This window comes from Micromonospora sp. GCM10011541 (assembly GCF_042650725.1).
GTDB lineage: Bacteria > Actinomycetota > Actinomycetes > Mycobacteriales > Micromonosporaceae > Micromonospora > Micromonospora sicca.
Map to the genome: position 1 here is coordinate 1 of NZ_JBHSBP010000032.1, position 57,671 is coordinate 57,671.

Consider the following 57,671-nt stretch of genomic DNA (forward strand, 5'->3'; position numbering starts at 1 on the left):
CGGTGCCCTCCACGCCCACGGCCGTGACCCGCCCGAACGAGCGCATCCAGGCCAGCAGATCCGTGTAGCCGGCGGTGGTCGCGGGGAACTCGGCGTCGGCCAGGAGCCCGCCGGTGCTGTCGATGACGGCGGCGTGGTGCGTGTCGCGGTGGGTGTCGACACCACCGATAACTGATCGCTTTCTGGCTGCCATGCTGGTGAGGTCCGCCTTTCTCGTCTGCGTCGAGAATCTGTGGACACGTCACCGGTCAGACGATCGGACAACACAGTGGTGGGCGCCTCTCGCACAGGCTCCTATCAGGTCACGGCGCCTGACCGGTGACATGCAGCTGCTGGGGCCACCGGGCTGGCCGACGAATCGGGATGAGGACAGCAATCGTCGGTCTGCCGGTGAGTCAGACCAGCCCGGCGACCCACCCCACCATCCTCACTGTCTGCCGCCGACCCACGCTCCGTGGAGCGGGCCAGGGCCAGGGTGACCAGGTGGAGCGCCCTACCGGACGTACGACCTGGTCACCCTGGCCCTGGTCTGCTCGGGCGGGTTGGGCGGCACCAAGCTGGCCCGACTCGCATGAGCGATGATGAGCAGGCTGTAGAGATTCCCCCCGCGCCGGACCGACGAGTGCCGTCGCGAGAGGTCATCGAGCAGAAGTCGCCTGACCTGACCTGCGCTTGTCGTTGAGCAGTTGGTGAGCGAGCAGAACGGTGTCCTGGCTGGGCGCGGCGTCGAGGTCGCGCAGCCCCGTCGTGAGGCCGTTCAGCAGGGCGGTCACGCCTTCCGACTGACCGAGGTGATGGCGCACCCGCATCGCTGCCCGGTAGAGCTCTTCGTTGTACCGGTCCAAGCCGAGTGCCTTGTCGAGCACAGCCGACGCGGCCGGCGGGTCGGTGGCGAGTAGGTCCTCGGCCAGGAGTAGGTGGGCCTCCGTCGCCCACTGTCGGGCCTTCTCCCGGTACGGCTCGACCCAGTCGTAGTCGCATCCGTCCGCCAGTGGGGCAGTGTAAAGGTCGCAGGCTCGCTGCAGCATGGTGGTGCGCTCGGGCGGCGTGGTGGTGCGGGCGCGCGTGAGCTTGTCTCGCAGCTCCCACAGGTCGACGTCAACGGTTTGCGGGTCCAGGCGGTAGCGGTCGTTCGCGCCGCGCTTCAAGACGTAGCCACCGGGCCGGTGGCCGCCGGAGCGGCCCAGGACGTGGCGCAGGTTCGAGGCGTTGGTGTGGATCCGCTGGTCGGCTTGGCGGATGCGCGCGTCGGGGACGAGGTATTCGCCGAGGGTGCGGGTGTCGGCACCGTCGGGGTGGCAGGCCAGGTAGACGGCAAGTTCAGCGGCTTTGGCGCGCAGGGGTCTGCCGGGCGCGGTGAGGTGCTCGACGCGGGGGGAGCCAAGGACGCGAAGCTGCGCCGACCCTTGCCGACCGGTGGAAGCAGGGGTTTCAGGTGGACGGCTGTAGTCTCCGCCCGTCTGGTCGCCTGCGGTGATGGGCGGCGGGGCGGCGGGGACGCCGGTGTGGGCCTCCTGCAGCGTGGTGAGGGCCGCCAGTGCGGTGTCGACATCGAGCACCGCCATGCGCGGCTCGATATCTTGCGACGGTCCGGTGACCAGCGAGGTTCTTCCGCGGTCGTCGACGTCGACGGTACGGCCGCTCGACCAGTGGCCGAGCAGTAGCCCGGTGATGTCCCGGTCGGCGCCGATGCCGAGGGTGATGTGGGCCCTTACGGCCAGCTGCTCGTCGGGTGCGGCGCTGATGAGCAGGAGCGGCGCCGAGGGTTGCTGGGTGTTGGTCTCGTGCAAGCGGGCCCACCGCAGCAGGTGCTCGTCGGCGAAGGTGAGCGACTGGTCGACGTCATCGGTCAGCTTCAGTCGCGGCCAGGGGGTGAGTGCCTGAGCGCTGTTCGCGCCGAACAGCTCGGCGAGGGTGGGTCGGTCGATGACGACTGTCGTCTGCCGCTCCGGGTGGTCGGGGCCCCCGTCGGCGAGGGCGCTGATCAGGGCGGCGCGGGCCGCGGCGTGGGCGCCAGGTCCGGTCAAGCCGACCCCGCCGGGTGCGACCGCCGGCAGCGGCGGCACGGCGTGTGCCCGTTCGACGAGGTCTTGACTGGCGGTGAGCCGCTTGTTGACCTGCTGGTGGACGTGCACCACGGCAGATGGCAGCTCAGGAGGTTCATCGCCCGGGACGTAGCGGCGACGTCGATGCAGCCAGACCAGTGCGGCGGCGGCGCTGATGGCGGTGGCGACGGTCCAGGGAAGGAATGCGCCGGACGGCAGGTCCAGTCCGTCTGCTTGCTCTGCGCGATCATCGCTGTGGTCTTCGCTGGCGCTATCGGCTGGTTGGTCGGCCCTGCCGGTCGAGGCGTCCGGGGTGGGACCGGGACTCGTGCGGTCCGGTGGCTGGGTGGGTGGTGGTGTGGTTGGTTGCTCCCGCGGCCTCGGCGGTGCGGGCCGCGCCGAAGCGGGCGGCCGGGCATCGTCGGGGAGTCGGAGTTCCCAGCCGGGATAGATGAGGTCGCAGTCGCGCAGGACGCCGCCGGCGAAATGGCGGTGCCGGTTGAGCTGGCAAATCTCCGGCCACCGGCCGGAGTCACCCAGCCAGCGCTTCGCGATTGTCGACAGGGAGTCGTTGCGCTCAACGACGTAGACATACCGTTCGGACCCGACCTGAATGAGCGCCGGTCCTTGGGCTGCGGCCTGCTGCGGGATGGCAGCCGCCTCCGCGAAAGGCTTCGGCGGGCTGGCGTCGAGCCGGCCACCGGCGGCGAGGGTGATGGCTGCGGAGCCGGCGAGCCCAAACACGAGCCGGTGTAGGGGGGCCGGAAGCCGCGGCAGTGACAGGCGACGAGGGGCGAGCAGGACCAGCAGTTCGATCAGCAGCAGCACCGCTAACGCCGCCCACAACAGCCACAGAGTCAGTACGGCCCCGTCCACGAGTCCTGCGGCGGTGATGGCGCGGTCGGATCGGCCGAACCAGTCAACGGTGTGGTGCCAGCTGGGCAGGCGCTTGGCAGGGCCTCCGCCAGCCAGCCACAGCGCCGCGGGCGGCCCCGCCAGGAAAACCACGAGGCCAACCACGGACCTCGCAAGCCGACCGAAGGAAGCGGCATCCTGCCGGTTGTCGGCTGGTTGGTGAACCGTCGGCAGGTGGCTGTACTCGGCGAGCTTGCGGGCCGCTTGCGGCGACCGTTGCGGCATCCGTACTCCTCCTGGCCGATGTTGATCCTCCTGCGATACATGACAATGACGCGGAACCACCATTGCAGGCCAGAGCTTTTCTCACCATCCGCACACAAAGGATCACCAGACGCCTCCGGTCTCCTGCAAACCCCATCGATGAGCCAGACTGCCCCTCATGTCGGTTCCGGGCGCGCATCTGTGCGTTGACCTTGCCTCGTCGGCGGTCGCCGCTATCGCCTGGCGCGACGGCATCTACGTCCCCATTCTGTTCGACGGCAAGCCCACCATCGCGCCCGCAGGGGTGCTCGGCGCCAACGGATTCGGGACCGTCGTGCCCGACGGCGGACATGCCGGCGCCCCCAGTGACCACACCGCTGAACTCCTGTGCCACGTCGCCGCCGTCGCCGGCACCCAGGTCGGGCCTATCAGCTCGACCACCTTCGTCATAGCACCCCAGTGGGGTCCGCGCCGAAGGAGCCAACTCACGCAGGCGGCGCAACGAGCAGGGCTTCCCGCGCCGGCCATGGTCACCGCCCCCGCAGCGCTGGTCGCACACGTCACCGCACACCAACCGTCCCTGCACGACGGGGCGTGTGTGCTGGTCTGCGAAACCGAGGTTCGTCCTCCCCGCCTCACCGTTCTGCAGGGCAGTGGCGGCGCGTGGCACGACCTTGCCACCCGCACCATCCCTGCGGCCCACATCGACGACGTGCTCGCCCACCAGCTACAAAGCTCACCAGCTGAACAGCATCCCCGGTCCGCAGCGCAGGGCGAGCCCGAGGACGACGCCAACCGGCAGGTCAGGGAATCGGTCCGCCAGGCCCGCGTATTGCTGGCCACCCAGGAGCGGGCCCCGGTGCTCCTCCCCCACCCACGTCCACCCGCCGTGATCACCCGCGGCGACGTCCACGCCGCAGCACAACCTCTCACCGAGCAACTACCCGGGGCGGTAGCGGAACTGCTTGACACGGCCGACGTCGATGCCGCACACCTCGCCATGGTCGTTGCCGCCGACACCGGCGGGGCACCCGAGCTGCCCGCACAGTTGGTTGCGGCCACCGGAGTCCAGCCCGTGATCGTCAACCATCCGCATGCCGCCGCCAGCGGAGCCCTGACGCTCACCGCGACACCGCGGGCGGCAGTCAGCGCGCGACTGCCCCGCACCCGGCTGCGCATCCGAGACCTCGCGGCCGCGCTGATCATCGGTGCCTGCACGCTCGCCCTTTTCCTGCAGGCCATCCTCACCGCCGACGTCACCACGATCGGCATCCGGATCATCGGGGCCCGCACATCCCTGCCGCAGTTGGGCACCGCAGCAGCACTTGCCGTGATGACCGCCCTGGCCGTGGCGCAGCTCGCTCCCACCACGTGGCTCGCCGGGCCGCCCACCTCACCTGCCGACGAGCCGACGACGGCGGCGCTCATCCGCCGCTCCTATCTCGCCGCAGCCGCGCTCGGCACCACCACCGCCGCCTTCCTCGGCCTGGCAGCGGGCACATCCCTCGGCGTCGACTACACCCCTCACCTGACATGGGCCCTCACCACAGCTGCCCCTGTGGGGGCAAACGCCATCCTCGTCGCTCTCGTCGCACCACGTATCCCTGCCGCCAACCTCCCGGCCTGGCTCGGCCGCGCCCGCCCGCTGATCCTGCCGATCATCCTGGCGGCAGTGGGCATGCTCCTCATGCGCGCCGCGGTCACCCTCACCCCACCCGCCGACCTGATTCCCGCGCCCGGCCTCGTCGGCAGCGCCGGAGCCGCCATGCTCGGCGCCGCCACCGCCCTGACGGCCACCGATCACCGCAGCCTCCGAGTGATCACCCTGCCAGCACTGGGCCTCGGTTACGCCATCGTTTTCACCGGTGCCACCAGCGCGGCGCTGATCATCGGATATTGCCTGGCCGTCGTGGGGTGGGCGATACGCCTCACCACCTACACCACGCGACTGGCTTTCCCCGCCGCCACGGCGAAGCTGCGCCGCCTGCTCGACGGTCCTACCGCCCAGCCCCAGGAACAGCTGCCCGGTCGAGACGAAAGTGACCGAGACGCGGCACGGTGAGACTTCGGTCAGCGATGGATCGGTGATGAGGTCGTCGCCGTCGGGGATGGCGCAAGGTGGTGTCGGCCGCGGTTGCGTCCGCTCCACCGTCGTCCGGTGGGAACGGGCGGAAACGGATCCGCAGCCCATGGCACCGCGCCTCGCCGCGGCCCTCAAGCCGTCGATCGAGGAACTGGCCGACCTCCTGGCCGACCTCGGCCAGCCGCCGACACCGCCGGACGAGCGTCTCGGCTACGTCCTACGGCGGCAAGCAATGTGACCAGGCTGGCACCGAGGTTGCCACGCCCACGGTTCGGCACCCACCACCCCGGCAGCCGTTGTGCTGCCGGAGGTGGTCACGCACCGTCGAGCCAGCCGGCACCTGCCCGGTGCCGGCCGGTCCCGACGTGACCCCCGCCGCCCACCCCGGGCGGCGCGAGGATCAGTTGGCCCGCGGAGGCCGCCCCACCAACCGGTGGGGAGTCGCTCGCCCAACAGGCGAGGACCCACAACCCACCGCAAACCCGGTGAACGTTAGTGGACACCGCACTAGTGGTACCCCAAGCCCACGCACCGGCCACCGCCGAGCCGGACGAGGAGGTGTTCGGGCTGCCCTGCCGGGTCATCGACGACCCGGAGAGCGGCAGCCCGCTGGTCGTCCCGAGGGCCGGCCGCCGGGTCGCAGCGGCCACGACCTGAGCAACCGGGACGTGCCACGGCCTCCGGCGCGCCGCCGAGATCCGTAGGGACCCCGCGGGCAGGGCACCGATCCTCGGCCTTGGACAGTCTTGCCGACGCCTCATAAAGGTTATACCATTAACCGGCGCTCGGCTGCCTAGGGACGTCGCCCCAACTCTGTCGGGCCGCGCAACTGACGAGCCGCCTGGCTGGATCGGTGTGACTGATCCGAGCGGGTTCGGTGCCCGCTGGCGCAGGCACCACCACCGAGAACCGGAGGACCAATGGGCAAGAGCGGCCGCGTGTTCGTGCGTGGTTTGACGTCGCAGACCTACGGGCTTAACGAGTTCCGGCGCCGGCAAATGGCGGTCGACCGGGTACGCGACGACAGCGTCGTCGTGGACGACGCGAAGGTCGCGCACTCCGGCGACAGCGCGAAGAGTCGGACCTGGTGGCGCATCGGCCCAGGTGACGAGGACTTCCTCACCCAGACGATTCAGGTGCACTTCGTCGAGCTGCCCCCCGAGTCGTCGAACCACGGGCATGGCCACCAGAACGAGGCCGCCTTCTACATCCTCGAGGGTCGCGGGTACGAGATCCACGACGACCAGCGCTACGACTGGAGCAAGGACGATCTGGTCTTCGTGCACACAGACTCGGTGCACCGCCACTTCAACCCGTACTCCGAGCGGGCGGTGGCGCTCGTCGTCAAGGCGAAGTGCACCTGGATGTTCATGGGCCTCATCCAGCAGGGGCGCTCCGGGCCGGTCGAGAACGAGGAACGTTTCGGCCCGCGCGAGGACTGGTCGCGAATCTGGACCCCCGGTGTCCTGGAGCGCAAGAAGGTGATCTCCCCGGCGGACACGACGTGGGAGGACACCCCGCTGGGGCGGGTCCGGGTCATGTCCTCGCCGCAGCGCACCGACGCACGCATCTTCAGCGTGGACGCCTTCGAGCTCGACATTCCCGCCGGCGGCCACAGCGGCAAGTACTGGAAGATGGCCGACGAGGTGTACTACGTGCTCGACGGCGAGGGCTACGCGTTGCAGTGGGAGGTCGAGGCGGAGATCGCCGAGAAGTACTACGCCCGGATCGCGTTGGAACCCAAGCGGTACGAGATCAAGCAGGGCGACACCCTGTACGTCCCGCAGAACCACGTGTGCCAGCTCTTCGCGGCGGACGGCAGCTCGCTGCGGCTGTTCAACGCGCAGAACCGCGTCTTCAAGCACCTCGGGTACGACACGGTCCACTACTTCGAGCCGGCCTCGGAACGGACCCCGGACGCCGAGCAGCTGACCAGCGCCTCGGTCTGACCACACCTCGTGTGGTCGGCAGCGGCCGTGCGGCGCCTCTCGCGCGACACCATCGCGTCCGCGGGGGGCGCCGCCGTCTTCTCCTGCTCGCTCGGCATCGCGTCGGTCGCGCTACCGCTGCTGGCGCTGCGCTCCGGCTACTCGCCGGGCGAGGTCGGTGTGCTCACCGCCTTCTCGGCGATCGCCCAGATGGCGACCCGGCTGGTCCTCGGCGCGGCCATGCGGCTGGTCGGTGACTGGGTCCTCGTCGTCGCCGCCGGGGCCGCCCTCTGCCTCTCGAACGGCCTGGTCGTCGCGTCCGCCGCCCTGGTTCCGTTCATCCTGGCCGAAGTGCTGCAGGGCTTCGCCCGCGCCTGTTTCTGGACCGGTAGTCAGACGCATGTCGTGCGGAACGACGCACCCGCCGTCGGAGCGCTCGCGACGATCAGCTTCGTCTCCAGTATCGGACTGCTCGCGGGGCCCGTCCTCGCCGGGTTGCTGGTGGAGCATTCGCCGCGAGCGGCGCTCGGGGTCGGCTCGGCGATCGCTGCCGCTGCCCTGCTGCCGGCGCTGGCGATCGACCGACTACCGCCCTTCCGTCCGCCAGCGGAGAGTCCCCCCGGGCGGATCTGGCGTCGCCCGGGGGTGGACGTCGGCTGCTGGGCCGGCGTGAGCGCGGGCGCGTGGCGCGGCCTGCTCTCCAGTTACGTGCCGGTGGCACTGGACGCCGTCCGGCAGCCCGCCTCCACCATCGGCGTTCTCGTGTCGATCGCCAACGGCGCCTCGGTCGTCGGCTCCGCGATCGCTGCCCGGGTGGGCAATCGCTGGGTGATGCGCTCCTTCGTGCTCGGCACCCTCGCCACGGGGGCCACCACCGGTCTGGTGGCGCTGGCAGCCGACGCCCGGTGGGCGGCCGGCGCGCTGCTGGCGGTGTCCGGGCTCGGCGCGGGCGTGCTGCAGACCATCGGCCCCGCCATCGCCACCGAATCGGTGCATCCCGAGGAGCGCGGCGACGCGATCGCGACGGCCGGAACCTTCCGGGCGGCGGCGTTGTTCGCAGCCCCGCTCGCGGTGGCTAGCGCGGTCGCGATCGTTCCGCTCACCGCCGCGATGGGGTTGGCGGGTGCGCTCATCACCGTCAGCGCGGCGGTCCCACGCGTCCGGTCCCCCGCCTCGTCCCACTGTGGAGGCCCTTCATGAGGATGTCCCTGTCGTCCACGTCCACCCGCACCTTTCTGATCTGGCCGCTGATGGTCGGCGTCGAACAGGCGCTGAGCCGTCGGCGGGTACGGGGCACTGGCCTGCCCCTCATGGCCGCGGGCTACGCCGCCTACCGGCTCGCCGGCGCGTACCGGCTGTCGAGGGCGGGCGGGCCACCCGGGATGTCGCAGGGCATGCCTGAGCGGCTCGTCGAGGAGGGCCCGTACCGCTGGACGCGCAACCCGATGTACGGCGGGCACCTGCTCTTCCTGACCGGACTGGCACTCTCGTCCCGGTCGCCGCTCGCCGCCGGGCTGGTCGGCTGGCACCTGAGGTGGTTCGCCGACCGGGTCCGGCGGGACGAGCAGCGGCTGCGCGAGCGGTTCGGTGGAGCGTACGAGGACTACTGCGCGCGGACGCCACGGTGGATCGCCCGGCGACCCGCGGCAGTGCGGCCGCTTCCCGGTGGGCCGCGCCCGGGCTGGCGTGACGGCGAGGAGCGTTAGGCCGCCACCCAAACGCTCTTGTGCAAGCCACGCCGAACTGACAGAGTACAGCCAATGGTTAGTCCATTGGAGGTACGCTCGTGACCACCCGGACGACGACAGGCGTCAGTCACTACCACGTCCAAAAGGCCCGGCGCGCCAAGTTCCTGGAACATTGGCGGCAGAACCACCGGGACGTGGTCGCCCACGACGACGTGATCATGCATCCCACCGAGCGGGGCAGCCGGGTCGGTGTCTATGTCGGCGTCGACGGGGACCGGCCCACTCGCACGATGGACGCCCTGGTCCACGAGTTCGACCCGGGGACGACCACCACGGTCCACCGTCACTCCTGGGACGCGATGGTCCTGGTGGTCGGAGGCTGGGGCTGGACCGAGATCGACGGCGAACGCATGGAGTGGGGCCCGGGCGACTCCCTGCACATCCCCGCCTGGTCCTGGCACCGGTCCGGCAACGACGGCGCGGCGACGGCCCGCTACCTGACCTTCTCGAGTGAGCCGATGCTCGACACGATGGGTATGTCCATCCTGGAGGACGCCGGCCACACTCCCTTCACCGAACTGCCGGGACGCCCTGCGTACACCCCCCAAATGCCAGGGGACGACCCGTACGCGCGCAGGGTCCGCCGGCTCGGCCGCGAACAGCAGTCCCGGCGGACCGGCCGACTGCACACCAGCTGGGACGACCTGGAGATGGTCAACACTCCCCGCGGGACCCGGACGACCTTCCTGCTCGACCGCGCGATCGGTTATCAGGCATCCGGCATCACGATGGCGATGTTCGAGATCGGCCCCGGCCGTGGGCAGTCGATGCACCGGCACCCGGGTGAGGCGTGGTTGTACGTCCTGGACGGGTCGGGGCACACCTACCTGGGCACGGAGCCCGAGGGCGGCACGAACCACCGTTGGAAGAAGGGGGACCTGATCATCGTCGACCACTTCCTCTGGCACCAGCACTTCAATGACGACCCGGAAAAGACGGCGAAGGTCATCCGGATCCACATGTTCGACAGCCTGCTGGAGACGATGCGGGCGCTCTGCGACCCACTCGTGCTCTTCGAGGAGCCGCCCAGCCACATCCGGGACCGGCAGGCCGGCGATCCGACCACCATCCAGTGGCCGGCGCTGGAACGCCCCACCTGGCCCTGAATCCGGAGGCGGGAATGGCCGACGTACGCCTGCCGGCGGGGATCACCGGTATCCACGCTTTACCGGCCGACCACCACGACGGGCCCTGGGACTCGATCATCGTGCCGCCCGGTACGAAGGAACAACTGCTCGGCACGGCCGTACTGGTACTGCGGCACGGCCGGGCGCTCCAGTCGCTCTCCGGCCCGCCGCACGGCCTGATCATGCTCGCCGGCCCGCCGGGCACCGGCAAGTCCACCCTGTGTCAGGGGCTGGCCCAGGCCGCGGCGATGGCGGTCGCCCGGCGGGGCGCGACCACCCTCGCCGAGGTGGACCCCCACGCCTTCCCCAGCGAGATGCTCGGCGAGAGCCAGCGGGCGGTGCGTCGACTGTTCACCGAGACGCTGCCCGAACTCGCCGCGCGTCGCCCCCACACCATTGTGCTGGTCGACGAGGTGGAGGCGCTCGCCGTACGCCGGAGCACCGCATCCTTCGAGACCAATCCGGTGGACGTGCACAGGGCCACCGACGCGGTGCTCGCCGGCCTCGACGCGCTGCGGGCGGCGTGCCCGCACGTCCTGCTGCTGGCCACGACGAACTTCATCGCCGCCGTCGATGAGGCCTTCCTGTCGCGCGCCGACCTTGTGCTCGAACTCGACCTGCCGGACGAGGACGTGCTCGCCCGGATCATCAGCTCGTCGCTGGCTGAGCTCGCCGCGCTCTGGCCCCCGTTGCGGCACCTGGCCGAGGACGCAGCCCTGCACGGCAAACTCGCCGGCCGGTGCGTGGGCTTCGATGGCCGGCGCGCCCGCAAGGTGGTCCTCGCGTCGGTGGCCCAGCGACCCGAGCTCGCCGCGGACCCCGCACGGCTGACGGCGAAGGACCTGTTCGCCGCCGTCGAGGCGGCGGCGGGCACGGTGGCGGGCCGATGACCGCGATCGTGGAACCGGGCCTTGGCGAGGGGGGCCGGGAGGAGCGCCCGACCGGGCTGCCCGAGGGGCGGGGGCCCGCGGCGTGGGGCAGCGACCTGGTCGTCGACGTGCTGCGCGCACTCGAGGTGCCGTACCTGCCGATGAATCCGGGCTCGTCGTTCCGGGGACTGCACGACTCCGTGGTGAACCACGGCGGCAACGTCACCCCGCAACTCCTGCTCTGCCTGCACGAGGAGATCGCCGTTTCGCTCGCGCACGGCTGGTCCAAGGCGACCGGGCAGCTCGGGGTCGCCGCCGTGCACGACCTGGTCGGCCTCATGCACGGATCCATGGCGGTCTACAACGCGTGGTGCGACCGGACTCCCCTGCTGCTGCTCGGCGGAAGCGGGCCGGCCGATCCCGCGCGGCGTCGGCCGGTGGACTGGATCCACTCGGCGACGACCCAGGCCCAGCTGGTCCGGGACTTCGTGGTCTGGGACGCCGAACCCATGACCACGGCCGCGTTCGCGGGCGACGCCCTCCGCGCCCGGCAGCGGGCGCTGTCGGCGCCGCGGGGACCGGCGTACGTCTCCCTGGACGCCGGCGTCCAGGAGGAACGGCTCGACCGGCCGATGCCGGTCCCGGACCCCGGGCGGCACGCCCCCGCCCCCGCCTTCGCGCCGGACCCGGAAGCCCTGGACCGGGCGGCGGCCGTACTCGAGCAGGCCCGGCGCCCGGTCGTGGTGGCCGGACGGATCGCCCTCGAGCCGGCGGCCACCGCTCCCCTCGCCGCGCTGGTCGAGCTGCTCGGCGCGGCCTACCACGACGACCGGAACTGGTCGACGCTGCCCACCGGCCACCCGCAGAACTGCACCGGGGACCGCAATGTCCTGGACGAGGCGGACGTCGTCCTCGCCGTCGACGTCGTCGACCTGGCGGCCCTGCTGCGTCCCGCGGGACGGGGGGCGCGAGGCGCGGGGCTAGAGCTTCCCGATGACGGCCCGGTCATCGTCGACCTGTCGCACGGCGACCTGGGACTGCGGTCCTGGAGCAACGCCTTCGCGACCCCGGTGCCCCGGGACGTGCAACTGCTGAGCGACCCGCTGCTCGGGCTGCGGCTGCTGCACGCGGCCCTCGCCGAGCGGGTGGACCCGGCCGCGGCGGCGGCCCGGCGGGCGGAGGTCACCGCCCGCGCGGCCCGACTGCGCCAGCGGCAGCGTGAGCAGGTCGCGGCGCGCTGGGCCGACCGGCCGATCTCGCCGGCCCGGCTGGTCGGCGAGACGTGGCAGGCGGTACGCGACGTGGACCACCTGCTCTGCCTTCGCAACACCAGGACCTGGCCCGAGGGGTTGTGGCAGCTACCCGGAGCCGGGTCGTACCTCGGGCACTCCGGTGGCGGCGGGGTCGGCTACGGGCCGGGGGCCTTCGTCGGCGGCGCCCTCGCCGCCCGGGACCGCGGCCAACTCGGCGTCGGAATCATTGGGGACGGAGACCTGCTCATGGCCTCCGGCGCCCTGTGGACCGCCGCCCACTACCGGGTGCCGGCGCTGCTCGTCGTCAACGACAACAGCTCGTTCTACAACGACGAGCCGCATCAAGCCGAGGTGGCGCGCCAGCGCGGCCGTCCGGTGGAGAACAGTTGGATCGGCATGCGCATCGCCGATCCGGCGGTGGACATCGCCGGGCTCGCCCGGTCCTACGGGTGCTGGGCCACCGCCCCGGTAGAGGATCCGGACGACCTGGGGCCGGCCCTGCGCCGCGCGCTCCTCGCCGCGCAGGAGGGGGCGACGGCAGTCGTCCACGCCCGGGTGGCCCCCCGATGAGCGGGCGGAGCGCCCCCGTACCGCACCGGCTGATGCACATCGGCGGAGCGTGGGTCGACGCGGCGGCCTGCGGTCGCATCGAGGCGGTCGACCCGACCAGCGAGGAAACCATCGCGACGGTTCCCGACGGCGGCGCCGAGGACGTCGACGCCGCCGTCGCCGCCGCCCGGACCGCCGCCGACGACTGGCGGGACCTGGGCTGGGCCCGACGCGCGGCGCTGCTGCGGGAACTCGCGTCCCGCATCGAGCGCGAGGCAGAGCAGTTGGCGCGCCTCGACGTACGTGACGGCGGCCTTCCGCTCGCCGGAATGCGCAGCGACGTCGCGGGTGCGGTCGCCGAGATCCTCTATTACGCCGGTATCACGCCGCAGACGAACGGGAGCACCGCCCCGCCCACCCGCGACACCCTCTCGTACACGGTGCGTGAGCCGTACGGGGTCGTCGCGCGGATCGTGCCGTTCAACCATCCGTTCAAGTTCGCCGCTGGCAAGGTGGCGGCGCCGCTGGCCGCCGGCAACACCGTCGTCCTCAAGCCCGGTGAGCAGACCTCGCTTTCCGCCCTCGAGTTCGCGCGCATCGCCGCGGACGTGCTCCCGCCCGGCGTGCTCAACGTCGTCACCGGCCGGGGTACGACGGCCGGTGCCGCACTCGTCGCCCACCCCGAGGTGCACCGGGTGGCCTTCACCGGTTCCGTCCCCTCCGGACGCGCCGTGCTTCGCGGCGCCGCCGAGGCCGTGAAGCACGTCAGCCTCGAACTCGGCGGGAAGAACCCGATCATCGTCTTCCCCGACGTGGACGTGGCAAGGGCCGCGCACGCGGCGATCGCCGGCAAGAACATCGCCCGCTGCACCGGCCAGTCCTGCGGGTCGACCTCTCGGCTGTTCGTCCACGCCGACATCGCGGACCGGTTCGTGGAGGCCCTCGTCGCGCGCCTGTCCGCGCTGCGCATCGGCGACCCGATGGACCCGCTCACCGAGGTCGGGCCGCTGGCGTTCCGGGCGCACTACGAGCGGGTCCGCGGCTGTCTCGAGACGGCGCGGCGGGAGGGGGCGACGGTCGCGTACGGCGGGGGCCGTCCCGACGGACTGGCGCGTGGCTTCTTCGTCGAACCCACGGTGCTGACCAACCTCGACGACGGGATGACCGCGGTCCGCGAGGAGATCTTCGGCCCGGTCATGTCTGTGCTCACCTGGCGGGACGTGGACGAGGTGGTCCGCCGCGCCAACGCCACGCCGCTCGGGCTGACGGCAAACGTGTGGACGCGGGACGTGACGGCCGCGCACCGCACCGCCGCCGTCCTCGAGGCGGGATACGTCTATGTCAACGGCACGGGTCGGCGTCCCACGGGCACCCCGTTCGGCGCCTGGAAGAGCAGCGGGCTGGGTAAGGAGAACTCGCTGGAGGAGCTGCTGTCCTACACCCGCGAGAAGACCGTGACGGTGACGCTGTGGTGAGCCACGGCCAGGTGGTGCCTGGGCGGCAGGACGAGGAGCTGCTGGATCCGACCCGCACCGCCGTGGTCGTCTTCGACCTGCTCGAGCACTACCGGGCGGCGGCCCAGGAGGCGGGTGTCATCGGTCCCGTGCGCCGTCTCGTGGACCGGTGCCGGTCACGCGGCGCGATGGTCGCGTGGGCCCGAGCCGACCACCGGGCCGACGGGGCCGACTTCGCCCGAACGCTCGCCGACGTCGACAACCAGCACCGTCCGTTCGGGGCGGACAACCCGAGGCCGGTGCGCCCGCCGCACGGCTCCGGCTCGCCGATGTACCGCACCCTGGCCGAACTCGGACAGCGTCCGGAGGACTACGACATCCCGAAACACCGGTGGTCCGCGTTCCACGGAACTCATCTCGAGCCGTCCCTGCGCGCCCGCGGTGTTGACACGGTCCTCCTCGTCGGGGGCTCGACCCACGTCGGGATCGCGTCGACCGTGTACGCCGCCCGCGACATGGACTACCAGGTCGTGGTGGTCAGGGACGGACTCACCGGCCGCCAGCCGCAACGCGACTTCTTCGTCGAACACGTGTTCCCGCGGGTGTGCCGGGTGCGAACCGTCGACCAGGTCCTCACGGCGATGGACCGTGCGCGATCCGCCACGAACTGAGGAGGCGCATTTGACCAACTTCGCCCCGTACGACGAGCCGGTCTGGGGTTCCGACGTCATGGTCGACGTCCTACGCCGCCTCGGACTGAGATATGTCGCCCTCAACCCCGGCTCGTCGTTCCGCGGGCTGCACGACTCGCTGGTCAACTACGGCGGCGACGAGATCACGATGATCGAGTGCCCGCACGAGAAGATCGCCGTGGGCGTGGCGCACGGCTACGCGAAGGCGACCGGCGAGCCGATGGCGGTGATCCTGCACGACCTCGTGGGTCTCCTGCACGGCACCATGGGCGTCTACTACGCCTACATCGACCGGACGCCGGTCTTCGTCCTCGGCGGCTCCGGCCCCGCCGACCACTCCCGGCGGCGGCCGAACATCGACTGGATCCACTCGGCCAACGTGCAGGGCGAGGCGGTACGCGCCTACACCAAGTGGGACCACGAGCCCCGCTCGCTGGCGTCCGTACCCACCGTCCTCGCGCGCGCCCACCGGATCGCCAGGGAGGAACCGCGCGGCCCGGTCTACGTGGCGCTCGACGCCGGCCTGCAGGAGGACCGGATCGCCGATCCCGTGCCCCTGGACGACCTGCCCCGACTGGCCGCGGTGCCCTCGCCGCTCGCTCCGGACCCCGACGCCCTACGCTCGCTCGCCGAGCGGCTCTGCGCGGCACGCCGGCCGGTCATGGTGCTCGGCTACCCGGGGCGCCATCCCGGCTCCTTCGACGTTCTCGTCGACCTCGCCGAGGAGGTCGGGATCGGCGCGGTCGAGACGCACTGGCGGTTGAACTTCCCGAATCGCCACGAACTCAACGTGACCGGTTCGGAGGCGATCGAGGGAGCGGACTGTGTCCTCTTCGTCGACGTGAAGGACATGGGCAAGACCACCCAGCGCCTCGAGTCGACGACCCGCCGGATCACCTCCCGCCTCGCCGCCGGCTGCACGGTGCTCGACCTCGGCTTCAACGACGTGGGCATCTCCTCGTGGAGCGAGGACTACGCCGAACTCGTGCCGACCGATCTGCAGGTGACCGCGGATACCGCGGTGGCGCTGCCCCTGCTGCTGGCGGAATGCCGGCGCATCCTGGCCGCCGAGTCGCCGGAGCGCCGGGCCGAGCGGGTGGGCTGGCGCGAACGGCTGTCCGCGATGCACCGCTCCAGCTGGGACCGGTGGCAACGCCGGGCCGACGAGGTGGCGGATCGCTCCCCCGTGTCCACGTCCCGGCTCGCCGCCGACGTGTGGACGGTCGTCCGGGACCACGACTGGGTGCTCACCGCGGGTACGGCGGCCGAGTGGGCGCTGCGTACCTGGGACTTCGATCGCCCGTACCGCCACCCCGGCCGCCAGCTGGGCACCGCGACCCAGATCGGCATCTCGCTGGGCGTCGCTCTCGCCCACAAGGGCACGGGTCGGCTCGTGGTGGACCTGCAACCGGACGGTGATCTGATGTTCGACGTGGGAGCGCTCTGGGTGGCGAGCCGTTACGAGCTCCCGCTGCTCGTGGTCATGTTCAACAACCGTGCCTACTACAACGACTGGGAACACCAGGAGCGGCTGGCGCGGCAGCGCGGCACCCCGATGGAGCGGGCGAGCATCGGGATGGCGATCGACACCCCGGCCCCGGACTTCGCCGCAGTCGCGCGCGGGTTCGGCTGGTGGGCCGACGGTCCGGTGACCGACCCGGCCCGGGTCCGGGACGCCGTACGCAAGGCGGCCGACCACGTGCTGGGCACCGGCCGGCCGGCCCTGGTCGACGTGGTGTGCCAGCCCAACTGACGCGGTCGGGCGCCGGACCAGGTCGGTTCCGGCGCCCGACAGCCGGCGGAAGTTTCGGAACGCCCGCCGTCTCGGCCGCGGGTCAGCTGCTACCGGGCGTGGGCTGCCGAGCCGGCAGCTCGGTCGTCGGCTCGGGCGCGCCGTCGACCTCCGCGTCCTCCGGCACCATCCCGGTGTAGGACCGCACCACGTTGTCCCGAAGCGAGAACGAGCCCGCGACGATGAGGGGGCCGAACGCGCCGACGGTGAGGGCCACCACCGGACCGACCAGGCCGGCGAAGGCTCCGACGACGACATCCCCGATCGCCGGTCCGCCCCGGGAGGACATCTGGTAGAAGGCGGTGACCCGGCCCCGGAGTTCGTCCGGGGTGTCGATCTGGACCGCGGCGTGGCGGATGGTGGTCGCCATCGCGTCGAACGCACCGAGCAGCCCGGCGGCGAGGACGGCCAGGCCGAACACCGGCGAGTGCGCCAGCAGCAGCGCCGCCCCGCCGTACAGCGCGGTGGACACCAGGAGCACCCGGCCCTGGCGGCGGCTGCGCTCGACGGTGCGGAACACGAAGTACGTGGCCAGCAGCGCGCCGGCGGACGGCGCCGCCGACAGTACGCCGTACCCGGTCGCCCCGACGTGCAGGACGTCCACGGCGATCGCCGGCAGCAGCACCCGGTAGGCGCTGAACACGGTCGCCGAGAGGTCCAGCGCCATGAGGTTGTAGATGAGCGGCCGGTGCGTGATGTACCGCGCCCCTTCGACGATGGAGCCCAGCACGGTGCGGCGCTCCGCGGACGGCTGCAGGACCGGGATCCGCAGCATCGCGAGGACTGCCACGAGCAGGCCGTACGAGGCCGCGTCGACGACGTACATCAGGCCGGGTCCGCTCACCGCGATCAGCAGGCCGGCCAGCAGCGGCCCGACCAGGATCGCGAGTTCCCGCGAGGGGTTGAGCAGGGCGATCGCCTGGGCGATCTGGTTCTTGGGCACCAGGGCCGGGATCAGCGCCTGCCGGGCCGGCTGGTCGAACGTCGCCGCCGCGGTGGTCAGCACCACGGAGAGGACCACGTGCCAGGCCTGCGCCCGGTCGGTGAGCGTCAGCCAGGCGAGGACCACGGCGACGAGCATCGCCACGGCCTGTGCCGCCTGCAGCAGGCGGCGGCGGTCCACCCGGTCGGCCAGCGCCCCACCGAGCGGGCTCAGCACCAGCAGCGCGACCGCCTGCGCGGCACCGACCAGGCCGGTGTAAGCGATCGAGTCGGTTAGCTGGTAGACCTGGTAGAGGTTGGCCGCTACCGTGCCGCGGGTGCCGATCTGCGAGAGGACGACACCGGTCCAGTAGAGGTTGAAGTCGCGGTTGCGCAGCACCTGGGGCAGGCTCATCGGGGATACCTCAGCCAACCGGCACCAGCGTCAGCTTGCTGGGATCCATCCGGAGGTAGACCTCGGTCCCCGGTTCGATCGACACCGCCGGGTTGCCGCGCGCACGGATCTCGTGCTTGCCGACGGCGACCACATGGTCGACGGCCTCGCCGAGGAACGCACGGGTCAGCACCGTGCCCGTCCACTCGTTCGGCACCTCACCCGCTCGGGACGTGGCGCCGACCTCCACCGCCTCCGGCCGGATCGAGACGACCACCTCCGTACCGACCGGGATCGACGCGGCCGAGTCGAGCAGGAGGCGTCCGTCGGCCGTGTCGACGACGTAGCGGTCGTTCTCCCGCGCCGACACGGTGCCGGCGATGAAGTTCGAGGTGCCGATGAACTCGGCGACAAACCGGCAGTTGGGGTTCTCGTAGATCTCGCGGGGGCGCCCGAGCTGCATCACGTTGCCGCCCCTCATCACCGCGATCGAGGTACTGAGGACCAACGCCTCCACCTGGTCGTGCGTGACGTACACCGAGGTGATCCCGAGCTCACGCTGCAGCCGCTTGAGCTCGTACCGCAGTGACTCCCGCAGCTTGGCGTCGAGGTTGGACAGCGGCTCGTCCAGCAACAGCAGCGGGGGCTCGATGACTAAGGCGCGGGCGAGGGCGAGCCGCTGCTGCTGCCCACCGGAGAGCTTGGTCGCCTGCCGGTCGGCGAGGTCGGCCAGTTCCATTGTCTGCAGCACCCGCATCACCCGCTCGGCGATCCCTTTCTTGCCGAGCCGGCTGGCGCGCTTCTTCACCTGCAGAGGGAAGGCGACGTTGTCGAAGACCGACATGTGCGGCCAGATGGCGTAGGACTGGAAGACCATGCCCAACCCCCGCTGGTTGGCGGGGACGTTCACCGTCTTCGCGCCCGACCCGCCGGCGAAGAGGACACGTCCGCCGACCTCGATCGTTCCGGCGTCGGGTCGCTCGAGGCCGGCGATGGAGCGCAGGGTGGTCGTCTTCCCGCAGCCCGACGGCCCGAGCAGGGTGAACAGCGAGCCGTTCGGGACGTCGAAGCTGATGTCGTTGACGGCGAAGACACGGGCCGGTTCGGAACGACCCGCGGCTCGCGACCGTCGCCGCCGTTCTCCGTCGAAGGTTTTCACCAGGTTCTTGACACAGAGCACTTTGCCCTCCTGACGCGCGGCGGCTCAGTCCTGCTTGAGCCCGACTTTGGCACCGAGGTTGTAAGCGACGGTGACGAGAACGACGAGGGTGAGCACCATGACGACGCCAAGCGCCGACAGGACGGTGAACTGACCGTTCTCGTACTGTTCGAAAATGAGGATGGAGAGCACCTCGTTGCCGGGGCTGTAGAGCAGGATCGAACTCGACAGCTCGCGGAACGAGACCACGAGGATGTAGATCCAGCCCGCCACCAGACCCGGCGACAGCAGCGGTAGCAGCACCCGGCGGAAGGTCTGCCACCAGCTTGCGCCGCTGACCTGGGCCGACTCCTCTAGTTCGGCGGAGATCTGCTGCATCGACGTGACCGCGTAGCGCATGCCGTAGGGCATGTAGCGGGTGCAGTAGGCGATGAGCAGGATGAACAGCGTCCCGTAGATCGGGATCGGGCTGCGCAGGTAGACGAAGGAGAGCGCGAGTCCGAGGACGAGGCCGGGGATCACCAGCGGCATAAAGGCGAGCTGGTCGACGAGCTGCCGGCCGGGAATTCGCGACCGGGCGACGATCCAGGCGGCGATGGCCATACCGGCCATCACCAGGGTGGCCGAGCCCAGGCCGAGGTAGACGGAGTTCTTCAGCGCCGTCATCGCCTGGGACAAGTGCAGGAGCTGGCGGTAGTTGTCCAGCGACATCGACTTGAACGCCGCGGCCGATGGCGGCTGGTAGAACTTGAGGAACGAGGTGTACAGGAGCACGAGCAGCGGCCCGACGACGGTGAAGAAGAAGTAGGCGAGGATCGCGACTCCCATCACCGGCCGCCACCGGCCGAGCTCCATCGGGCGGGGCCGGAATCCCTTACCGGTCACGGTCTGGAAGCTCTTCCCGGACCGGCCCGCGAGGTTGGAGATCGCCACCCCGATCATCGCCAGCACGAGCAGCCCGAACGCCAGCGCGCCGGCCGCCCCGAGGTCCGGCGGATAGGTCCGCAGGACGAAGTAGATGCGGCTGGTGAAGACGTAGATGCCGTTCTGCAGACCGAGCAGCGCCGGCACCTCGAAGCTCTCCAGGCTGCGCACCGTCATGATGAGCACCGCGGCGATGATCGCCGGACGGGTCAGCGGCACGGTGATCCTGCGGAAGACCTGCAACCGGGTGGCCCCGCTCATGAGCGCCGACTCCTCCAGCGAGGGGTCCATGGCGCGGAACGCGGCCACCATCAGGAGGAACACGATCGGCGACAGGTGCAGTCCCTCGACCCAGATCATCCCCCACACGGTGAAGACGTCGAGGACGACGCCGTGCCCGAAGATTGGCTCGATCACCTTGTTGAGCAGGCCGATGTCCGGGCTGGCCAGGAAGATCCAGGCGATGGTGTACAGAATGCCGGGAATGATCAACGGAATGATGGACGCGGCGAAGAACAACGCCTTGAACGGCACGTCCGTGCGGACGTTGAGGTAGGCCAGCGAGGTGCCGACGAAGAGGGCGAGGACGGCCGCCCCGATCGCGAACCACAGCGAGTTCGCGACCAAGCCGCCGATTCGCCCGTCGCCGTACGCGCGGGCGAAGCCGCCCAGGCTGAAGCCGTTGGCGTCGAAGAAGGTGCCCCAGAGCAGGTAGTAGAGGGGCACGAGAGCCAGATAGCCGATGACTCCGACGACTGCGACGATGATGAGCAGCTTCGGAGTTGGCCACCACCGGCGCGCTCGTCGGATCTCCGGCTTCGTGGCCGGCAAGGCCGGTGATGCCGTGGTGGTCATGCCCTCACCCTTCCTGGAGCCTGTCTACCGGATCAGGCGGGCGGCGGCGCCGACTGCGCCGCCGCCCGCGATCAGCTACTTGTCCTTGACCTGCTCGCCGTTGGACACGACCTTCTCGTAGCGTTTGCTCCACTCGTCGCCGTGCTCGACCAGCGTCTTCACGTCCACCGGGACGATCTCCACGCCCTTGAGCGGGTCGTTGCCCTCGACGATGGCCGGCGTCAGTCCCTCGTCCACCAGGAGCTTCTGCCCCTCTTCGAGCAGCCAGTCAGCGAAGAGCATCGCGGCCGCCGGGTGCTGGGCGGTCTTCATCAGTCCGACGCCGTTGGGGCGGGCGATCACGGGCTGCACGAAGGGCAGGTAGTCGACCGGTGCGCCCTTCTTCTTCGCGCGCTCCACGATGTAGGAGTAGTTCGAGGCGACCACCGAGAACTGCCCGGCCGACAGGAGCTCGCCCTGGACGGTGTGCCCCTTGGCGATCTTCGCCCCCTGAGCCATCGCGGCGAAGAGTCGGTCGATCTCCTCATCGCTCTTGCCCTGCTTCTTCCAGTAGCCGTAGAGCGTGAGGTACCAGTCGTAGTCGGCCAGCTCCATGGAGAGCTTGCCGTCCCACTTCGGGTCGGCGAGATCCTCCCACGTCTTGGGCTGCTGCCCGGCGGGGACGAGCTTGGTGTTCCAGCTCGGCGCGAAGAGGTTGAACCGGGTCGCGGTCCACCCCTCGAACCGTCCCGCCTCCGGCACGAGATCGCGCCGCTCGCCCTTGTACTCGGCGAGGAAGTGCTCCTTGTTCAACGCGAAGAGTTCGTTCGCGTTGGTCTCGACCACGTCGTTGCCCCGGAAGTTGGCGCCCTGCTCCTGCAGGATCCGCTGCAGCACCGTCTCCGATCCGGCCCGGTAGACGTTGACGTCGATGCCGAACTTGTCACTGAACTCCCCGGTCACGGCGTCGGCGACATCGCTGGTCATCGAGGTGTAGAGGTCGAGCTTGCCTTCCTTCTCCGCGAGCTCGACGAGCTTGTCCCGCCGCTGCTTGCCGGAGAGTCCGGCGATCTCGGCGTAGACCTTCTCCGCGGCCGTCGGCCCGTCGCTACCGCCGGCCTTCGGACCGCCCGCCGTGGGCGAGCCGCCGCAGCCACCGACGAGGGTGAGCGCGATGCCGGCCGCGAGCACGCACGCCAGTCTCCCCCGGCGCCAGAGTCCTACGGTTTTCATTTGATCTCCTGCCCAGCCTCGAGGATTTCGGCGTACAGGCTGTCCCACTTCTTGGCGTTGTCGAGCAGTTCCTGCTCGGGCACGGCGACGACCTTCAGGCCGGCCAGCGGGTCCTTGCCGGTGGGAATCGACCCGATGCGGAAGGCGTCCGCGAGGATCTTCTGCCCCTCGGTGAGCTCCCAGTCCGCGAAGAGCATCGCGGCCGCCGGGTTGGTGGCCGTCTTCATCAGCGCCACGCCGTTCGGGCGAACGAGGATCGGCTGGACCGGGACACCCGAGGCGGGGTGCCAGGTCACCGGCGCGCCCTTGTCGGCAGCCTTGTCCACGGTGTGGCTGTAAGACGAGACCGTCACGCCGAACTGGCCGGCGGAGAGTAGTTCACCCTGGGTCGTGTGACCCTTGGCGACCTTGGAGTTGGCGGCGATCTTCGTGAAGAGGTCCTTGACCTCAGCCTCGGACTTGCCCTGGTCCTGGTAGTACTTGTACAGGCCGGCGAACCAGTCGACGTCGCCGACCTCCATCGAGACCTGACCCTTCCACTTCGGGTCGGCCAGCTCTTCGAAGGACTTCGGCTCCTGGCCGGGCTTGACCCGGTTCGTGTTCCAGCCGACGACGAAGACGTTGAACCGGGAGGCGGTCCAGCCCTCGGCCTGGCCCTCCTTGCGGACCTTGTCGCGCAGCTCGCCCTTGTAGGGGTAGAGCTTTCCCTCCTTGTTCAGGATGTTGAGTTCGCCGGCGTTGGTGTCGACGAAGTCGTTGCCGAGGTAGTTCGCCTGCTGCTCCTGCAGGATCCGCTGGAGGACCGATTCCGAGTTCCCCCGGTAGACGCTCACGTCGATGTCGTACGCGTCCTCGAACCCCTCGACCAACTTGTCCATGTCGGTGTTGGAGGTGTAGATCGAGAGCTTGCCTTCCTTCTCGGCAAGCTCGACGAGGGTCTTGCGCCGCTCTTCCCCGGTGAGGCCGTTGATGCGGTCGTAGACCTCCTGCGCCTTCGCCGCGGTCTGCTTTGCCGCGTCGTTGCCGCGGGCGGACCCGTTGTCGGAGGCCGTGGGCGATCCGCCGCAGGCCGCAAGGAGGAGGGCGGCGGCCGTGATGGCCACCGATCTGACGATTACGTGGTGTCGCATCGCTGCTCTCCTGCGAGCTCTGTGGGCGAGCGCCTGCCTGCCCAGCGACATGTGGATGTGTGGTTCCCCCGCGTGAAATCGATGTGTGCGTGCCGCGTTCTTCCTGGGCTCAGCCCCCGTGCCGCTTCTCGTTCGCGAGCACGCCGGGCAGGTAGTCGTCGCGCACTGTTGCCTCCTGTGTTCCGCGTCACGCCAGTCAATAGCACCAGGGGACTAAAGGTCTAATCTTTGATCCAAATGTTTACCGGAATGTTACGCGTCGGGCAAGGGGTGGAGCGGACCTCCTGCTAGCACCCGGGCGGCGCCCCCTACCGCGATCCGCGCAGAACCTCGCGGGCCGTCTCGGCGATGGGAATGTCAGGTTGTATACAATGCGCCATGGCAGCCGTGTTGGCTAGGCCCTTCGCGTGCCAGGTCAGCCGCATCTGGTCCAGCTCGCGCAGCCTGCGCGAATCGGTCGGCCATCGATGAGAGCTCGGCGCAGGACGGGTACGGAGACCCGAACCGGCGGGCGAGTTCCGGGGCCTCGGTTATCGCGCAGATCTACGCCCAGTGCACGAGATTGTTCGCCGTCTTGCCGACCTGGCCCGCGCCGAGCGGCCCGAGGTGGTGGATCACGCTGACGGCAACCGTTGTCTCCATGGTCCCCCCTCGTCGACATGTCGGTCTGGCGGGCGAGGCGGGACCGATCCGCCTTGTGAGGGGCGCATTGCCCGGGAGCCCCGCCTCGGCTAGAACGTAATACCATTGGGCCAATCTCGGGGAGGGACCTCTTGCGTCGACTCGGCGGATTGCTGGTCCACCACTTGGTGGCGGCACGACAGCGCACGTTCCGCTCCTTGGCCGTACCCAACTACCGGCGGTTCTTCGTCGGGCACGCGGTGAGCGTCGCGGGCACCTGGATGCAACGGGTCGCGCAGGACTGGCTGGTGCTCGACCTGTCGCACTCCCCCGTCGCGCTGGGTGTCGCGAGCGCGCTGCAGTTCCTGCCGATGCTCCTCCTCGGCCTGTGGGGCGGCGTACTCGTCGACCGGATCGACCGGCGTCGGGCGATCATGGTCACCCAGGCGGTCAGCGCCCTGCTCGCCGCGGCGCTCGCGGCGCTCGTGCTGTCGCACGCGGTGACGCTCTGGATGGTCTACCTGCTCGCGCTGGGACTGGGTCTGGTCACCGTCATTGACGTGCCCGCGCGGCACGCGTTCATCACCGAGCTGGTCGAGCCCGAGAACTACGTCAACGCCCAGGCGCTCCACTCCACCGTCCACAACGCCGGGCGCCTTGTCGGCCCCGCCGTCGCCGGCCTCCTCATCGCCGGCGTCAACGTCGGGGCGGCCTTCGCGATCAACGCGCTGTCCTTCGCGGCCGTCCTGGTCGGCCTGGTACGGGTGGATCCCCGGCAACTCCATCGCCGGCCGCGCGCACTGCGGGAGAGCGGCCAGGCACGGCAGGGCCTGCGCTACGTCTGGCAGCACCCGGAGTTACGAGCCTGCATGCTGCTCGTCGCCGTGGTGGCCCTGCTGGGCCAGAATTTCCGCGTGGTGCTGCCGCTGCTCGCACGCGACACCTTCGGCGGCGGTCCCGAGGTCTACGGCTGGCTGACATCGGCGCTCGGGGCCGGCGCCGTACTCGGGGCGCTCGCCAGCGCCGCCCGCGCGAGCGTCACCGCCTGGTCGCTGCTCGTCTGGACGGGCGTCTTCGCGGCCGTCAACCTGATCGCCGCCCTCGCGCCGGGACTCGGCATCGCGTTGGTGGTGATGGTCGGCCTCGGCGTCGCGAACATCTGCGTCAACACCCTCGCCCGCACGTTGCTTCAGCTCGGCGCCGAAGCGACGATGCAGGGCCGGGTGATGGCCCTGCACGGCATCGTCTTCCTCGGCAGCACCCCGCTGGGCGGACCGATCACCGGATGGGTCTGCGAGCAGTGGGGGGCGAGGGCGGGTCTCCTGGTCGCCGGGATCTCCGCAGGACTCGCCGCGCTGGCGGTGCTGCCACAACTGCGCCGCGTCCGAGCGCCGGAGCCGGCCGAGGCGGAGCCCGCGACCACATCGTGACGTACCGCCTTCCTACTCCAACGCCAGCCCGGCCAGCCGCAGTCGGGCGATGTGATGACGCCACATGTTCAGGTCGTTGAACGATGAGCCGAGGTCCGGCAGCTCCGCGAGATCCTCCGCGGTGAGGTCGGCCGCCCGGTCGCCGAGCCGTGCCCGCTCGACGCTGACCCGGGCGAGTACGTCAACGGCCAACGCGCGCACGACGGCCTGCTCGACGGCGTGCGCTCCCGACCCGACGGTGGTGATCCCGTGACCCCGCATGAGGCACACGGTGGACGACCCCATCGTCTCGACGAGTTCGCGGCCGAGTTCGGGGCGGCGTACGAGACCAGCCCGCGGATAGACCGGTATTCCGTCGACGGCGAGACGAGCGGCGGGGATGTGATAGGCGCCGAAGACGGGGCGCAGCGGCACCTTCTCCACCCCGGCCAGCAGCACCGCAGGCGGGTGGCAGTGCACGACCGCGTCGATCTCGGGCCGTGCCCGAAGCAGCTCGCCATGGATCGGCAGCTCGTTGGGGACCACCCAGCCCGCCGGAAGGTCACCGCTCCCATCGAGGTCCACCAGGTGCACGTCCCGGTCGAGGGTGAACAGCAGACCCTCTTCCTGCGGTCCCCGGCACCGGACGAGCATCCGGTCGTGGCCCACCCGCACGCTGACATGGCCGAGGATGTCCTCCACCAGGCCGGAGTTCGCGAGGATGCGGCATGCCAGGGCGACGGTCCGGCGCGGGTCAGCGAGTTCGGCGGGAATGGTCACAGGGCTCCATTCGGCCGGATGCTGACGTCGACCCGCGGCATCACCGCCGGACGGGGAGCGCCACGGACCCACCACAGTGGCTGAGCGCGGCCCGGACCGCAAGAGGCACTCCTCCGGGTCGGCAACCCTTTCCTCGCCGCCGGAGTACCCGTCGGCGGCTTAGGGTAGTATGGTCATACCATTCGCAGGACGCGAGATGCAGCCGAGAGGAACGCGAAAGTGCCCAAGGTCATCTTTGTCGCCCTCGACGGTTCGCGGCGCACGATCGACGCAGCGGTCGGGGACTCGGTCATGGCGACCGCCGTAAGGAACGGTGTCCCCGGCATCATCGGGGAGTGCGGGGGCAACCTGTCCTGCGCCACGTGCCACGTCTACGTGGACGAGGATTTCGCGGCACTCGTCGGCCCGGCGAACGACCTCGAGGACGACATGCTGGACCTCGGCGTGTCGGACCGCCGGAGCACGAGCCGCCTGTCCTGCCAGATAAAACTCACCGAGGCCCTGGACGGGATCACCGTCGAGGTGCCGGAAGACCAGCCGTGAACGGCGGGGTACTGATCGTCGGCGCGAGCCAGGCCGGTGTCCATCTGGCCGCCTCCCTGCGGGACTACGGTCACGACGCAGCGATCACCGTCGTGGGTGCCGAGTCGCACCCCCCGTACGAGCGCCCTCCGCTGTCCAAGGCGTTCCTCGCCGGGACCGCGGACATCGCCACCCTCCCACTGCGCACCGGGTCGTTCTATGCCGAGCAGCGGATCACGGTGCTGGCCGCGGAGCGGGTCACCCGGCTCCACCTCTCCCCCTCCGGCCCACCCGGTTCCGGGACCGCGCTGACCGATCGCGGTCGCACACTGACGTTCGATCGGCTCGCCCTGACCGTGGGCGCCCGCCCCCGACGCCTCCACGTGCCCGGCGTCGGCCTCGACGGCGTCTGCTACCTGCGCGGTGTCGACGATGCCGCCCAGATCCGGACCCACCTGGCGGCGGCGCGCGACGTCGTGGTCGTCGGCGGCGGCTTCATCGGCCTCGAAGTGGCCGCGGTCGCCAGATCGGAAGGCGCGAACGTCACCGTGGTAGAGGCAGCTGACCGGTTGATCGCCCGCTCCGTGGCGCCGGAGATCTCGGAGTTCTACCGACGGGCGCACATCCGGCGCGGGACGCGGATCCGCCTCGGCGCCGGCGTCGCCGCGATTGAGGGCGAGCACGGTCGGGTTACCGGCGTCCAGCTCGTCGACGGCGAGCTGCTCCCCGCCGGTCTGGTCGTCGTCGGCGTCGGCGTCGTCCCGCGCACCGAACTCGCCGAACAGCTCGGCCTCCGGTGCGACGGCGGGATCGTGGTCGACGAGTACGCCCGTACCAGTGAGTCCGCCGTCGTCGCGGCGGGCGACTGCACCGCGGCGCCCGACCCGCTGACGGGCGAGGGGCGGATGCGTCTGGAGTCCGTGCCCAATGCCGTTGCCCAGGCACGGGCGGCAGCGGCAACGCTGGTCGGCAGGCAGCAGCCCTACACCGACGTGCCATGGTTCTGGTCGGACCAGTACGACCTCAAACTGCAGATCGCCGGTGTGCCGATCGGCTACGACCAGCTCGTGGTGCGCGGCGATCCCGACGGCGAGAGCTTCTCGGTCCTGTACTACCGAGGGGGAAGACTGCTGGCCATCAACGCCGTCAACAACACCCGCGACTACCTGACGGTACGCAAGGCTCTCGCCAGCGGCATGTCGATTCCAGCGGAAGGTGCGGCGGCCTCCGACGTGCCCCTCAAGGAGCTGCTCCTGAGGCCTGCGGCCTGACGCCCCGCCGTCGGCAGGCGGCGCCGGCCCTCAGACCACCGCCGACGCGGTCGACTCCGGGGCGAACAACTCGTCGTCGGCCACGATCACGTCACCGGGCCGCACCAGCTGACCGGCGCAGACGAGCGGCACGTTGACGCTCCCGAGTGTTTCCTTGATCGTTCCGGTCGCCGACACGCACCGCGATCAGGCCGGGAAGGTGATTCGGGTCAGCTCCGCCACGTCCCGGCATCCGGCATCGATGACCTCCACTAGCGCTGTGGTCTTATGGTCTAACAGTTATGCTACGGTCGCTTCAGCATAGGGGTACGGGTACGTTCCGGCAGCCCGGCGAACACGAGGGAGCTGAGCAGGACGATGGCGCCGCTGCATCTCACGACCGTGACCCGGACCCAGGGGAACAACCAGGCCCTGAAGGACGCCGGTGTCACACCCCAGGGCTTCAGCCTCGACTTCCGGGAGGTCCCCGTCCTCGTCCAGGCGTTCCGTCGGATGGTGCGCGAGCTGGAGTTCGACGTCTGCGAGATGGCGTTCACGACCTACCTCTGCGCCAGGGCCCACGGCAAGCGCTTCACCGCTCTGCCCATCTTCCTGGTGCGCGGTTTCCACCATGGCGCCATCGTGCACCACCCCACCGCCGGCGTCCGGACCCCGGCCGACCTGCAGGGCCGCCGGGTGGGCGTCAACCGGGGCTACACCGTCACGACGGGAGTGTGGGCCCGGGGCATCCTCTCCGACGAGTACGGCGTCGACCTGGACAAGGTGACGTGGGTGCCCTCCGGCGACGAGCACGTCGCGGAGTACCGACGGCCGGCCAATGTGGTCGCGATGCGGCCGGGGGAAGACCTACAGACGTCGGTGACAACGGGCGAGCTGGCGGCCGCGGTCGGCGTCGAGGCGAGCGGCCCACTGGTCCCGCTGATCCCCGACGCCGAGGAGGCGGCCTTCGCGGCGCTACGCCAGCGCGGGCTGTACCCCATCAACCACCTCGTGGTCGTCAAGGACGAGTTGCTCGAGGCGCATCCCGCGCTGGCGAACGCGCTGTTCGAGGCGTTCGCCGAGGCCAAGCGGCGCTACGTCGAGAAGCTGCGCGCGGACGCGATCGAAGCTCCGACCCCGACCGACCGGATGTACCAGCGGGTCATGGAGCTCACCGGCGAGGATCCCCTCCCGTACGGCATCGCCCCGAACCGGCCGATGATAGAACAACTCATCTCACACGCCGTACGCCAGCGGATTCTCGACCGCCCGCCCGCCGTGACGGACCTGTTCCCGCAGAGCACGCACCAGCTGACCGCTTGAGGAGTTAGACCATGCGGATCGTCATCGGAGCGGATCACAACGGCGTCGCCATGAAGGCTCAGCTGATCCGGTGGCTGACGGCCGAGGGTCACGAGGTAGACGACCGCGGGGCGCACGACACCGAGGTCGTGGACTACCCGCCGCTCTGCGCCGACATCGGCCGGCAGGTCGTGGAAGCTCGCGCCGAGCGAGGCATCGTGATCGGCGGCACCGGCGGCGGAGAGGCGATCGCGTGCAACAAGATCCGGGGCATTCGCGCCGGCCTGTGCCACTCCGTGTTCCTCGCCGAGATCTCGAGCGCGCACAACAAGACCAACGTCCTCGTGCTCGGTGCCAAGGTGGTCGGTCCGGAGGAGGCGGCGGAGATCACCTCGACCTGGCTCGCCACCCCCTTCAAGGGAGACCGGCACCAGCACCGCCTGGACCAGATCGCGGCGCTGGAGCGTGGCGAGTCACTCGGTTGACCTACACCCCGTCGACAAACCGCATCACGCTGGCCGGCGCCGTCTGCTCGGTCTGCTCGCCGACCGGGACGTCCCAGTACTCCGCGCGCGGCAGGCACTCCTCCAGCTGGCAGGCCGGGGCTGGTGGCGAGCACGTGGTTGGTGGCGTCGAGGAGCTGCCGTTGGAGCGGATGTCCGCTTCGCCGTCCCACAACTCGTCAAGGATCTGGTAGCGGATCACGCACTGCCCGGCGCGGGTGAGCAGCAGAGCGGGGATGTCGAACTCCCGCGCGGACAGGTCGATCTCCGTCTCGCCGCGGAACACCCCTCGCCAGGGAACAGCCCCATGATCGGCTGGGTCGCCGAGACGTTTTCGGCCCGCACCGCAATCGGGATGGACGCAGCGGCTTCGGCCGCTCCGCGCTCGGACCTGGGCCTACCTGCGCCGCACCCACATCCTATGGAAGGCGCACGGCACAGCCAGATCATTCCCGTCCGTGCGTGAAGGCCAGTGACTTGATCGTGATCGGGACGTTTCCGGAGATCGGCCGGACCCGGCCGAGATCGACGTGGTCGAACTCCCGCAGCTGGATGCCGTCGAGCACCACGAGCGCAGCCTCCACGCCGAGCTCCTCGGTGAGGATCCGCCCCAGCGTCATCGCGACGTCGCCGTCGAGCATGAGGTAGACCGTGCGCCCGGCGGCAGCCCGGTCGCCCAGCCCGGCGACGAGCCCGCGGGCGAGCGCCGCGACCCGCGGGTAGCGTGGCGCTCCGGCCCCCCACGTCACGGCGAGCACCGCCTCCTGGTCGGGCCCGATGTCGCGCCCCGCGAACGCCCCCCGTACGCCGTCGGCGACCGCGACCTCGTCAACCTCGTCTCCCACGGCGTCGTCGAGATGCGCCACCGGCAGGTCGCGCCGCGGCAGGCTGGCCTCCGGGTCGCTCAGATGGCCGGTGATGCCACTGAGCTGCACGGTGTGCTCGGAGGCGCCCACGACGGTCGCGCGGATGGCCTCCTCGCCGGCCAGCAGCGGCCCGGGCAGGCTGCCCTCGGAGAAGCGGCGTCGGAGGCCGTCGGCCAGGGCGGGCCCGAGGTCGCCGTACGACTGGGTTTCGCGGCCGTGGAGGTAGGCGGAGACCCCCCCGGACACGACGACGCCGTCGACAGCGTCGGGCAGCGGTAGGAGGTCGGTGAGGTAGAGATCGGGCTTGCCAGCGATTGCATCCGCGACCGCCTTGGCCATGACCTCGCCGACGTGGACCAGCTCGGCCGGCGACACCGCGCCGCCGAGTTCCCAGGTGAAGCCCGCGGCGGCCGCGTGCCGCGCGCCGCCCGGCTCGAGCCGCACCAGCACGCCGTCGTCGACGACCGCGAGCCGCCCGCCGACCAGGAACGCTGCGGTGCCCACCACGCGCCCCCGCTCGACGAGGGTCAGCTTGGTGGTGCCGCCGCCGATGTCGACGTTGAGCAGCACGCTCGCCTCGTCGTGCGAGCGGCGCACCGTGCCGGAGCCGTAGGCGGCCAGCAGCGCCTCCATGTGATGGCCGGCCGTCGCGCAGACCAACTGCCCAGCCCGCTGCGCGACGACCTTGCCGATCAGCTCGGCGTTGGCGCGCCGCAGCGCCTCGCCGGTGAGGATGACCGCCCCGGTGTCGATGTCGTCCGCGGTCCAGCCGGAGCTGGCGTACGCCTCGTCGAGCATCGTGCCGAGCACGACGGCGTCGATCAGGTTGCCGTCGGCGTACGGCGTCAACCGGGTCCCGCCGTCGTGGACCAGCTCGCGCCGGACCACGATGTAGCGGCTGGTCAGGTCGGCCGCGTGGCGACGGAGGTGGAGCCGGGAGAACGCGATCTGGGTGGTCGCCGACCCGATGTCGACGCCGACACTGTGCAGGACGACGTTGTCCTGCACCCACATCACGTTGGAGTCGGGCTCACCGTCGTGATGGTCGTGGTCGTCGTCCCGGTCGTGGTGCCCGTGCCCTACCCATACGCTCACTGTCGGCTCACGGCTTGGGCGGCAGGTCGGCCAGTTCGGCCTCGTAGGCGGCGTCCATCTGCGGCACGAGACCGTTCCCGGCGAGCGCCTTGGCGAAGGTCTCCCGCACCAGCGGGTGCTCGTCGGCGTAGTCGATCTGATCACCACCGACGCGCTGGCTGATCCAGGCCTTCGGGACACCCTGGGCGTTGCGGACCGAGACCACCTCGTGCTTGAAGGCGAGGTAGCGAGCCGGCTCGGTGCCGGTGTTGAAGTGCTGGTGGAACCACATGTTCGGCGGCACGATCATGCTGCCCGCCTTCCAGTCGTAGCGCTTGGGCTCCTCGCCCTCGGGCCACATGAGGCTGAAGCCCTCGCCGGACAGGATGATGACGTGGGCGCCCGGACCGTGCCGGTGGCCCTTCTTGTACGTCGCCGTCGGGAACTGCGAGATGTGGCTGTTCATCGAGCCGCGCGCCATGGAGAAGCGGATGTGGCCGCCGCCGGCGCCGCGCTCCTTGGCCGCGATGAGCGGCAGGTTGACCGCGTCCGCGACGAAGTTGGTCTTCAGCAGCAAGCCGTCGACCTCGTCCTTGTCCGCGAAGTAGTCGGGCTCACCGGCGAACCGATTCGGAAAGTCGTGCGCGGTGTTGAAGACGAAGTCGACGTCGTCGTAGAGGTTGAGGACCGGCGGCATGTTGGTCGAGGAGACGAACCGGGCCGCCTCCGTGCCCGAGCCGTTGAAGTGCTGGTGCCAGGTGTTGAGCGGGATCGCGAAGAGGGAACCCGGGCCCCACTCGAAGGTGACCTTCTGGCCGGCGTCGTTCCACACCGAGGTGGAGCCGTGGCCGGACAGCACGAGGATCATCTCCTCGAACAGCTGGCGCTGCGGGTTGAGCTCCCCGCCGCCCGGGATCTCGCACACGTAGCAGTCGTTGGAGGTCCGCGAGGCCTCGTGGTTGATGAACACGCCCCGACCGCCGCGGCGCGCCCACGGCTTCAGCTCGACGGTGTTCAGGTCGTAGACGTAGTGCGCGGCGATGATGTCGAGGCCCTCGTCGCGCACCCAGCGCACGTAAGGTGAGTCCTTCTCGGTCTTGAACTTCTTGGCGAGTTCGTCGGAGACGAGTGCGTCCTTGGCCACGGATTTTCCTCCAGTTCAACTGGTTAAAGGTATGACCGCTCCGGGTGAGGTCAACCGCAGGCGAGTGTCAGGTCCGAGCGCTGAGGAGCGATCCGACGATCTCAGCGCGTCGCCTGGCCGCGCTCCGCCGAAGGTCCGCCGCGTACGATGCGGCCCCGCGCTTGGACCAGGCCGTCGCGGACCACTCCTTGCTCGCCCGGCGGGCGGCCCGCACGGCACGGTCGACGTCCTCGGCGGTCGCATCGGGCAGCTCGCCGATGATCTCCTCGGTCGCGGGACTCTCGGACGGCAGCACCGCACCGTCCAGCACCATCACGAGTTCGCCGTCGATCAGCATGCCCCGCTGGGGCCTGGTCACGTTCTCGGCCTGGACCACAGCAAGATCACCCTTTCTGGGGAAGGGAGCTCGCTCCCCCGGTTTCGTACGACGTCCGCGAATCGCGCTTCAGCGACTGGCGCGACCCCGGGTGGCGCCCCCCACAGGAACGTACCACAAAAATTGACTATTGGTCTAACCAATCATCGAATCAAGTCTCAAGACTCCGCCCGGACGTCGGCTGTGGCCCCCCTCGCCGGGTCGCAGCACTCGCGTCGCGACCGGAGAGCGCTCTCGACCCCGAGTCACTCACCGCCGCTAACCTTCTTGAGACCGTTCGAATTTGTCGAGCCGCCGCAAATTTCCGCCCGAAAGACACGCGTTCACCCAGTTCCTCCGCCGCCTCCACACAGAGTCCGCCTTCGATGTAAGGTGTAATGGTCTAACCAAAGGGGGAACGGTGGAACGGGTCGGCACGCTGGTCATCGGAGCGAGCCAGGCCGGCCTGCAGTTGGCGACAAGCCTGCGCGACCTCGGGGCCACCGGAGGCATCACACTGATCGGGCGCGAGTCGCGGGCGCCGTACCAGCGTCCGCCGCTGTCGAAGGCCTACCTCCAGGGCAAGCTGCCGGAGGACGGACTGGTGCTGCGGGGGCCTGACTTCTACCGCGACCACGACATCGACCTGGTCTGTCGCGCTCACCGTCGGCGGCGCGCCGCGGCGGATGCAGGTGCCGGGGTCGGACCTCGCGGGCATCCACTACCTGCGCGACGTTGACGACGCCGCCGCCCTGCGCACGGAACTCAGGGCCGCCGGCAACGTCGTGGTCGTCGGGGGCGGCTTCGTCGGCCTGGAGGCCGCTGCGGCCGCGACGGCGGCCGGCAAGCACGTCACCGTCGTCGAGGCCGCGGAACGGCTGCTGCCGCGCGCCGTGGCACCGGAGATGTCCGAGTTCTACGCCGCCGCACACCGCCGTCGCGGCACGAAGGTGCTCCTCGACACGGCGGTCGCGGGCTTCGGTGGCGACGGCCGCGTGGACAGCGTCGAGCTCTGCGACGGACACGTGCTGCCCGCCGACGTCGTCGTGGTCGGCATCGGCCTCGTGCCGCACACCGAACTCGCCGAGTCGCTCGGCCTGGAGTGCGTCGGCGGCATCGTCGTCGACGAGCTCGCCCACACGAGCGTCCCCAGCATCGTCGCCGCCGGCGACTGCACGGTCACCGCCCACCCCGAGCACGGCGCGCTGCGCCTGGAGTCAGTGCAGAACGCGATCGCGCAGGCGAAGGTCGCCGCCGCGACGCTGCTCGACGTCGAGCCGCCGAGCACCGGGGTCCCGTGGTTCTGGTTCGATCAGGCCGACCTCAGGCTGCAGATGGCGGGCATCAACACCGGCTACGACCAGGTCGTCCTACGCGGCGAGCCGGCGAGCGAGTAGTTCTCGGCGCTCTAATACCGCGACGGCCGGCTACTCGATCGACGCGGTCAACGCGCCCCGCGACTCATGGCGGTCCGCAAGCTGCTCGACACCGGCCGCAGCATCCCGGCGGACGCCGCGGCCGACACCAGCGTCGCCCTCCGGGAGTTCGTCCGCGCCTCCTGAGCGGGGCGCGGGCGGGGTCAGCCGAAGTCGGCGAGGCCCTGCCGCTCCAGCAGCGCGACGTGGTGCCGCCACCGCGCGGCGACGTTGAACGACGGCCCGAGGTCGGGCAGGTCGTCCGGGGCGACGTCGCGCGGGGTCGCACCGAGCCGCGCCAGCTCGACGCTGACGGAGAGCAGCTCGTCGAGGGCCAGCGCCTGCGCGACCACCGATGGTACGTCGGCCCGGACCGTGACGATGCCGTGACCGCGCAGGACGCACACCGAGGCGTCCACAGGGTGCCGGCCAGCACCCAGCCAGCCCCGGCCGAGCGGACCAGCCCCGCATGCGGGGGGGAGGGGTTCCGGCAACCGGGAGACGGTTAAGCCGGGATGTCGTAGGCGCCGAAGACCGGCTTGACGGGCACCTCGGCCAGCCCGGCGAGCAGCGCCGACCGAGGATGCGAGTGCAGGCGCAGCTCGTCCATCAGATGACGAAGCTCTCGAGCGTCTCCGGCGCGAACAGCTCCTCCGGGGTGAGCAGCCGCGGCGAGAGCCCTTGCGCGTGGTGGTAGCGCAGGAACGCCTCGAGCACGTGCCGGTTGGCGTCCAGACCGTAGGACCAGAAGTCGTCGCCGAGCAGCGCCCGGTCGGCCTCGGCGTGCTGGACCAGCCACGGCGACAGGAACCGCAGCGCCGAGGAGTCCGAGAGGCCGGCGTAGGCCAGGTCGCGGGCGGCGACGAACGCCTTGTGGAGCGCCTGTGCGACCCACCGATTCGCCTCGTAGACCTCCCGGCGCAACACGACAACATGCATGATCGGGAAGATCCTGGTCGCCTCGAAGTAGGCCCGCTCGGCGCGGACCACGTCGGGGAAGAGCCGGGTCACCCCCGCCCCGAAGGTCGACGGCACCCGCGGGGTGTAGAGCGCGTCGATCTCGCCGGCACCGAGCATCTGCGACAGCGTCCGGTCGGACGGAATCGCGGAGACGTCGTACGGCACGGAGACGGCGCCCTTCTCGATCCGACCCGGCGACTCCTGGCCACCGGTCACGTATCGGACGGAGGAGGCCGGCAGGCCGTGGTGCTCCTCGAGGATCCCGCGGACCCAGACGCACGCGGTGAGCTGGAACTCGGGCACGCCGACGACGCCGCCCTTGAGCTCCTCGACCGAGGTGATCCCCTCGCGGACGTAGACCGAGGAGTGCCGGAACATCCGCGAGGTGAACACCGGCAGCGCCACGAACGGGCGGTCCCCCCGCGCCAGCGAGGCCGCGTACGTCGACAACGACATCTCGGCGACGTCGAACTCGCGATGCCGGAGCATGCGGAAGAACGTCTCCTCGACCGGAAGCCGGAGGTAGGTGAGGTCGATGCCGTCGGGCCGGACGTCGCCCTCGAGCAGGGCACGCGTGCGGTCGTAGTCACCGCATGCGAGCGTGAGCGGGAGGCGTCGCATCATGCGCGTACTCCGATGCGGGCGGCCAGCCGCGGGTAGACCCTCAGGGCGTTGTCGGTGAGGACCTTGCCGAGTGCCTCCTCCGGCAGGCCGGCGGCGCGCACGTAGGTGAGAGTGTCGTCCCAGGCGACGCCCGTGTCCGGGTCGGCGCCGCGGACGGCGCCGAGCATCTCGGAGGCGAAGAGGACGTTGTCCGCCGGCAGCACGTCGAGCAGCAGGTCAACGCCGGGCTGATGGTAGACGCAGCTGTCGAAGAATACGTTCGATAGCAGCTCGGCGGGGTCCTGCCAGCCGTTGCGCATCGCCAGACCCCGGTAGCGCCCCCAGTGGTAGGGCACCGCTCCCCCGCCGTGCGGGATCACGAAGCGCAGCCCCGGGAAGCGCTGGAACAGATCCGATTGCAGCAGCTGCACGAAGACGCTGGTGTCGGCGTTGAGGTAGTGTGCGCCGAGGGTGTGGAAATTCGGGTTGCACGCCGTCGAGACGTGCACCATGGCCGGGACGTCGAGCTCCTCGAGCACCTCGTAGACCGGGAACCACGACTCGTCCGTCATCGGCTTGCCCGCCCAGGTGCCCGACGGGTCGGGGTTGAGGTTAGCGCCGACGAAGCCGAGCTCGCCGACGGTGCGGCGCAGCTCGGCGACGACGCCGGCGAGGTTGCCCTCGGGCGTCTGCGGCAGCTGAGCGACCGGTGCGAAGTGCTCGGGGAAGAGCTCGCTCACGCGGTGGACGAGGTCGTTGGAGGCCCGCGCCCAGGCGTCAGCGGTCGCGGCGTCGGGGACGTGATGCTCCATGCCGGAGGCCTTGGGCGAGAAGACCATCAGGTCGCCGCCGCGCTCCCGCAGGATGCGCAGCTGGTTGCCCTCGACGCTCTCGCGCAGCTGGTCGTCGGAGACCGGCGCCAGCGTGGCGCAACCGCCCGCCAGCTGGGCGTCGCGAAACTCCTGCAGCGCCGAGGGCGCGGTCGTGTAGTGGCCGTGCACGTCGATGATCACGCCTCCGCCTCCTTCACGTGGCCCTCGTAGTCGACGTACCGCAGGCCCTTGCGCACGAGCCGCTCGCGCATCGAGCTGACGTCGAGGCTGAGCTCGCCGGCGGCGTACCGGGCCCGCGAGACCGCCTCCTTCTCCTCGCGCACCTTCGACGCGGCGAGCACCTCGGCCGCCTCCTCACGGCGTACGACGACCACACCGTCGTCGTCGGCGACGATGACGTCGCCCGGGTTGATCACGCGCCCGGCGCACACGACCGGGAGGTTGACGTCGCCGAGCGTCTCCTTCACCGTCCCCTCCGCCGAGACGCATTTCGACCAGACCGGGAAGTCCATGTGGGTCAGCTCGGCGACGTCGCGGCAGCCGGCGTCGATGACCAGCCCGCGCACGCCGCGGGTAGCGAGGGCGGTGGCGAGCAGCTCGCCGAAGTAGCCGGCGTCGGACGGCGACGTGGGGGCGACGACGAGGACATCGCCGCGCTGGCACTGCTCGACGGCGACGTGGAGCATCCAGTTGTCGCAGGGCGCGACCGACACGGTCACGGCCGTGCCCGCGACCCGGGCGCCTGCGTAGATCGGGCTCATGTAGGAGGCAAGCAGGCCGGTGCGGCCCTGCGCCTCGTGAATGGTGGCGACGCCGTACTCGGCGAGGCCCTCGACGACGGCGCGGTCGGCGCGCGGCGGGTTGGTGACGACGAGGCCGGCCATCAGGCACCCGCTCCCAGGGCAGCGACCTGCTCGCGGGTCATCCCCGGCAGGAGCGAGATGTGGATGACGTCCTCGACGCCCTCGCCGCCGAGCGTGCGGATGGCCAAGTCGACGTCCTCCAGCGCGAACCGGTGCGTCGCCAGCTTCTCGAGCGGGAAGCGTCCGGACGCGAGCTGCTCGAGGGCGAGCTCGCACGCCTCGTAGGAGTGCCCGCGAGCGCTCTTGATCGTGATCGCCTTCTCGGTGATCTTCTTGACCGGGAAGTCGGGGAAGGCCGCCAGCTCGCCCTGGATGAGTAGCACGCCCTCGCGGCGCTTAAGGGCGTCGACGCCGAGCAGCACCGGGCCGACCCCGGCCCGGGAGGTGCAGTCGAGGACGAAGTCGACGCCGCGGCCGCCGGTGATCTCCATGACCCGCTCGAGCGGGTCCTCCTGGAGGATGTCGATGACGTGGTCGGCGCCCAGTTCCCGGGCGAGCTCGAGGCGCGCCTTGTCGCGGGCGCTGCCGGTGACGATGATCTGCGAGGCGCCGGCCTGCTTGCAGGCGACGACCTGGGAGAGGCCCTGCTGACCGGGGCCTTGGATGAGGACGGTGTCGGAATAGCCGACGCCCGCGGCGCGCAGCGCCCACTCGATGCCGTTCGAGAGCGGGGTCACGAGGCCGGCGAGCTCGGCGGTGACGCCCTCGGGGACCTTGTGCACCACGGCGTTCCAGGGCAGGAACATGTACTCGGAGAAGCCGCCCCAGAGCGTCCCGTCGTTCGTCGCCGGTGTGTAGCCGTAGCGCCGGGCGTCGGAGTTGGTGCGCCAGTCGGTCGCCTCGCAGTGGCGGAACTCGCCGATCCGGCACCACTCGCAGTGGTAGCAGCCGACGTAGTGCTCGACGAAGACGCGGTCGCCGTCCCTCACCCCGTGCAGCCGGGTGAACTCCGGCCCGGCGTGCTCGATGATCCCGACGTTCTCGTGGCCCATGATCACAGGCCCGCCGATCACGGGGTTGTCGTACAGCTTCACGTCGGTCCCGCAGATCCCAGCGACCTCGACGCGCAGCAGCGCCTCGTCGTCGCCCACGGCGGGGAGGGGGAACTCGCGGATCTCTGTCGTCCGCGGCGCGGTCCGCACCGCCGCGCGCACCAGGTCGGGCATCGGCACTCCATACAACAGATTGGCGGAATGGTCTGACCAACATATCATCGACGGGTGGAGTCGGTCACGAACCTCTCTGCGGCCCACCTCCACCCACGCTTCCCGCCGTCCCCGCCGTCCCAGAGGGAGCGTCATGCGAGAGCTGGCCGACCCTCACCAGCCCCCAGGGCGCCAACCGCGCGCTGATAGACGGGGAGGCGACACCGTCGGGCTACACGCTCTCGTGCGCTGACGAGCCGGTCCTGATTAAGGGCTTCCGCAAGATGGTCCGCGACCTCGAGTGCGACGTCGCCGAGATGGCCCTGACGACGTACCTGACCGCCAGGGAGCACGGGGTCGCGTTCACCGCGCTGCCGGTCTTCCTCGTCCGCGACTTCCACCACGGTGCGACGCAGGTGCTGCGGGACCGGCCGATCGCGACCCCGAAGGACCTCGCCGGCGTGAGCAGGATGTCGGCCCAGCCGGCGAACCGGTCGGCGGCGTTCCACGCCCTCTCGCCGTGGCGGACGAGGATGAGCATCAGTGTCTCGCGAGGAAGTCCAGCACGCGCTGCTGCGACGCCTCGGGGGTCTGCTCCGCGACCGGGACGTCCCAGTAGTCGTTGTCGGGCAGGCACTCCTGTAGGTAGCGCGCGGCGGAGCGAGTGTGGGAGGTGTCGTCGCCGGGCACGATCAGCGCCGGCACGTCGAGCACCTGAAGATCCTCCGGCTCCGGGCCGGGCACGGTGTCGCGGTCGAAGAGCAGCCGGGAGGTGCCGCTGACGATAGTCGCGTAGCGCGCGGGGTCCGCCTCGGCGTAGGCCTTCGCGAACTCGTCGTCGCTGCGCAGCACCGCCGCCCACGGGCCGACCCGCGGGTCCTGGCTGAACCCGGCTCCGGTCGACCGGGCCAGCTCGACGACCGCGGCCAAGCCGTGCTCGGCGACGAATCCCAGGTGCTGGGTGAACCGGCGGTGTTGGGCAGCGCGATAGGTGACGCCGCCGGCCGGCGAGACGAGCACCATGCTGCGGACGCGCTCCGGCTGTGCGACAGCGATCAGCGCCGCCGTCGAGCAGCCGACGCAGCCGCCCATCGTGTGGGTCTGCTCGACGCCGAGGTGGTCGAGCAGGGCGATCGCCTGGGCGACGTACTTGTCCCACGAGAGGCGCTCGAGCCGCCCACCGGAGCGCCCGGACTCGCGGCGGTCGAAGACGATGCAGGTGTAGTGCGGCGAGAGCGCGTCGATGAACCCCAGGTCGCGGTAGCGGCCGAAGGAGGTCCAGTTCTCGAGGCTCGAGTCGAAGCCGCCGGGACTGAACATCAGCAGCGTTGGGCCCTGGCCGACCGTCTCGTAGCGCGTGCGGATGCCGTCGAGCTCGACGATGGGCATGACGCCTCCTACTGCTTCGGAACGGGGATGCCGCCGCGGATCTGACGGCCCTCACGGATGTCGGTGATGCACTCAGTCAGCGCGTCGTACGCGACCCGCGCGACGTTGGCGTACGTGTCCGGCTCCTCGTCGAGCCACTTCGCCGAGTATCCGATCGCAGCCGTGGACATCCTGATCCGGCCGTCGAGCCATGGGCCGCCGCCGAAGCCACCGAGGACGGGGATCGACACGGCCTGTACGACGGCCGGGCCGACCACCGGCCCCGAGTTGGTGAAGTTGAGGGCGACTGCACCGGCCGCCTCGAGCCGCTTGGCCTCAGCGACAAGCTCTCCGAGCATCTCGTCGGGGACCTGGACGGTGTGCGCCGCAACGTACTCCACGCCGTACTTGAGCGCCGTCTGCGGCGTGATGCCGAACTGCGCGAAGACCGGGATCCCGGCCCGGGTGACCGCCTCGACCGCCTCGGGGAAGTCAGCGGCGCCGTCGAGCTTGACCAGGTCGACGCCGGCCTCCTTGACCAGCCGGATCGCGGCAGGCACCGCGTCACCGGACTGCAGCGGCCCGTACGGGAAGTCGCAGCTCAGGAGTGCATCCTTGACCCCGCGGCGGACCGCCTTGGCGACCACCAGCAGCTCGTCGAAGGTGATCTCGAGCGGGTGCGGCTGTCCCCACAGGTTGACTCCGACCGTGTCGCCGACGGAGATGATGTCGGCGCCGGCCCGGTCGGCGATCCTGGCCATCTGGTAGTCCCAGGCGACGATGCAGACGCTCTTCTCGCCGGCCGCCTTCATCGCCTGCAGCAGGGGGACGGTCATCCCGCTCATGCGCGCGTCGCCCTCAGCAGCTCGGTGAGGTCGTCCTCCTCGGCCGGAACCAGGAGGATCCGGGCGTGCGGCCGCAGGTGGAACAGCGCTTCGCTGGTGAGGGCTCCCGGCGCGACCACGAGGCCGGCGGTCATGATGCCGCGCACCTTGCAGGCCGCGCCGATGGTGCCGACCGCCTCGACGTTGGCGCCGTCGACGGAGACCATCACGACGGTGTTGCTGTCCTCCAGCGCGTCGGCCAGCGGCACGGACTCACCCGTCATTGCGACCAGGGTGTGGCCCGGGTCGACGACGGAGTAGAACCGGGCCTGGCCCCACTCCAGCTCGGAGGCTCGACGGACGATCCGCTCCGCCTCCGGGTCGAGGGCGACCACCCGCGTGTTGCGGGCCGCCGTTAAGGGATAGTCGATGCGGAAGGCCGCCTCCCTGGCGGTGGTCGCCTCGGAGCACGCACTGACGCCTGCCGGGATCGACAGCTGCTGATCGGTCATCGACGCGCCTGCCTCAGACGGTGGTCTGCGGGACGCCCGGCTTGGCGATCATCGCCTCGCCGATGCCCTCGACGAACGACTGGTCGGCCGGGAGCACGATGGCGACCGAGCGGACCTTCTGGTCCTGCGCGCGGTTGCCGACCGGCTCGGTGCCCTCCTCGGACAGCGCGAGCGCAGCCTTGCGGAGCTTCTGGCGGGCCTTGATGATGCCGGCGTCGGTGGCGACGAGGCGCTCCTTCGTCCGGTCGACGATCGGGCCCATCGACTCCTGCAGGGAGGAGTCCTGGAGCGCGATGCCCTCGATGCCGGAGTAGGTTTCGCCGCGGCGCTGCGCCTCGCGGTCCATCAGGTAGTCGTTGTCCTTGTTGGCGAGCGGACGGTACGCCGCGTCGTTCGCGCTGTGGACGCCCTTGCCGGCCCGCATCGCCGCGACCTCGGTCTCGGTGAGCGGACGGGTGGGGTGGTAGTCGAAGCTGTAGGCCCAGCAGTTCTCGTCATCGATCGGCACCCAGAAGTGGCCGTGCACCGGGTGGTCGCCGCGCGGCGGCACCATCGTGAAATTCGGCAGCACCCACGGCGTCACGCGCCAGTAGTAGTACCCCTCCTCCGCGTTGCGGCGGGCGCCGATGAGCAGGCCACCCTCGTAGTCGACGACCTCGAAGAACGGCTTGAGGTCACCCTTGTTGTACTGGTTGCCCTTCGAGCCCTTGAACAACGGGTCGCGGTCGAGGCTGCCGGAGTGCAGGAACGTGACGTGGCTGGAGTCGATGCCGCCCTCGAGCGCCTGCAGCCAGTTGCACTCCTGCAGACGCTTCGACGTGAACGCCTGGCCCTCGGGGACGGTGTAGGCCTCCCACTCCGGCAGCGGCGGCTGCTTCTCCGGGTCGCCCAAGTAGGTCCACAGCACGTCGCCGAGCTTCACCAGCGGGTAGGACTTGAGCTTGACGTTGGCGCAGAAGTTGCTGGTCTCCGGCTCGCTCGGAACCTCGATCGCCTGGCCGGTGTAGTCGTACTTCCAGCCGTGGTAAGGGCAGCGCAGCCCGCCCTCCTCGTTGCGGCCGAACCAGAGCGAGACGCCACGGTGCGCGCAGAACTCGTCCATGAGGCCGTAGTTGCCGTTGCTGTCGCGGATGGCGATCAGGCGCTCCGAGAGGATCTTCACGCGCACCGGCGGACAGTCGTTGGACGGTAGCTCCTCGGCCAGCAGCACGGGCTGCCAATAGCGGCGGAAGAGCTCACCCATCGGCGTGCCGGGGCCGGTACGCGTCAGCAGCTCGTTGATCTCGGCGCGGAGCATCTCGTTCCTTCCAGGACCTGTCTGAGGGCTATCAAACCGATGGGCGGGATGAAAGGGGCCTGTGTGGCCTGGGATTGCTTGTGGTCAGGACTGCGTGGGCGGCACCTCGACCGTGAGCCCGTCGAGCGCGTCGGTGATCTCGATCTGGCAACCGAGGCGGCTGCAGTCGCGGCGGCTGGTGACACCGAGGGTCGAGCAGGTCCTCCTCGAGGTCACCCGGCCCGCCGACGGCCTCGAATAACCCCTCGCGGACCCACATCGCAGGTGGCGCAGGAGTTGTTGCCGCCGCAGCGCCGATGATGCCGGGGACGCCGATGCACAGAGCGCGCTCAATGACGTTCTCGCCGACGCTGGCGTCGATCACACGCTCGTCGCCGTCACTGCCCACATACACGACCTTCGGCACGCGGCACGTCCTCCTTGTTGCCTAATGGCCTGACCATTATCCCACAGGTGTGACGTACGTCAACGGGCCAGATCGAGACACCGGACGAGGCCTGCGGTGCCGGGTGATCGCCTTCTACCAGCCGCCCCACCGAGCGGGCTGAGCACGAGCAGCGCGACAGCCTGTCCGACACCGACCGGGCCGGTGTACGCGATGGCGCCGGTCAGGTCGTAGACCTGGCAGAGGTTGGCGGCGACGGTGCCCCGGGTGCCGATCTCGGAGAGGACCACTCCCCCAGTAGGGGTTGAAGTCACGGTTGTGCAGGACCACGGGCAGCGCCACGCGTGACCGCCTCAACCCACGGGCACCAGGGCCAGCTTGCTGGGATCCAGGCGCAGGTAGATCGAGGTCCCCTGCTCGATCGAGACCGAGGGGTTGCCCCGGGCCCGGATCTCGTGCGTGCCGACCTTGACCACATGGTCGACGGCCTCCCCGAGGAAGGCCCGGGTCAGCACGGTCCCCGTCCACTCGTTCGGCACCGCACCCGCCCGCGAGCTGGTGCTGACCTCCACCGCCTCGGGCCGGATCGAGACGATGACGTCGGCGCCGACCGGTAGGTCCGCCGCCGAATCGACCAGGAGCTGCCCGTCCTCGGTGCCGACGGAGTACCGCTCGCCGTCCTTCGCCACGACGTTGCCAGCAATGAAGTTCGACGTGCCGATGAACTCGGCGACGAACTTGCAGTTGGGATTCTCGTAGATCTCCCGGGGCCGGCCCAGTTGAACGACCTTGCCGCTGCGCATCACCGCGATCGAGGTGCTGAGGACCAGTGCCTCCGTCTGGTCGTGGGTGACGTACACCGAGGTGATGCCGAGCTCCCGCTGCAGCCGCTTGAGCTCGTAACGCAGGGACTCCCGCAGCTTCGCGTCGAGATTGGACAGCGGCTCGTCGAGCAGCAGCAGTGGGGGCTCCATGACGAGCGCGCGGGCGAGGGCGAGCCGCTGCTGCTGCCCGCCGGAGAGCTTGGTGGCCTGACGGTCGGCATAGCTGCCTAGCTCCATCGTCTCCAGCACCCGCATCACCCGCTCGGCGATTTCCCGCTTGCCCGGCCGCTCGCGGCGCTTCTTCACCTGCAACGGGAACGCCACATTGTCGAACACCGACATGTGCGGCCAGATCGCATAGGACTGGAAGACCATGCCCAGCCCGCGCTCGTTCGCGGGCACGTTGACCGTCTTCCTGCCCGCAGCGCCCGAAAAGAAGACCCGGTCGCCGACCTCGATGGTGCCGGAGTCAGGGCTCTCAAGTCCGGCGATGGAACGGAGGGTGGTCGTCTTGCCGCACCCGGACGGGCCCAGCAGGGTGAAAAGCTCGCCCTCTTCGACCTTGAAGCCGATGTCGTTGACGGCGAACACCCGCTCCTCAGCGCCGGACGAAAGTGCACGACGCCGGCGACGCTCGCCGTCGAAGGTCTTGACGAGATTGTCGATGCGCAACATCTTGTCCTCCTGATAGCAGCCGGCGGACTGATCGCAGCCCGCGGCTCAGTCCTGCCGCAGCCCGACCTTGGCGCCGAGCTTGTAAGGCACTTGGGGCACTCCCAGTCCACGAAGGCATCGCCATGGCCCGTTTGCCGCCGTCTTCATGAGGCGACCCCGTTTGGTCCCGTGACGATGGGCTGGACGTGGGCCACCCGAAGCGGCCAACTGGACGTTTTCTCCCCACCACCGGCGTGGTCAGCTCGCCAGTAGGCGACGCACGACCTCCGTGATCGAGCGCCTGGCCACGGCCGCGGCGCGGTCGTCGTGCCTGGTCCCGTACGCGTCATCTGATACGCCGAGGACTCTCGCCGGGTACGACCGGAAGGTGATCGTCGCACAGCGCCTCCTGTGGTGGTGGTCACGACGAGTAGATCCTGCCGAGGACTAAAGGTCTAACCTTTGGTTCGAGACGTTACAGAAGCGTTACCTGTGGGTCAAGAAGCAAAGAGAGATGCGCCAGAGAAAGTCAGAAGGCAGCATGGTAAGACCATTACCGGAGAGGAAGCCGTCTAGTGCCCAAGGTCACCTTTGTCACCGTCGGTGGAACCCCACGCACGATAGATGCGACGGTTGGCGACTCGGTCATGGTCACGGCCGTCAGGAACGGCGTGCGCGGCATCGTCGGCGAATGCGGAGGTAATAGCTCCTGTGCGACCTGCCACGTCTACGTCGACGAGGACTTCCTGCCGCTCGTCGGTCCTGCGAACGATCTCGAGGACGACATGCTGGACCTCGCGGTGTCGGACCGCCGGCCGACGAGCCGCCTGTCCTGCCAGATCACCGTCACCGAGGCCCTGGACGGCCTGACCGTCGAGCTTCCGGACGAACAACCGTGAGCGGCGGAGCACTCATCGTCGGCGCGAGCCACGCCGGCGTCCCAGTTGGCGGTGTCCCTGCGCGACTACGGCGACGACGGACCCATCACCCTGTTCGACGCATGACCGGGAAGGGTGAAACAGCCCACCAGGCCGGACATCGAAGCTCAAGCCGTTCACAGCGAATACCGAGCCCCTGCCGCCGGGCGCCCGCATCGGCTCCCGTACGACTTCACGAGATCGGTCAGGGTCAGCGAGGATCACCGGGCTCGCGCGTCCAATGGCATACCATTGGTCCATCAATCTTCACCCGACCGAGGAGCCGACGATGGCGTCGAACTTCAGGATCAGCGAGGGCTCCGACACGTCCGACGACATGTTCAGTCGCGTGAACATCGACCGCGCGTCGCGAGTCATCGTCGACCAGATCAAGATGTTGATCCATGACGGCAGACTCAAGCCGGGCGACCGACTCCCCAGTGAGCGTGACCTGTGCCAGCGGTTCGCCGTCAGCCGGGTCACCGTCCGCGAAGCGCTACGCATGCTGGAGGCGGGCGGACTAGTCACGATCCGGGTCGGGGCCCGCGGCGGCGCCTTCGTGACTACGCCCTCGCCCGAACAGCTCGGGGAAGGGCTCGCCGATTTGCTGAGCGTGTCCCGCCTGACCGCCCCCAACGTGACCGAGGCCCGCAAGATCGTCGAGCTGGGCGTGCTTCCGCTCGCGATGGAGCGGGCCACCGACGCCGACGTGCAGGCGCTGCTGGCGATGGTGGAAGAGGGCCGGAAGGCCGTGGACGCCGGCGAGTACACCATGGAGATGTCGGCCGCGTTCCACGTACGCCTGGCTGAGTGCACCCACAACCCGGCCATCGCGATGCTGGTGCACAGTTTCCACGGCCCGATGTTGATGTCGCTTCACGAGGCCAAGGTCGCCGCACCGCTCATGGGCAAACGGGGCACCACAGAGCATCTGGAGATCGCCGAAGCGATCCGGGACCGTGACCTGGAGCGGGCTCAGCAGATCGTGCGTGTTCACCTCGACCGCACGGCAGCCCGCGTCCAGACCCAGGCAACGTCGGCGGACGTGTCCGACCCCGAGCCCGTCCGATCGCCCTGAGGGCCGGAAGGACCACCACGGCGGCGGGTTTCTGGAAACCCGCCGCCGTCTGCCGTGCGAGTGCGCCCGACCCGGCGTGAGGAGCCGACGTCAGACGCGGCAGGGCCGCTGGCATTGTCGAAGACGTGAACGGTGTCGTAGCCGAGATACCGGAACCGGTTCCCGGTGCCCGCGAAATCGCGACGCGGAGAGTCAGTAGAGCGATACGTTGCTTCGCTTCGCGAAAGCGAAGATCAGGCCGGACATCGTTACCATCACGAGCATCCAGAGAAGTCCGAATGCCGCGACTTGCGTGGTGCTGCCGTTGACGAACGCGTCGTACAAGGAGACGGCAGCGACCGGAGAGTCCGGCGAGGCCAGGAAGATCGGCATCGAAAGCGCCCGGGCACCCTGCATGAACGCGAAGATTCCTCCGGTGAGCAGCGAGGTCGCCAGCAGGGGGAGGACGACCCGGACGAACAGCCGGAACCGGCTGGCTCCCGACACCAGCGCAGCCTCCTCCAAGTCGGCTCTGATCTGGATCACTCCGGCGTAGGCGAACCTCATCGTGAACGGCAGGAACGTCACGAAGTAGCCGAACATCAGGATCCAGATCGTCCCGTACACCGGGATGGGCGAGGCCAGGCCGACCTGGGCGATCGCGATGCCGACAACGATGCCGGGGATGATCAGAGGCACACTCACCAACTGGTCCAGCAGCGCACTGGCTGGGGTCCGCCGTACGACAAGCCACGCCACCAGGCACGTAATGAGGCTCGCGGCCACGGACGCGATCGCGCACAGCAGGATGGTGTTCATCGCCCCCTCCACGAGCGATGGGGTACTCAGAGCCCAGCGGAAGTTCTGCAGTACGAAATTGAACATGCTCGAGTTGAAGCCTTGGAAGACCGGCACGAAGGCGGCCCATGCCAGGACGACGATCGGGAGGGCGACGAGGATTCCGAAGAGCACCACGGACACGGCACCGTAGGCGTAGCGCCATCGCCCGAAGTCCATGACGCCCGGCCGGTAGGCCTCTCCGCTCACCACCTGGTAGCGCTCGGCCCTCTTCGACAGACGGTTGTAGCGCCACAGCAGGACGCCGACAACGAGCATGAGGGTCACCGACAAGGCATTGGCGAAGCCGTAGTCGGGGGTGATCCCGCGCCGGATCGTCTGGTAGACCTTCGTTGTGACGACCTCGACGCCGCCCGGCAGGCCCACGATGGCGGGCACCTCGAACGCCTCCATCACACGGACGAACGCCAGCAGACCGACCGCGAGGATGGCAGGCCAGGCCAGCGGGAGGGTGATTCGGCGCAACACGGTGAAGGTGCCGGCGCCCGACATCTGGGCCGCTTCCTCGAGGGCGGGGTTCGCCCGCTTGAACGCGCTGACGATCAGCAAGAAGGCCAGCGGCGACCAGATCAGCCCCTCGATGAAGATCATCCCCGGCAGGCTGTTGACGGTGATGATCGACGGATTGTCCGATCCTGTTAGCTGTCCCAGGATCGAGTTCACCAGCCCGTTCCGTCCCAGGATCAGCGTCCACGAGATCACGTAGACGAGGTACGGCGTGCCGATCAGGATGACTGCGCCCAGGTAGGCCAGGGTGCGAAACGGCGCGTTGGTACGTTCGGCCAGCCATGCCTGGGTTCCGCCGATCAGGATCGCGAGCAGCGCAGACCCGATGGCGAACACGACGGTGTTCACCGCGGCGTGGATGTTCGAGCTGTCACCGAAGAGTTCCCTGAAGTTCTCCAGGGTCCACACCCGCGAGTCAACCAGCATGCCTTCGGTGAGGCTACCGGCGATCAACTGCCACAGGATGGGCGCCATCACGGCGGCGAGCACGACGCCGAGCACTAGGACAAACCAACCAACGAACCGGGTTCTCATGTACTCCTCCTCACTCGTCGCCGGGGCGGTGACCCGGTGCCCCGGCGACGGGCGTGATCTGGCTAGCCGGCGTTGACCTTGTCGAAGAGGTCCATCCACCGGCCACTGTCCTTCTCGATCTGCGCCGGGCTCAGCAGCGTCGTCTTGAAGCGGCCGGACTCCGGGTCCAGATCGGGGTCGGTGGGTCTCACGTCCGGGCTGGCCGGAATGTAGGCAGCGTCGCGGAAGACCGCCTGTCCCTCGGGCGAGAGTAGGAAGTCGATCAGCAGACGAGCGGCGAACGGGTGCGCGGCGCCGGCCGTCAGGCCCAGCGGGTTGAGTTCCTTGCTCGCGGCGTTGAGGGCGGAGAATGCGACGTGCGAGCCGTCCTTCTTGCTCAGTGCGACGTGATTGTTGAAGACCTGCAGCACGATCGGGTACTGCCCGGCAATCGCCTGGTTGAGAAGCTCACGCGAGCTGACCTGGACGACTTTCAGCTTCTGGCCGGCCAGCTTCCGCAGGAACTCTTCGCCCTGCTGCTCGCCGAGCGTGTTCAGCACGTTGCCGATGAAGTCCGCGCCACCGGTCGCCTCCGGCGTCCAGGCCACCTGCCCCTTCCACTTCGGGTCGAGCAGGTCGTCGAAGGTCTTCGGCGCGTCCGCCGGCTTGACTCGGTCGGTGTTGTAGGCGATGCCCTTGACGTAGATGTTGACCGCGGTCCAGTAGCCGTCCGGGTCCTTCTGGTCGTTCGGGTAGTCCTCGGCGTACGGCGAGTCGTACTTCTCGGCGGCTCGGGCACCCTTCAACGCCTCGCCGGCGTGCGCACCGTCCCAGACGTCCGACTTGGGAGCGCGCGCCTTCGCCTCGAGCAGCATCTTCTGGGCGATTTCGGAGCTTCCCCCGCGGTAATACTTCAACTCGACGCCCGGGTACTTCTTCTCGAACGCCTCCTTGATCGGAATGACCACCTGGTTGGGGATCAACCCGGTGTACCAGGTGACGCTGCCCTCGTCCTTGGCCTTGGCGTAGAGCGCCTGCTCTCGGGCGGGGCCCGACTGCTGATCGATCTTCGCTACCTCCGCCGACACGTCGGCCGACGCATCCCTACCGCAGCCGGCCAGCGCCGACGTTCCGATCACCAAGGCGAGAGCCGCAATGCTCATCTTTCTCATGTGTTTGCTCCTTTGCCTTCCGTTCCGCCACTGAAGCCGGTTCGACAGGGGTTTCACCGACGCACCGAGACCTGCTCGACGACCCGGGACCTACTCGGAGAGTCCGAGAACGTTGAACGCGCTGTCCGTCCACGCACCAACCGCAGCCGATGCGTCCAACGCGCTCCGAACGGTCACCTTCGCCATGTACGTGGCCAGCGCCGGCTGTTTGGCCAGCCGATAGGCCAGGGCCAAGGCAGCTTCCTCGAGTTCCGAGTCGTCTACGAGCCGGGTCACCAGGCCCCACTCGTGCGCCGTTCGGCCGTCGAGGATCTTTCCGCACAGCACCATGTCCATGGCGCGTGACTCCCCTACGAGACGAACAAGCCGACGGGCGCCACCCCCGCCGACGATCATCCCGCGCTCGACCTCCGGGTAGGCGAGGCGAGCCTCCGGCGTACCGATGCGGAGGTCGGCTGCCAGCGCGAGGTCGAGCCCGCGACCCAGCACGTTCCCGCGCAGCACCGCGACGACCGGGACGGGTAGGCAGCCGATGGCTGCGCCGAGGTTGTCGTGTTCCCGGGTCCAGAGAGCGTTCCGCTTGGACGGCTCCGGCGGACGGGCCTCTTTGATGTCCACGCCGGCACAGAACGACGGGCCGTTGCCTCGGAGCACCACGACGCGGACAGAATTGTCGGTGCCGATGGCCTCGAGAATCTCGAGCAGCGTCGACCGCATGCGGGTACTGAGTGCGTTGTGCTTGGCCGGACGGTCAAGAGTGAGCAGGCCGACGCCGTCCTTTACCGAGAAGGTCATGCCCGGCTCGGCCGCCTGATCCGGTCGGTCTGCGCTCACGATGCGGCCTCCCTCGGCAACCCGAGGCACAACGCGTCGAGCGCCATCGCGCCCTGGCCCGGCGGCAGTACGACGAGGGGGTTGATCTCGACCGACTCCAATTCGTCGCCGAGGTCCCCCGCCAACTGGGCCATGGCGCAGATCACGTCAACAGCCGCATCAACGTCACCGCCTGCCGCTCCGCGCCAGCCGGCAAGCACAGGACCCGCGGCCGTCTTGTCGAGCGCCGCCCTCGCCTCCTGGGGCGTACACCTGGCCGGTAGGAGGCTGAGATCGCCATACAGCTCCACAGCGGTCCCGCCCAGACCGACCGCCACGACGGGCCCCACCTCGCGGTCGTTCTGGAAGCCGACGATCAGCTCGATCCCGCCGACGACCTGTTTGGCGACGAGGAGTCCGTCGAGCCCCGGGTGCTTCGCCACCACCTCGGCGGCGGCGGACGCCACGGCCTCGGGGTCGACGAGACCCAGCCGCACCCCGCCGCTCTCCGACTTGTGGTGCAGGCCGGAGGCGACGACCTTGACGACGAACGGTCCCGGCCCGTGTCCGCTGGCCCACGCCGCCGCCTCCTCGGGGGAAGCGACGACTGCCTCCTCCGGAGCGGTCACGCCGTACAGGGCCAACAGACGCTTGGCATCGGCCTCGGTGAGGACCTCTGGCAGCTCACGCAGCAGCGAGCGGGCTGGGTCGGCGGTCGCTGACGTGGTCGCGGAAGCCGGGCCCCCCGGCGCAGTGAGGTGCGGCCGGACCGAGAGCAACGCTCCGGCGATCGCGACCGCGTTGTCTATCCCTTGGACGAATGCGAGGTTCGGCAGCGAGTCGCGGATCTCCCGGCCGATCTCCGTGACGTTGGTGGACGTCATCGAGAACAGCGCGACAGGCACCTGTGCCCCAACCGTCCTTCCTCCGGGGAAGGAGTCGTCGAACAATCGGAGGGCTCGTTCCTTGTGCGGCGCCCGCACTCCGAGCAACTCCTCCTGCAGCAACACCATTCCGACCGCGGGGTCGTCGGCCATCGCCTCGACGCACGCCACCAGGTTCGCCGGGTCGGAGAGGCCGGCGTATCCACTGTCGAGCGGGTTGCTGACCTCCATGTCCGGCCCGATGATCTTAGATATCCGCTCCTGGGTCGCCTCGGCAAGCGAGGCAAGCTCGACCCCGTGCAGTGCGGCGCTGTCGAGGGCCAGCTCTCGCACGCCGCCGGACACCGCGACCACACCGACGCTGCCGCCGGACGGGGCCGGCACCCGCGACAGCAGCTCGCATGCCTCGACCGCGACGTCGAGCGACGGCACGACAACCACGCCGTGCGCGGCCGCCACCGCCGTGAAGGCGGCGAACGATCCGGCCAGGGCGCCCGTATGGCTGGCGGCCGCCAGCCGGCTCGCCTCCGACCGGCCGACCTTGAGCGCCACCAGGCGCTTCCCACGAGCGGCGAGTTCGTCGCACGCCGCGAAGAAGGCGTCCCGGTCTCGCACGCTCTCGACGAAGGCCGCCACGACGCGGACCTGGTCGTCCGCGGCGAAGTACCGGATGTAGTCCGCGGTGGTGAGAGCGGTCTCGTTGCCGCTGGAGACCATGTAGCGCACGCCGACGCCGCGGCTGACCAGCGCACGGTGCAACGCCGTGACGACGCCTCCGCTCTGGCCGACCACAGCCACCGGACCATCCTTGATCTTGTCCAGCCGGGAGTCGGTCGTCGTGACCATTCGGGCGACTGCGGAAATGTTCCCCAGGCAGTTCGGCCCGGAGATCGCCATGCCCGTCTCGTCGGCAATCGCTCGCAGCTCTGCCAGCTGGTCCGCGTCCAGCCCGCTTGAGAACACCGTCGCGCTCCGCGAGCCGGCCCTCGCCCCTTGACGCACTGCTTCGACCGCATGCTTCGCCGGGATCAGGACGATCAGGTGGTCGGCCGGCTCCGGCAGGTCACTGGGGCTCGCGTAGCAGATGTCGCCCCAGACGATCTCCCGGTTGGGATTCACCGGGTGCACCACGCCGGCGTACCCAAACCGGCGCAGGTTGTCGCGGATGCGCTGAGGCCACCCGCCAGGCCGCTCGCTGGCCCCGACGATGGCGATCGACGACGGGTGCAGCAAGGCGTCGACGGCGCCGGTGCGGGGTGGTGAGAACTCGGCCATCAGGCGTTGACCTGGGGAGCCGGGCCGAAGCCGGGGCGGTACTCCTTCTTCAAGAAACTCTCGATGCCGTCGGTGCCCCCACGCTGGCTCTGCTTCCGGATGAGCTGGTCGCTCTTGGCCGTCAGCCACGAGAGGGCCTCTTCGTGCGAGATCCGGCGCAGGTCGACCTGCTTGAAGGCCTCCTTGCAGGCACGCAGGGCGAGCGGGTCCTTGGCCTTCAGCTCTTCGGCGATCTCGTAGACCGTGTCCATCAAATTGGCGCGCGGCACGGACATCGTCGTGAAACCGATGTCGCGCGAGGTCTTACCGTCGAACTTGCGGCCGGTCAGGATGTAGAAGAGCGCCTGGCGCGGGATCATCGCGTCGGCCACGATCTTTGCGACCATCCCGCCGGGAATGTGGCCGAAGTTGATCTCCGACAGGCCGAACGTGGCCTCGTCGGCCGCGATCGCGATGTCGCACGACGCCACCACGGTGAAGGCCCCGCCGAAGCAGTAGCCGTTGACCGCGGCGATCGTCGGCTTCGGGAAGTGATTGAGGATCCGATAGCGCCAGTCATGGGAGTTCTTGCGGGCCGCCTCGCGCGCCGCGGGCGTGTCGCGGATCTCGTGGAAGTACTTCTTCAGGTCCTGACCGGCGCAGAAGGACTCGCCGGCGCCGGTGATCACCAGCACCGCCGTCTCGTCGTCGTGCGCGAGTTCGGTGAGCGCCTGGACCATCTCCGCGTGCAGCTCAGGGCTCATCGCGTTGCGCTTCTCTGGACGGTTGAGGGTGAGGGTGGTGACACGGTCCTTCTTGTCGATCAGAATCGTGTTGTACAAAGCTCCCCTACTTTCGCTAGTCGATTCGCTCAACCAGGCTGATCGCCGGCGTTTTTCTTGTCTTTCTGTTCGGTCCGCTCTCACCGCAGCGTGATGTTCACCGCGCGCTCCCGGCCGTAGCTGAGGAGCTCGTCGAGCGAGCTTTCCTTGCCGATTCCGCTTTGCTTGAATCCACCGAACGGCGAGCCTGACGGTCGCCTGCCCGTCCCGTTGACGGTGATGTAGCCCGACTCGATGCGGCGGGCGGTCTTCAGGGCCAGCGAGATGTCGTTGGTCCAGACGTTGCCGGTGAGGCCGACGTCGAGTCCGTTCGCGTCGTCGAGCATCTGCTCGTAGTCGGTCCAGCGCAGCACCGAGAGCACCGGGCCGAAGATCTCCTCTCGAGCGATCCGCATCGTCATGTCGACGTTTCCGAACACGGTGGGCTCGACGAAGAATCCGCGGTTGACGCCGGTGGGCAGGCCCCCGCCGTACAGCAGCTTGGCACCGTCGTTTCGTCCGGCCTCGATGAACTCCAGGACCCTGTTGTGGTGCGCGCGGAAGGCCAGCGGCCCCATGTCGGTTCCGGGGTCCAGCGGATCCCCGACCTTCAGGCCAGCGACCGCCTCGACGAGGTGCGCCACGAAGTCGTCGTAGATGTCCCCGTGCACGAACGCACGCGAGGTGGATCCGCAGGACTGTCCCATCGAGCGGGCGAAGTTCATCGCGCCGACGGCGCCCCTCGCGGCGTCCGCTGGGTCGGCGTCCGGCATGACGATCAGAGGATTCTTGCCACCCAACTCCAGGCTGACGTGCTTGATGTACGGCGCTCCCAACTCGGTGATGCGGGCGCCGGTGGCAACGCTGCCGGTGAAGGCCACTCGCGGCACCGCTGGGTGACCTGCGAGCAAGGCACCCACCGTCGCGCCTGGGCCGGTGACGATGTTGTAGACGCCAGCCGGAAAGACGTCCCTGACCAACTCACCCAGGCGAAGTGCCGACAGCGAGGTCTGCTCCCCCGGCTTGATGACAACCGGAGCGCCGGCGGCGAGCGCGGCCGCGCATTTCCCGGCGGCGAACTTGATCGGATGGTTGAACGGGACGATCCGCGCGACGACCGGGTACGGAACGAACTCGGTGAAGGTCACCGCGCCCGGACCGGACGGGAACGTGGTCCCCTTGGTCTCGCTCGCCAGGCCGGCGAAGTAGCGGATCTCAGCGACGGCGCTCGTCACGTCCGCACGCATACTCTTCACGGGCAGACCGGCGTCGAGCGCGTCGAGCAGCGCCAAATCCTCGCGGTGAGCATCGAGCACGTCGGCGTACACATGCAGCACGCGCGCGCGTTCCTCCCACGGCAGTTCGCTCCAACTCCTGGATGCGCGCCGCGCCGCCTCGACGGCGCGGTGGACATCCGCGGTGGTCGCGACCGGCAGCGCTCCCAGCCGCGCCTCGGTCGTCGGATTCTCCGACGGCATCGTCGCCCCGTCAGACGCCTCGACGATCTCGCCATCAATGAGCATTCCGCGGAGCGGAACCTCGGTTTCGTGGCCCTGATCCATGCTCACCTCTGCGCCCTGCGATCAGCCGATCCAACTGGCTCGACTGGACCCTACAACAAACCATTTGGTGGTATGACCATAAGCCCAAACCCCTGGAATGTCTCTACCCCGGGCGAGAAAATACGAGGAGGACGGCTGCGACGAAACGTTGCGCCGCAGGCACAACCGGTAATCGGGCGGGCCAGGCGGGGCTGTGGCTTGCGGCAAGCCTGCGACTTCTCGGCGACGGGGGCCGGTCACCGTGGTTGGCGGGGAGCCACGCCCGCCGTACCAGCCACCGCCCCTTTCGAAAGCGTTCCTGCAAGGAACCGTGACCGATAGCGGCCCCGCCCTCCGCGACCCGGACCTCTACCGCGAGCAGGACATCGACCTGGTCTGCGAGTGGGCGAGTCCGGCCGGCTGACCCGACCCACCACCGGAGCCGGTGAGGCGACCACGCCGCAAGCAGCAGTTCGTCCGTCCGCTGTTACCGGACCGGCCGGCTCGTGTCGATCGACACGGTGGACTCTCCGCAGGACTACCTGGCCGCCGGCAAGCTCCTCGAGACCGGGCGATCGATCCCTGCGCCGGCGCCGTGGATCGGGCGGTCCCGCTCACTCAACGGATCCGGGCCAGCGGCTGAGGGTCGGACGGGGACCTCGGCCCGGTCACCCCCGGGACTCGTCCGCCACCAGGTCTTCGACCAGGATCGCCGCTCCTGGTCGGGCCTCGACGAAGACCGCCTCGCCGGGCTGGAGCCGCGCGTCGAGGTCATAGCTGCGGACGAAGACCGTGGCCGCACCCAATTTGACGGCGTAGTCCCAGGCGTCGCCGCGGAAGATGCCGCGCTCGACTGTGCCAGGCCACGAATCCGCAGAGATCCGCCGACGGTCGATACGCAGCCCGGATGGACGTATGGCGACCACTGTCGGCGATCCCGTCGGCACCGCCACCGGGGTAGCCACCTCCAGCGTGCTGTCACCGAGCCGCACCCGGACGGTCCCTTCACCGACAGCGACGACCTCACCCCGCAGTCGGTTGGACAGCCCGAGGAAGCGGGCCGTGACATGGCTCGTCGGTCGCCGATAGACCTCCTCGGGCGTGCCGGACTCCACGAGCCGGCCTTGATCCATCACGATCACCTGATCGGAGATCGCCAGCGCCTCCGCCTGATCGTGGGTAACAAAGACGGTGGTGATCCCGAGCTGCTGCTGCAATTGCCGGATTTCGTCACGCATCCGGTCCCGGAGTTCGGCATCGAGGTTGCTCAGCGGCTCGTCGAGTAGCAGGATCTTCGGGCGCCGTACCAGGGCTCGAGCGAGAGCGACCCGCTGCTGTTGACCACCAGAGAGCGCGGTGGCGCTGCGAGCCGCGTAGGCACCGAGACCCACGAGGTCGAGCGCTTCGGCCACCCGCTCCTTCTGCTCGCTCTTCGGCAGGCGCGGCCGCACCACGCGCAACGGGTAGCCGACGTTCTGCTCCACGGTCATGTGTGGCCAGATCGCGTACGACTGGAACACCATGCCGATGGCGCGCCTGTTGACCGGCACGAAGACGTTCTCCGCGTCGCCGAATGCCAGCTCGCCGTCGATCACCAGTCGGCCGGCCGTGGGACGCTCCAGCCCCGCGATCATCCGCAGGGTCGTGGTCTTCCCACACCCGCTGGGCCCCAGGAGGCTCACCAGCGAGCCGGCAGGGACCTCGAAGCTCACACCGTTCACCGCACCAACGGCGTTGGAGGCCTTCCCGAAGTTCTTACGCAGGCCCTCGACCCGAATCACGCCAACCACACCTCTCTCACTGCACAGGAGGAGCGGGACGGCGCCCGCCCGTCGGGAACGGTCTACGACGTCCGGACGCCGAAGCGCCGGCTCAGGAGGTTGACGGCGCCGATCACCACGCAGGCCATCAGGGTCATGACGACGCCGAGCGCTGAGACGACGGTGAACTGGCCGTCGGACCACAGCTCGAAGACCGAGATCGACACGACCTCTGTCTTCTGGGTGTAGAGAAAGATCGCCGACGACAGCTCCCGGAACGAGATGATGAAGGTGTAGAGGAAGGAGGCCGTGATCGCCGGGACGAGCAGCGGCAGGTAGATCCGCCGGAACGTCCTCGCCCACCCGGCCCCCGATGCGAGCGAGGCCTCTTCGAGCTCGGCTTTAATCTGGCTCACGCCGGAGACCAGGTAACGCATGCCATAGGGCAGCGCATGCGTCACCATCGCGACCACCAGGATCGCGAGCGTTCCGTACAGCCGCACGGGGAGCGGCGCCACCAGGTACCAGTAAAGGGTCGACACGCCGAGGATGATGTTCGGCACGGCGATCGGCACCGTCGCGAAAGCGTCCAGAGTCGCCCTGCCCGGCAGGTGCGTGCGCACGATGACGTAGGCCGAGACCGCGCAGATGGCGGTGACAACCACCCCGGCAGCGAGGGCGATCTCCAGGCTGTGCGTCATCGCGCCCAAGATGCTGGACGAGTTGAACAACTCGCTGTAGTTGCCCCACGTGAGGTGCTTGATTTCCGCCGGATCCAGCGGCCGGTAGCTCGGGAGCAGCGAAGCCCAGG

52 protein-coding genes and 1 pseudogene (1 of these 53 running past the window's edge) are annotated in these 57,671 nt (G+C 69.5%); 21 read left to right on the plus strand and 32 right to left on the minus strand.

Annotated elements, in window-relative coordinates:
- Together ACFOYX_RS13040 and ACFOYX_RS13045 are read right to left on the minus strand one after the other, a co-directional pair.
- Window positions 1-193, minus strand: a 193-nt coding sequence (locus ACFOYX_RS13040; RefSeq protein ID WP_377533999.1) for a transposase, incomplete at its 3' end; no start/stop codon positions are given.
- Between the two features lie 445 nt (window positions 194-638).
- Window positions 639-3,185, minus strand: coding sequence for a LysM peptidoglycan-binding domain-containing protein (locus ACFOYX_RS13045; RefSeq protein ID WP_322440941.1), 2,547 nt, complete (start codon window positions 3,183-3,185; stop codon window positions 639-641).
- A gap of 157 nt (window positions 3,186-3,342) precedes the next feature.
- Between ACFOYX_RS13045 and ACFOYX_RS13050 the strand changes: the two genes are divergently transcribed.
- The 12 genes and pseudogenes from ACFOYX_RS13050 to ACFOYX_RS13105 all read left to right on the plus strand — a co-directional run bounded on the left by ACFOYX_RS13050 (window position 3,343) and on the right by ACFOYX_RS13105 (window position 16,620).
- Window positions 3,343-5,226, plus strand: a complete 1,884-nt coding sequence (locus tag ACFOYX_RS13050; RefSeq protein WP_322440940.1) for a hypothetical protein — start codon at window positions 3,343-3,345, stop codon at window positions 5,224-5,226.
- A gap of 127 nt (window positions 5,227-5,353) precedes the next feature.
- The gene (locus ACFOYX_RS13055; RefSeq protein ID WP_322440939.1) at window positions 5,354-5,485 is read left to right on the plus strand and encodes a hypothetical protein; all 132 of its coding nucleotides are present in this window, start codon (window positions 5,354-5,356) and stop codon (window positions 5,483-5,485) included.
- A 299-nt stretch (window positions 5,486-5,784) separates the two neighbouring features.
- Window positions 5,785-5,904, plus strand: a pseudogene (gene fecE, locus ACFOYX_RS13060) (Fe(3+) dicitrate ABC transporter ATP-binding protein FecE); the annotation flags it as partial.
- 281 nt (window positions 5,905-6,185) lie between these two features.
- Window positions 6,186-7,196 (plus strand): cupin domain-containing protein, encoded by a 1,011-nt coding sequence (locus ACFOYX_RS13065; protein WP_322440938.1) that lies wholly within the window; start codon window positions 6,186-6,188, stop codon window positions 7,194-7,196.
- Window positions 7,197-7,223: 27 nt separating this feature from the next.
- Entirely contained in the window at window positions 7,224-8,375 is a 1,152-nt protein-coding gene (locus ACFOYX_RS13070; RefSeq protein ID WP_322440937.1) for an MFS transporter, read from the plus strand.
- Entirely contained in the window at window positions 8,372-8,881 is a 510-nt protein-coding gene (locus ACFOYX_RS13075; RefSeq protein ID WP_322440936.1) for an isoprenylcysteine carboxylmethyltransferase family protein, read from the plus strand. Before ACFOYX_RS13070 ends, ACFOYX_RS13075 begins: the two co-directional genes overlap by 4 nt.
- Window positions 8,882-8,961: 80 nt before the next feature.
- A complete protein-coding gene (locus tag ACFOYX_RS13080) occupies window positions 8,962-10,029 on the plus strand; it encodes a cupin domain-containing protein (RefSeq protein WP_322440935.1) in 1,068 nt (355 codons plus the stop codon).
- 14 nt (window positions 10,030-10,043) lie between these two features.
- Window positions 10,044-10,940 carry an AAA family ATPase gene (locus ACFOYX_RS13085; RefSeq protein WP_322440934.1) on the plus strand — a complete coding sequence of 299 codons (897 nt, stop codon included), beginning with the start codon at window positions 10,044-10,046 and terminating at the stop codon, window positions 10,938-10,940.
- Entirely contained in the window at window positions 10,937-12,742 is a 1,806-nt protein-coding gene (locus tag ACFOYX_RS13090) for a thiamine pyrophosphate-binding protein (protein WP_322440933.1), read from the plus strand. Before ACFOYX_RS13085 ends, ACFOYX_RS13090 begins: the two co-directional genes overlap by 4 nt.
- Window positions 12,739-14,196: an aldehyde dehydrogenase family protein gene (locus ACFOYX_RS13095; protein WP_322440932.1), complete on the plus strand. Its 1,458-nt coding sequence runs from the start codon at window positions 12,739-12,741 to the stop codon at window positions 14,194-14,196. Before ACFOYX_RS13090 ends, ACFOYX_RS13095 begins: the two co-directional genes overlap by 4 nt.
- A complete protein-coding gene (locus ACFOYX_RS13100) occupies window positions 14,193-14,846 on the plus strand; it encodes an isochorismatase family protein (protein WP_322440931.1) in 654 nt (217 codons plus the stop codon). The genes ACFOYX_RS13095 and ACFOYX_RS13100 overlap by 4 nt, the downstream gene beginning before the upstream one ends.
- 10 nt (window positions 14,847-14,856) lie before the next feature.
- A complete protein-coding gene (locus ACFOYX_RS13105) occupies window positions 14,857-16,620 on the plus strand; it encodes a thiamine pyrophosphate-binding protein (RefSeq protein ID WP_322440930.1) in 1,764 nt (587 codons plus the stop codon).
- An 82-nt stretch (window positions 16,621-16,702) separates the two neighbouring features.
- Here ACFOYX_RS13105 and ACFOYX_RS13110 read toward each other — a convergent pair whose 3' ends face one another.
- The 5 genes from ACFOYX_RS13110 to ACFOYX_RS13130 form a co-directional block, all read right to left on the minus strand.
- Window positions 16,703-17,995, minus strand: a complete 1,293-nt coding sequence (locus ACFOYX_RS13110; protein ID WP_322440929.1) for an MFS transporter — start codon at window positions 17,993-17,995, stop codon at window positions 16,703-16,705.
- Between the two features lie 10 nt (window positions 17,996-18,005).
- Entirely contained in the window at window positions 18,006-19,154 is a 1,149-nt protein-coding gene (locus tag ACFOYX_RS13115) for an ABC transporter ATP-binding protein (RefSeq protein ID WP_322440928.1), read from the minus strand.
- A 24-nt stretch (window positions 19,155-19,178) separates the two neighbouring features.
- Window positions 19,179-20,912: an iron ABC transporter permease gene (locus ACFOYX_RS13120; protein ID WP_322440927.1), complete on the minus strand. Its 1,734-nt coding sequence runs from the start codon at window positions 20,910-20,912 to the stop codon at window positions 19,179-19,181.
- A gap of 75 nt (window positions 20,913-20,987) precedes the next feature.
- A complete protein-coding gene (locus tag ACFOYX_RS13125; protein WP_322440926.1) occupies window positions 20,988-22,124 on the minus strand; it encodes an extracellular solute-binding protein in 1,137 nt (378 codons plus the stop codon).
- On the minus strand, window positions 22,121-23,227 hold the full coding sequence (locus ACFOYX_RS13130) for an extracellular solute-binding protein (RefSeq protein WP_322440925.1): 1,107 nt from the start codon (window positions 23,225-23,227) through the stop codon (window positions 22,121-22,123). The genes ACFOYX_RS13125 and ACFOYX_RS13130 overlap by 4 nt, the downstream gene beginning before the upstream one ends.
- Window positions 23,228-24,093: 866 nt before the next feature.
- On the opposite strand from ACFOYX_RS13130, the gene ACFOYX_RS13135 reads away from it, so the two are divergent.
- On the plus strand, window positions 24,094-25,305 hold the full coding sequence (locus ACFOYX_RS13135; protein WP_322440924.1) for an MFS transporter: 1,212 nt from the start codon (window positions 24,094-24,096) through the stop codon (window positions 25,303-25,305).
- 12 nt (window positions 25,306-25,317) lie between these two features.
- Here the strand turns inward: ACFOYX_RS13135 and ACFOYX_RS13140 are convergent, their stop codons facing one another.
- On the minus strand, window positions 25,318-26,064 hold the full coding sequence (locus ACFOYX_RS13140) for a class II aldolase/adducin family protein (protein WP_322440923.1): 747 nt from the start codon (window positions 26,062-26,064) through the stop codon (window positions 25,318-25,320).
- A 219-nt stretch (window positions 26,065-26,283) separates the two neighbouring features.
- Between ACFOYX_RS13140 and ACFOYX_RS13145 the strand changes: the two genes are divergently transcribed.
- On the plus strand, window positions 26,284-26,607 hold the full coding sequence (locus ACFOYX_RS13145) for a 2Fe-2S iron-sulfur cluster-binding protein (protein ID WP_322440922.1): 324 nt from the start codon (window positions 26,284-26,286) through the stop codon (window positions 26,605-26,607).
- On the plus strand, window positions 26,604-27,857 hold the full coding sequence (locus tag ACFOYX_RS13150) for an FAD-dependent oxidoreductase (protein WP_322440921.1): 1,254 nt from the start codon (window positions 26,604-26,606) through the stop codon (window positions 27,855-27,857). The genes ACFOYX_RS13145 and ACFOYX_RS13150 overlap by 4 nt, the downstream gene beginning before the upstream one ends.
- 30 nt (window positions 27,858-27,887) lie before the next feature.
- Here ACFOYX_RS13150 and ACFOYX_RS13155 read toward each other — a convergent pair whose 3' ends face one another.
- Complete coding sequence (locus ACFOYX_RS13155) at window positions 27,888-28,034, minus strand: hypothetical protein (protein ID WP_322440920.1); 147 nt, start codon at window positions 28,032-28,034, stop codon at window positions 27,888-27,890.
- 204 nt (window positions 28,035-28,238) lie between these two features.
- Here ACFOYX_RS13155 and ACFOYX_RS13160 point away from each other — a divergent pair, with 204 nt between their 5' ends.
- Window positions 28,239-29,159, plus strand: a complete 921-nt coding sequence (locus tag ACFOYX_RS13160; protein WP_322440919.1) for an ABC transporter substrate-binding protein — start codon at window positions 28,239-28,241, stop codon at window positions 29,157-29,159.
- An 11-nt stretch (window positions 29,160-29,170) separates the two neighbouring features.
- The gene (locus ACFOYX_RS13165) at window positions 29,171-29,623 is read left to right on the plus strand and encodes an RpiB/LacA/LacB family sugar-phosphate isomerase (RefSeq protein WP_322440918.1); all 453 of its coding nucleotides are present in this window, start codon (window positions 29,171-29,173) and stop codon (window positions 29,621-29,623) included.
- Window position 29,624: 1 nt separating this feature from the next.
- On the opposite strand, the gene ACFOYX_RS13170 is transcribed toward ACFOYX_RS13165, so the two are convergent.
- The 4 genes from ACFOYX_RS13170 to ACFOYX_RS13185 form a co-directional block, all read right to left on the minus strand.
- Complete coding sequence (locus tag ACFOYX_RS13170; RefSeq protein ID WP_322440917.1) at window positions 29,625-29,927, minus strand: winged helix-turn-helix domain-containing protein; 303 nt, start codon at window positions 29,925-29,927, stop codon at window positions 29,625-29,627.
- Window positions 29,928-30,087: 160 nt separating this feature from the next.
- Window positions 30,088-31,602, minus strand: a complete 1,515-nt coding sequence (locus ACFOYX_RS13175) for an ethanolamine ammonia-lyase reactivating factor EutA (RefSeq protein WP_322440916.1) — start codon at window positions 31,600-31,602, stop codon at window positions 30,088-30,090.
- A gap of 7 nt (window positions 31,603-31,609) precedes the next feature.
- On the minus strand, window positions 31,610-32,725 hold the full coding sequence (locus tag ACFOYX_RS13180; protein WP_322440915.1) for a hypothetical protein: 1,116 nt from the start codon (window positions 32,723-32,725) through the stop codon (window positions 31,610-31,612).
- A 67-nt stretch (window positions 32,726-32,792) separates the two neighbouring features.
- A complete protein-coding gene (locus ACFOYX_RS13185) occupies window positions 32,793-33,083 on the minus strand; it encodes an aldehyde dehydrogenase family protein (RefSeq protein ID WP_322440914.1) in 291 nt (96 codons plus the stop codon).
- 418 nt (window positions 33,084-33,501) lie between these two features.
- On the opposite strand from ACFOYX_RS13185, the gene ACFOYX_RS13190 reads away from it, so the two are divergent.
- Together ACFOYX_RS13190 and ACFOYX_RS13195 are read left to right on the plus strand one after the other, a co-directional pair.
- Entirely contained in the window at window positions 33,502-33,819 is a 318-nt protein-coding gene (locus ACFOYX_RS13190; RefSeq protein ID WP_322440913.1) for an FAD-dependent oxidoreductase, read from the plus strand.
- Complete coding sequence (locus tag ACFOYX_RS13195; RefSeq protein ID WP_322440912.1) at window positions 33,773-34,477, plus strand: FAD-dependent oxidoreductase; 705 nt, start codon at window positions 33,773-33,775, stop codon at window positions 34,475-34,477. The genes ACFOYX_RS13190 and ACFOYX_RS13195 overlap by 47 nt, the downstream gene beginning before the upstream one ends.
- A 182-nt stretch (window positions 34,478-34,659) precedes the next feature.
- On the opposite strand, the gene ACFOYX_RS13200 is transcribed toward ACFOYX_RS13195, so the two are convergent.
- The 11 genes from ACFOYX_RS13200 to ACFOYX_RS13250 form a co-directional block, all read right to left on the minus strand.
- Window positions 34,660-34,902, minus strand: a complete 243-nt coding sequence (locus ACFOYX_RS13200) for a hypothetical protein (RefSeq protein ID WP_322440911.1) — start codon at window positions 34,900-34,902, stop codon at window positions 34,660-34,662.
- Between the two features lie 202 nt (window positions 34,903-35,104).
- Window positions 35,105-36,079: a hypothetical protein gene (locus tag ACFOYX_RS13205; RefSeq protein WP_322440910.1), complete on the minus strand. Its 975-nt coding sequence runs from the start codon at window positions 36,077-36,079 to the stop codon at window positions 35,105-35,107.
- Window positions 36,076-37,071: an amidohydrolase family protein gene (locus tag ACFOYX_RS13210; protein WP_322440909.1), complete on the minus strand. Its 996-nt coding sequence runs from the start codon at window positions 37,069-37,071 to the stop codon at window positions 36,076-36,078. Before ACFOYX_RS13210 ends, ACFOYX_RS13205 begins: the two co-directional genes overlap by 4 nt.
- Entirely contained in the window at window positions 37,068-37,775 is a 708-nt protein-coding gene (locus tag ACFOYX_RS13215; protein ID WP_322440908.1) for a 4-carboxy-4-hydroxy-2-oxoadipate aldolase/oxaloacetate decarboxylase, read from the minus strand. The genes ACFOYX_RS13210 and ACFOYX_RS13215 overlap by 4 nt, the downstream gene beginning before the upstream one ends.
- Window positions 37,775-38,920 (minus strand): alcohol dehydrogenase catalytic domain-containing protein, encoded by a 1,146-nt coding sequence (locus tag ACFOYX_RS13220; protein WP_322440907.1) that lies wholly within the window; start codon window positions 38,918-38,920, stop codon window positions 37,775-37,777. The genes ACFOYX_RS13215 and ACFOYX_RS13220 overlap by 1 nt, the downstream gene beginning before the upstream one ends.
- Before the next feature lie 519 nt (window positions 38,921-39,439).
- Window positions 39,440-40,288, minus strand: coding sequence for an alpha/beta hydrolase (locus ACFOYX_RS13225; protein ID WP_322440905.1), 849 nt, complete (start codon window positions 40,286-40,288; stop codon window positions 39,440-39,442).
- 8 nt (window positions 40,289-40,296) lie between these two features.
- Window positions 40,297-41,103, minus strand: a complete 807-nt coding sequence (locus ACFOYX_RS13230; RefSeq protein WP_322440904.1) for a 3-methyl-2-oxobutanoate hydroxymethyltransferase — start codon at window positions 41,101-41,103, stop codon at window positions 40,297-40,299.
- 5 nt (window positions 41,104-41,108) lie between these two features.
- Entirely contained in the window at window positions 41,109-41,603 is a 495-nt protein-coding gene (locus ACFOYX_RS13235; protein WP_322440903.1) for a hypothetical protein, read from the minus strand.
- Between the two features lie 13 nt (window positions 41,604-41,616).
- Complete coding sequence (locus ACFOYX_RS13240) at window positions 41,617-42,900, minus strand: aromatic ring-hydroxylating dioxygenase subunit alpha (RefSeq protein ID WP_322440902.1); 1,284 nt, start codon at window positions 42,898-42,900, stop codon at window positions 41,617-41,619.
- Between the two features lie 465 nt (window positions 42,901-43,365).
- Window positions 43,366-43,575, minus strand: coding sequence for a hypothetical protein (locus ACFOYX_RS13245; protein WP_322440900.1), 210 nt, complete (start codon window positions 43,573-43,575; stop codon window positions 43,366-43,368).
- A 63-nt stretch (window positions 43,576-43,638) separates the two neighbouring features.
- Window positions 43,639-44,784, minus strand: a complete 1,146-nt coding sequence (locus tag ACFOYX_RS13250; RefSeq protein WP_322440899.1) for an ABC transporter ATP-binding protein — start codon at window positions 44,782-44,784, stop codon at window positions 43,639-43,641.
- 554 nt (window positions 44,785-45,338) lie between these two features.
- Here ACFOYX_RS13250 and ACFOYX_RS13255 point away from each other — a divergent pair.
- Both ACFOYX_RS13255 and ACFOYX_RS13260 read left to right on the plus strand, forming a co-directional pair.
- The gene (locus ACFOYX_RS13255; RefSeq protein WP_322440898.1) at window positions 45,339-45,662 is read left to right on the plus strand and encodes a 2Fe-2S iron-sulfur cluster-binding protein; all 324 of its coding nucleotides are present in this window, start codon (window positions 45,339-45,341) and stop codon (window positions 45,660-45,662) included.
- Window positions 45,663-45,969: 307 nt separating this feature from the next.
- Window positions 45,970-46,758, plus strand: coding sequence for a FadR/GntR family transcriptional regulator (locus ACFOYX_RS13260; RefSeq protein WP_322440897.1), 789 nt, complete (start codon window positions 45,970-45,972; stop codon window positions 46,756-46,758).
- Between the two features lie 192 nt (window positions 46,759-46,950).
- Here the strand turns inward: ACFOYX_RS13260 and ACFOYX_RS13265 are convergent, their stop codons facing one another.
- The 8 genes from ACFOYX_RS13265 to ACFOYX_RS13300 form a co-directional block, all read right to left on the minus strand.
- Entirely contained in the window at window positions 46,951-48,636 is a 1,686-nt protein-coding gene (locus ACFOYX_RS13265; protein ID WP_322440896.1) for an iron ABC transporter permease, read from the minus strand.
- Between the two features lie 62 nt (window positions 48,637-48,698).
- Window positions 48,699-49,787, minus strand: a complete 1,089-nt coding sequence (locus tag ACFOYX_RS13270) for an extracellular solute-binding protein (protein WP_322440895.1) — start codon at window positions 49,785-49,787, stop codon at window positions 48,699-48,701.
- A gap of 90 nt (window positions 49,788-49,877) precedes the next feature.
- Complete coding sequence (locus ACFOYX_RS13275; RefSeq protein ID WP_322440894.1) at window positions 49,878-50,621, minus strand: enoyl-CoA hydratase/isomerase family protein; 744 nt, start codon at window positions 50,619-50,621, stop codon at window positions 49,878-49,880.
- Window positions 50,618-52,717, minus strand: coding sequence for an acetate--CoA ligase family protein (locus ACFOYX_RS13280; RefSeq protein WP_322475100.1), 2,100 nt, complete (start codon window positions 52,715-52,717; stop codon window positions 50,618-50,620). The genes ACFOYX_RS13275 and ACFOYX_RS13280 overlap by 4 nt, the downstream gene beginning before the upstream one ends.
- Window positions 52,718-52,758: 41 nt before the next feature.
- Complete coding sequence (locus ACFOYX_RS13285) at window positions 52,759-53,664, minus strand: p-hydroxycinnamoyl CoA hydratase/lyase (RefSeq protein ID WP_322475101.1); 906 nt, start codon at window positions 53,662-53,664, stop codon at window positions 52,759-52,761.
- A complete protein-coding gene (locus ACFOYX_RS13290) occupies window positions 53,661-55,121 on the minus strand; it encodes an aldehyde dehydrogenase family protein (RefSeq protein ID WP_322440946.1) in 1,461 nt (486 codons plus the stop codon). Before ACFOYX_RS13290 ends, ACFOYX_RS13285 begins: the two co-directional genes overlap by 4 nt.
- Window positions 55,122-55,768: 647 nt before the next feature.
- Window positions 55,769-56,881, minus strand: a complete 1,113-nt coding sequence (locus ACFOYX_RS13295) for an ABC transporter ATP-binding protein (RefSeq protein WP_322440891.1) — start codon at window positions 56,879-56,881, stop codon at window positions 55,769-55,771.
- Window positions 56,882-56,943: 62 nt separating this feature from the next.
- Window positions 56,944-57,671, minus strand: the final stretch of a protein-coding gene (locus tag ACFOYX_RS13300; protein ID WP_322440890.1) for an iron ABC transporter permease. 934 nt of this gene lie beyond the right edge of the window; 728 of the gene's 1,662 nt are visible here — the last part of the coding sequence; its start codon lies beyond the right edge, outside the window — the gene reads right to left on this strand; it ends in the stop codon at window positions 56,944-56,946.

Coding starts and splice junctions, on each gene's coding strand:
- ACFOYX_RS13110 (WP_322440929.1), bottom strand. CDS start 17,995: ATGAGCCTGCCCCAGGTGCTGCGCAACCGCGACTTCAACCTCTACTGG.
- ACFOYX_RS13225 (WP_322440905.1), bottom strand. CDS start 40,288: ATGCCCATCGTCGAGCTCGACGGCATCCGCACGCGCTACGAGACGGTC.
- ACFOYX_RS13240 (WP_322440902.1), bottom strand. CDS start 42,900: ATGCTCCGCGCCGAGATCAACGAGCTGCTGACGCGTACCGGCCCCGGC.
- ACFOYX_RS13290 (WP_322440946.1), bottom strand. CDS start 55,121: ATGGATCAGGGCCACGAAACCGAGGTTCCGCTCCGCGGAATGCTCATT.
- ACFOYX_RS13120 (WP_322440927.1), bottom strand. CDS start 20,912: ATGACCACCACGGCATCACCGGCCTTGCCGGCCACGAAGCCGGAGATC.
- ACFOYX_RS13260 (WP_322440897.1), top strand. CDS start 45,970: ATGGCGTCGAACTTCAGGATCAGCGAGGGCTCCGACACGTCCGACGAC.
- ACFOYX_RS13205 (WP_322440910.1), bottom strand. CDS start 36,079: ATGATGCGACGCCTCCCGCTCACGCTCGCATGCGGTGACTACGACCGC.
- ACFOYX_RS13050 (WP_322440940.1), top strand. CDS start 3,343: ATGTCGGTTCCGGGCGCGCATCTGTGCGTTGACCTTGCCTCGTCGGCG.
- ACFOYX_RS13165 (WP_322440918.1), top strand. CDS start 29,171: ATGCGGATCGTCATCGGAGCGGATCACAACGGCGTCGCCATGAAGGCT.
- ACFOYX_RS13090 (WP_322440933.1), top strand. CDS start 10,937: ATGACCGCGATCGTGGAACCGGGCCTTGGCGAGGGGGGCCGGGAGGAG.
- ACFOYX_RS13250 (WP_322440899.1), bottom strand. CDS start 44,784: ATGTTGCGCATCGACAATCTCGTCAAGACCTTCGACGGCGAGCGTCGC.
- ACFOYX_RS13215 (WP_322440908.1), bottom strand. CDS start 37,775: ATGGCCGGCCTCGTCGTCACCAACCCGCCGCGCGCCGACCGCGCCGTC.
- ACFOYX_RS13085 (WP_322440934.1), top strand. CDS start 10,044: ATGGCCGACGTACGCCTGCCGGCGGGGATCACCGGTATCCACGCTTTA.
- ACFOYX_RS13265 (WP_322440896.1), bottom strand. CDS start 48,636: ATGAGAACCCGGTTCGTTGGTTGGTTTGTCCTAGTGCTCGGCGTCGTG.
- ACFOYX_RS13075 (WP_322440936.1), top strand. CDS start 8,372: ATGAGGATGTCCCTGTCGTCCACGTCCACCCGCACCTTTCTGATCTGG.
- ACFOYX_RS13125 (WP_322440926.1), bottom strand. CDS start 22,124: ATGAAAACCGTAGGACTCTGGCGCCGGGGGAGACTGGCGTGCGTGCTC.
- ACFOYX_RS13220 (WP_322440907.1), bottom strand. CDS start 38,920: ATGCCCGACCTGGTGCGCGCGGCGGTGCGGACCGCGCCGCGGACGACA.
- ACFOYX_RS13270 (WP_322440895.1), bottom strand. CDS start 49,787: ATGAGAAAGATGAGCATTGCGGCTCTCGCCTTGGTGATCGGAACGTCG.
- ACFOYX_RS13095 (WP_322440932.1), top strand. CDS start 12,739: ATGAGCGGGCGGAGCGCCCCCGTACCGCACCGGCTGATGCACATCGGC.
- ACFOYX_RS13045 (WP_322440941.1), bottom strand. CDS start 3,185: ATGCCGCAACGGTCGCCGCAAGCGGCCCGCAAGCTCGCCGAGTACAGC.
- ACFOYX_RS13235 (WP_322440903.1), bottom strand. CDS start 41,603: ATGACCGATCAGCAGCTGTCGATCCCGGCAGGCGTCAGTGCGTGCTCC.
- ACFOYX_RS13055 (WP_322440939.1), top strand. CDS start 5,354: ATGGCACCGCGCCTCGCCGCGGCCCTCAAGCCGTCGATCGAGGAACTG.
- ACFOYX_RS13230 (WP_322440904.1), bottom strand. CDS start 41,103: ATGACCGTCCCCCTGCTGCAGGCGATGAAGGCGGCCGGCGAGAAGAGC.